This window comes from Ensifer sp. KUDG1 (genome assembly GCF_050434285.1).
Lineage (GTDB): Bacteria > Pseudomonadota > Alphaproteobacteria > Rhizobiales > Rhizobiaceae > Ensifer.
In genome coordinates this window covers 616,152-673,343 of record NZ_JBNDIG010000001.1, presented here as the reverse complement: position 1 = coordinate 673,343, position 57,192 = coordinate 616,152, and the positions used below count along the sequence as shown (strand labels likewise).

Sequence of the window (57,192 nt, the reverse complement as noted above, 5' to 3'; positions counted from 1 at the left end):
CATGTAGTCGATGGCATAGTCGTTGCCCGGATCGTACTTGGCCGTACGCTCCATGATCACATCCCACATGTTGGAAAGGTTCGGCAGCTTCGACTTGTCGAGCTTCTGGAACACGCCCGCGGCGATCTGCCGCTGCAGGAAGGTTGCCGTCGGCACCACCACGTCGTAGCCGGAGCCCCCGGCAAGCAGCTTCGTCTCCAGGATCTCGTTGCTGTCGAAGACGTCGTAGACGACCTTGATGCCGGTCTCCTTGGTGAAATCTTCCAGAATGCTGCTGTCGATATAGTCCGACCAGTTGTAGACGTTGACCACGCGCTCCTGCGCGGAGGCCAGCATGGTCGAGCCGGCCAGAACGGCTGCCGCCAGGGTTGTGACGATGAGCTTGGACATACAACTCCCCTCTTGGTTTTTTCGTATCGGGCCCGGCACACCGGGACACCCTCCAATTCGCTTCGTTCAGGCCGGAGGTTAGGCATCTTTCTCGATAACCTCAAGCGCTTTCGTGCCGATAAGAAGCGCCGCCCTGTGAGCCCGTCAGTTTCACAAGTCGAAGAAAAACGGGCACTTATGGCGGCTGGCTTCCAGCCTGTCGTCCTCGACCCGGCCGCGGCGGCACCGTTAACCATAGCTTTGCCGCCTCTGTACGGACCGCCATTTACGATTGATTAACCATGATCGCCATGCGATTTTCCCGACAGTAGCGGTGAAGGATCTCAGGTGTCGTCATGGGTGAGCAGGTCGTCGGCGGGAAAAGCCGCAGGATCGATCCGAAGCAGTTGAAGCGCCTGTCGGTGCTCGAGCCGCAAAAGGCCCTTGCGGCAATCGCATTCGACTGGGCGTTGATCGCATCAGCCATCGCCGTCAGCGAGTATTTCAGCAACCTCCTCGTCTACCTCGTTGCCGTGGTGCTGATCGCCGGACGCATGCATGCGCTCGGCTGCATGATCCACGAGGCTGCGCACTACCGCATCATCCGCAACCGGAAACTCAGCGACTGGATGAGCGATCTGTTGCTCGCCTGGCCGGTGCTGGCCACCGTCGACGGCTATCGCCAGAACCACCTCGCCCACCATCAGCATGCCAATACCGATGAGGATCCGGACTGGACGGCGAAGCTCGGCATGCCGCAATTCACCTTTCCGCAAAAGGTCGCGCGCGGCATCACGCAACTGCTCGGCTATCTCGTCGCGGTCAATTCGCTACGCGACATGCTGCACATGGCAAAGCGCATGGGAAAGAACGATCGCTCGACGCTTCAGTACAAGCTGCTGCGCATCGGCTTCTACGTCGCCGCCGCCGCGATCTTCACGTTCTTCGGCATCTGGCGGGAAGTGGCGCTCTACTGGGTGGTGCCGTTCCTCACCTTCTTCTGCCTGTTCCTTTATATACGCAGCGTCGCCGAACATTTCGGCAGCATGGACTACAGCGACGAACTGACGAGTTCGCGCACGGTCTATCCCCATACCTGGGAGAAGCTGTTCTTCGCACCCCACAACATCAACTACCACCTGGAGCACCATCTCTATCCGGGCGTACCGTTCTACAATTTGCCGGAACTGCACGCGCTCCTGATGCGCAACACGGCCTATGCCGACAAGGCGCACATCACCCGCGGCTACACGACGGGACTGCCGGCAGAATGCTTCGCGGCGAATGCGCCGCTTCTGCCCAACCAGCACCCCGTCAGCTACTGAAAATCGAAGACGCTGAGCCCCGTCGCCATTTCGTCGAGGCCGAGCGGCCGGGTGACCGGCGGCTCGGCGCGTGCCAGACAGCCCTGACGCTCGCAGAGCCGGCAGGCGGCACCGATCGCGATTGCCGGCGGCAGCGCGGCTCCATAGACGGTCTCGTCGGCAACCGACGCCTCGCAGCCAAGAAGAAGCGCCGTGCGCCGGACGCGCTCATGGAACGCCGCCTGCGGCCCCTCCAGCGTGCGCGCCACCGTCAGGAACGCGGCACCGTCGGGCATTTCGACACGATCGACCAGGACCTGCCCCGGCACCGAGAAGGCGGCGTGGATATTGAGCTTCGGACAGCCACCACCGAATTTCGCCTGCGGAAAGCCCGATGCGCCGGCCCGCCGCAACCGGTGGCCGGCATTGTCGATTTCCATCAGGAAGAACGGCAACCCCTGGGCACCCGGGCGCTGCAGCATGGTCAGCCGGTTGGCGGCCTGCTCGAACGAGACCTGGAAGCGAGCGCGCAGGACATCGATGTCGTACTTCGCCCGCTGCGCGGCGGCAAGGAAAGCGGCATAGGGCATCATCAGCGCGTGCGCGCCATAGCGCGCCAGCTCGAAGCGAGCGATTCGGCGCGCTTCGGCCGTCGAGAGCCTTAACATCCCAAGCTCCGCCGTGATCGCCTCATGACAGGCAATCGACACGGCCTCCATGGCGATCTCGCGCAACTGGTCGTAGGGCGACAGCCGCTCGGAGACGAAGAGGCGCATGGAGTGCCTGTCGAAGCGACGGCGCAGGTTCGGCATGGCGCGCACCGGCAGGCTGCGCACGACGAGGCCGTGCTCCTTCTTCAGCCAGGCCTTGAGCGCGCCGATCAGATCGTCACCCGGCGACAGCGCCTCGTGGAAGGCTTCCGCCGCCGCCTCGATGCCGGCGAAATAATTCGGCCGCCCCTCGAAGGTTTCGCGCACCTCGTCCATCGGCAGCCGCGTACCCGAAAGCGCCTCCATGTGCCCCTGCCCCGCCAGAAGGTCCGCCAGATCCTTGAGGCGCGAGGCCTGTTCGCGATAGGCGCGATAGAGCTTGACGACGCCGCCGGCGGCATTGGGGGCAGCTTCCGCCACCTCGATCAGCTCCTGCTCTCCCGGCAACTCGGCCGACAGCAGCGGATCGGCGAAAACCTCGCGCAATTGCGTGAGGCTGCCGCCGGTTTCGCCCTGCAATTCGTCGAGATCGACCTTGTAGACCGAGGCAAGCTTCAACAGCAGCTGAACCGTCAGCGGCCGCTGATTGCGCTCGATGAGGTTGAGGTAGGACGGCGAGATGCCGAGCGCCTCGGCCATGGCCGTCTGGGTCAGCGACAGGCCATTGCGAATGCGCCTGACACGTGGACCGGCAAAGATCTTGTTCTCAGCCATTTGTAACTACCTTTACAATCTGCGCAACACAGGGCGTTTTACATTCTTTACAAATTTACTTCGCCGCTCTGTCAAAGGCAAGACAAGATAACCCTTTTGATCTCATCAATTCATTGTTTCCAATAGCCGAATACTGCAGCGCAATGTAAAAACTGTCACATGAACTCGAAACACAAGGCGCCATACGACAAAAGTCGAATGGGTGTTTGATTTTGACAGGAGGAAGTAATGACTGATTTTTACAAGCTCGTTCCCAGCGCACCGCAAGGCCGCTTCGATGGCGTCGATCGCCCCTACACCGCAGAGACCGTGAAGCGGCTGCGCGGGTCGGTCGAAATCCGCTATTCGCTGGCCGAAATGGGCGCGAACCGCTTGTGGAAGCTCATTCACGAGGACGACTTCGTCAACGCGCTCGGCGCGCTCTCCGGCAACCAGGCCATGCAGATGGTCCGCGCCGGCCTGAAGGCGATCTATCTCTCCGGCTGGCAGGTTGCGGCCGACGCCAACACCGCTTCGGCCATGTATCCGGACCAGTCGCTCTATCCGGCCAATGCCGCGCCTGAGCTTGCCAAGCGCATCAATCGCACCCTGCAGCGCGCCGATCAGATCGAGACCTCCGAAGGCAAGGGCCTTTCGGTCGACACCTGGTTCGCACCGATCGTCGCGGACGCCGAAGCCGGCTTCGGCGGCCCTCTCAACGCCTTCGAGATCATGAAGGCCTTCATCGAGGCAGGGGCTGCCGGCGTCCACTACGAGGACCAGCTTGCGTCTGAAAAGAAGTGCGGCCATCTCGGCGGCAAGGTGCTGATCCCGACGGCGGCTCATATCCGCAATCTGAACGCGGCCCGGCTTGCCGCCGACGTCATGGGAACGCCGACGCTGGTCATCGCCCGCACCGATGCGGAGGCCGCCAAGCTCTTGACGTCCGATATCGACGAGCGCGATCGCCCCTTCGTCGATTACGACGCCGGCCGTACGGTCGAAGGCTTCTACCAGGTGAAGAACGGGCTTGAGCCCTGCATCGCCCGCGCGGTCGCCTATGCGCCGCATTGCGACCTCATCTGGTGCGAAACCTCCAAGCCGGACCTCGAGCAGGCCCGCAAGTTCGCCGAAGGCGTGCACAAGGTGCATCCGGGCAAGCTGCTTGCCTACAATTGCTCGCCGTCGTTCAACTGGAAAAAGAACCTCGACGACGCGACGATCGCCAAGTTCCAGCGGGAGCTCGGCGCGATGGGCTACAAGTTCCAGTTCATCACGCTGGCCGGCTTCCACCAGCTGAACTTCGGCATGTTCGAACTGGCGCGCGGCTACAAGGCACGGCAGATGGCCGCCTATTCGGAGCTGCAGGAGGCGGAATTCGCCGCCGAGGTCAACGGCTACACCGCCACCAAGCACCAGCGCGAAGTCGGCACCGGCTATTTCGACGCCGTCTCGATGGCCATCACCGGCGGCCAGTCCTCGACAACAGCGATGAAGGAATCGACCGAGCACGATCAGTTCCGCCCGGCCGCAGAGTGAAAGCCCGGCGGGAGCGTGGCAATCCCTGCCCGCTGCGCTCCTGCCGACCCCTCGTAAGTGAAATGGATGCGGGCGGAAAACCGCAAACACGCTCCAGCCTCGAACCTCAAGGAGAAGTCCAATGACAGTCCAGACACGCGTCAAGGAACGGGCCGAGGAACAGTCTTCGGCGATGACCCCGGACCAGCAGGCGGCAATCCGCATGGTCGCCAACGACCTGCACCGCCTCAACCAGTCCGTGATGAAGGCCGTCGATGCCGGCGTTTCCGTCGAGCTCGTGCGCTCGGCTCGCCACCACGGCGGCGAAGGCAACTGGGGCGACCTGCTGATCCCGGTTATCGTCACCCAGGGCCGGCCATGATGCTCACCACAACGCTGCTTGCGGCGATCCTGCTGTCGCCGCTACCGCTCTGCCACACAGCTGTGGCTGCAGCGATTAAAGCAACCAAGGGTTGATTTTGCCGAAGGCGATTGAAAGTGGGAGAAATTGGAATGGCCGGCGCTTTGCCGGCTATTCTGCGTTGTCAGGATGGTATCGCACGCAACGAATGCTTGTCTCCACTATTTCAGGTTGATCGAATCTGCGATGCCTGGCTATATTAGGCATACCTGTCTTAGGCAAAGGCACGCATGTATCGTTCGACGAAACCTGCAGATACCGCCGAACTGACGGAGCTGATCTACGGCGCCGCCTTTGGCGATTGCGGCTGGCAGGATTTTCTCGACCGGCTGACGACGACCATGCCCAACGGGCGTTCCGCGCTCCATTACCATGACCTCGCGTCGCCATCGGCCTGCGTGCCCTATGTCTCCGGCTTTACCCCCGATGCCATCGACCAGTTCAACGATCACTTTGCGGCGATCAACCCCTGGATACCGAAATCGGTTCTCGTGCCGGTGGGGCGCGGCCTCTCGGGAGAGCATATCGTCTCGCGCGCGGAGCTGACGAAATCAGAATTCTACAATGACTGGCTGAAGCGCCAGACCGGCAGCGAGACCACGGTCGGCGTGACCATCGTGCGCAGCCCGACGCGGACCTTGCTCCTGTCGACCTGCACCTCTTCGACGGACGAGGACCTCAACCAGCAGGCGGCCGACCAGTATACGCACCTTGCACCCCACCTGAAGCGCGCCTTCGACTTCCTGCGGCGGCGCGATCTGATGATGGCAGAGCAGCACGAAGGCCGCACGCTGCTCGATACGATCGGCGTCGGCGTGATCTATGTGGGCGAAAATCTGCGCATCCGCTCGATGAACCACAACGCCGAACGGATGGCGGCGAACGGCTCCCCGTTCCGGATCGCGGTCAACGGCCGCCTGTTCATGGACGAACCGGAAACCAATGCGGCACTCGAGCTTCTGGCCTCGCCGGTCGGCGCCCCGGCGCAGCCGCAGCTGCGCGTCGTCAGGACCGCCGAACACGGCGCCTTCCGCATCACCCTGGTCCGGCGAAACGCCACCATCTTTACCGAGCTTCTCGACGGGCCGACGGTTGCGGTTCTGATCGAGCCTGCAACGTCGCTCATCGGCGACCTCAGGCACGACCATCTGAAGGACAATTACGGCCTGACCCCGGCTGAAATCCGCATTGCCTGTAGTATCGCCGCCGGCCTGACGCTGAAGGAAATGTCGCAGGCCAACGGCGTCAGCTACGAGACGACCCGGACACAGCTCAAAAGCATCTATGCCAAGACCCGGGTCAATTCGCAGGCCGCACTCGTCAAGCTGCTGATGCGCTGATCCGTACCCACGAAGCACCCGGGCGGCGGCGTTCCCTGCAACCGGAGCCAACAGTGGCTTGCCTGTCTCAGCTGCGGCGCGGTCGCTTTCCGGCAAAGATATCCACGTGACTGCGCAAGAGCTTCGTCATGCGATCGACCACCGTTCGTATCTCCTTGCGATGCCTGTCCTCATTGTTCATGACGATCCATTGCCGGTGCCGGAGCGCCGGGATCTCCTCGCCGGCGCGCTCCAGCATCGGATCGAGATCGCCGACAAAGCAGGGAAGCACCGCACAGCCGGCGCCGGCGCGTGCGAGATCGAGCAGTGAGCGCGGCCGCGTGACCGTGGCGACGATCCGTCCCTCCCAGCCCCCCTTCACCTGCTCGTGCGGCCAGCGCAGATAGGCGGAGATCGCCTCCTCCTCGCCGACGGCCACCCATCGCGCGCTCGCGCCCGGCAGCGCGTTCTTCCGGCGATAGGCGGCATAGGCGACGTCGCCGACCGGACTTGCCGCCAGATAGGCCTCTTCCGGCTCGAAGGCGCGGATGCCGATATCGGTCTCGCGGTAGGCGAGGCTGGCGCGCGTCTCGCCGACGGTTATCGCCAGGCTGAAGCCGTCCCTTTCGGTGCAGAGCGCCGGAAAATTCTCCGCCAGCAGCCAGGCGATCCAGGTGCCGACGGTGATGCGGACCGTCGCGCCCTCGCCTTCCTGGCGCCAGCTCTCGACCCGGCGCGCCGCCGATTCCATTTCCTGAAGCTGCTCGAACAGAAGTTCGCCATCGCCGGTGAGCTGGTAGCCGGTCTGGCTGCGCAGAAACAACGTGCGGCCGGTGCGTTCCTCAAGCTCCAGCATCCGCCGGCCGACGGTCGCCGGGCTGGAGCCGAGCGCCTGCGCTGCTCCGGTGAGCCCGCCGGCGCGTGCCACGCTCATGAAACAGCGATAGATATCCCAATCCATGTCTTTCATCGGTGAAAAACATAGAGCGATATCCAATGTATGTAAAACTGGTTTTGCTGCATAAAAGAAGTGATGCCCATAAACCAAGGAGCATCACGATGGAATCGATGGCAATGGTCTTTATAGTGGATCTGGCGCTCAAGAACCGCCGCTGGGACGCGGATTTCGACCCGAAGCCGCCGGGCTTTCTCAAGCGCAGCATCGCAGCGCTTGCCGCCAGACTTGCCGGGCACCGGATGAGAAATTCCGGCGCCGATAAAAAAAGCACCGCGAAGCCCTGCGGCCACGCGGTGCAATGTTAGCCCCTGCCCTTGTTATGTCGCACGGCATCGGGTGCCGTGCTTTCGGCTAGCGACGTTGCCTGCCGCCAGCGAAACCCTTTGCCGGACGCCTCAGGCTGCCCGGTAGGTGTCGTAGTCTTCCGCCGCCGGCTCCAGCCGGAACTGCTCGACCAGCATCATCAGCGTGTCGGCCTGGTTTGAGAGCGCGCGGCTCGTCGCCGTCGCCTCTTCCACCATCGAGGCGTTCTGCTGCGTCATCTGGTCCATCTGGTTGACCGAGCCATTGACCTCGTTGAGCGCTACGGCCTGATCCCGGCTTGCGGTCGCAATCATCTCGACATGCTGGCTGACGGTGACGATCTGGGCGCTGATCGAGGCGAGCACTTCGCCGGTTTCCTTGACCAGGTGCGAACCGGCATTGACCTCGTTCGTCGACTTGTTGATGAGCCCCTTGATCTCACGCGCGGCCTCCGCCGAGCGCTGCGCCAGTTCACGCACTTCCTGGGCGACGACGGCAAAGCCCTTGCCGGCTTCACCGGCGCGCGCCGCTTCGATACCGGCATTGAGCGCCAGGAGGTTGGTCTGGAAGGCGATGTCGTCGATCACCTCGATGATCTGCTCGATCTGGCGCGAAGCTTCCTCGATGCGTCCCATGGCGGCGATCGCGTTGGTGACGACGGTCGCCGAACTGTCGGCGCTGCGCTTCGTCTGGATCACCGCATGGTTGGCCTCACCGGCACGCTCGGCCGAGGAACGGACAGTAACGGTGATCTGGTCGACGGCGGCCGCGGTTTCTTCGAGCGAGGCGGCCTGGGCCTCCGTGCGCTTCGACAGCGAATCTGCCGCATGATGCATGCTGGAGCCGCTCTCCTGGATCGCCTGCGCATTGGCGCGGATCTGGGCGAGCGTGTCCTGCAGGCGGATCAGCGAACCGTTGAAGTCCTGGCGCAGCTGCTCGAGGCGACCGTGGAACGGCACGTCGATCTGGCGCGACAGGTCGCCCTGGGCCAGGCGGCCAAGGCCAGCGGCAAGTTCGCTGACGGCGAGATCGATCTGGCGATCGAGCTCGCGCTTTTCCTGGTCGTTGCGGCTGCGCTCCATATCGGCGCGCGTCCGCTGCTCTTCGCTTTCGGCCTCGATGCGGACCTTGGAGAGCGCGTTCTCCTTGAACACGCCAAGGGCGCGCGCCATGTCGCCGATTTCGTCGCGGCGGCCGTCGCCGTCGATCGTCGTGTCGAGGCGGCCATCGGCGAGACGACGCATTGCTGCGGTGATCTGGCCGATCGGCTTCTTCAGCGTCAGCGTCAGGGCGATGCCTGCCAGAAGCGCGATGACGACACCGGCAACGGTCGCGGCGACCGAGATCTGGTTCGCCTCGTTACGCTCGGTTCCGGCGGCAACCTTCTGCTGTTCGGCAAATTCGGTGAGGTCGGTCCAGATCTGGTTGATCGATTGTCCGGCGGCGTCGAAGTCTGCGGTGCGCTTGACGGTGATCTCGACGAGCGCTGCGGCATCCTTCTTCATCGCCGTCAGGATCGGCATCAGCGTGTCGGCGATCTTGTCGAAGGAGGCGCCGTCGCTCGCGACACCGCGAAGCGTCGCCATGTTCTGCTGAACGGCGAGCGACTTGTCGAGCAGCTTCTGGCGATTGCTCTCGTTCGTCAGGCCCATGAAGGTGGCGGCGGAAATCTGGATATCGGTGATCGACGACGAGAGACGACGGGTGGCGGTCAGAACCGATTCCGTCGTGACGATCTGCTCGTCGAGTTCGGCGAAAATCCGCGTCGCGTCGCGCATCTTGCCGACGGACGCCGCTTCCAGGCGGAAGCTCGCCGTGCGGAAGCGGTCGACATATTTGGAGATCCCGGCAAGCGTTTCCGGTCCGGCCGGCGCCTTCAGGATGGCGCCGATCTCGCTCGATGCCGAGGTGATGGTCTCGGTAAGCGACTTTTCGTCCTTCGGCAGCAGGCGGAAAATATCACGCTCGGTGCGGCCGATCATCGGGAAGCGTTCCTTGACCGCCTTCAGCTTCTCGTCGACCGTGATCGCCTTGCTCACTTCGGTGCCGAACTCATTGAAGAAGCGGCTTGCGCGCATCAGCTTTTCGGCTTCGCGCAACATGGTCTTGGCGGCGTTCTCGCTCTTGCGAACGGCGTATTGCAGGCGGTTCGATTCTTCGTTGATCTTGGCGCGCTCGATCAGCAAGGCGTCGAGGTTCGAGTTCATTGCCGTGCGCAGGTCCTGCTCGCCAACGTGCAGCGTCCAAAGGCCGCCGATGCGGGCCTCGATGTCGCTCGTCGCCGCGATCGCCGCCTTCAGTTCGTCCTGGCCGTTCTGGCCGGCGACCTGTGCAGCGGTATCGGCGAGCACGTCCTTCTGTGCCGAGATCGTCGACTGCACGGCATCGCGGGTTTCTTCGGTGGTCGAATGCAGGAAGGCGTTCATGCCCGCATAGACATCCTTGAACCCGCTCAAGGTCTGCAACACGCTGTTGGAGATCTCCATGCGTCCCTGAAGCAGGCCGGACGCATAGAGGCCGGTGATACCGACGGCACAGATGCTGACGACGAAGGGCAGGATGAAAAACAGCACCTTCGTCTGGATCTTGAAACGGGCAAGAATTCTATCGATGAACATGGAAAACACCTTGGCTCGCAGCTCGCATTCGCCTCCCCCGACGGCTCGCTAGGTCTCCGCACTCAACGACAGGGCGTGAATGTGCGAACGATCGAGAGCCACCCGATGCGCAAACAGGCTGATGTTTTTCGAAAAATCATGCGGCGCACACCGCCAGTCCGTCGGCAATCATTGCGGATCCACGGCGCCACTCCTCGGCAACGTGAACCTGACGAAACTCACATCGTCGCACTATCTGTTTTGAACGATTAAAATTTGTATAAGCGCATTCAACCCGCGGCAGAAAATCCGTAGGCGTGCGCGGGCGCGTCAAATGCGCCCGCGAGGCGGCCGCTTAAGGCCGATCCCCTGAACTCAGAACCAGAGAGCCGGAAGGGCTGCGAGGGCGGCAACGGCAAAGAATGCAATCAAGGCGAGGCGCGTGAGTGCGGCCTTCTGCTGACGGCTTTCATCGGTGCGGGCGATCGCGATGGCGCGGGGACGGCGGCGGATTTGGTTCATGGCATCCTGTCCTTGTCACATTGACCGGCAACGCTGGGTCCGCATGACCCATATTGCCCGTCACAGTTATATTGCAGCCATGCCGTGGCGGAAGAAAGTCAAAAAATCAGAAACAGTGTTATTTCCGTTTACGCGACAATCCGATCCCACCAACTGCCGGCTGTGCCGATAAGGATAAAGGTTCGGCGAGATATATTAACAATCACTGAAGCTCGCCCCGCCAAAACCGGGGAAATCAGGCGTCCTGGCCGGCCGCAAAGCCCGACGCCCAGGCCCATTGGAAATTGTAGCCGCCGAGCCAGCCGGTCACATCGACGCACTCGCCAATAAAATAGAGCCCCGGCACAGCCTTTGCCTGCATCGTCTTGGAGTCGAGCCCGTTGGTATCGACGCCGCCAAGCGTGACTTCGGCCGTACGGTAGCCTTCCGAACCGGCTGGCTTGATGGTCCAGGCCTGTATCGAGGTGGCAAGCTGGTTGATGGTCTTGTCCGAGAGATCGGCCAGCTGGCGCCCGGTCAGCTTTGCGCCGTCGGCGAAAAACTGTGCCAGCCGCCGCGGCAGGATATCACCGAGTGCCGTCTGCGCCGCCTGCTTGCCGTGACTGCGCCTCGCATCCTTGAGAAGGGAGGCAATGTCGATGTCGGGCATCAACCTGAGCACGATCTCCTGCCCCTCGCGCCAATAGGAGGAAATCTGCAGGATGGCCGGGCCGCTCAGGCCGCGATGGGTGATCAGCACCGCCTCGCGGAACGCCGTCTTGCCGGATCGCGCTTCCGCATCGGCAGCGACGCCGGCCAGATCACCGATCGCTTCGAGCTGCGCCGGATCGAGCGTCAGCGGCACGAGACCGGGACGCGTTTCGATGAGCCCGAGGCCGAACTGCTCGGCGATCCGGTAGGCAAGCCCGGTCGCCCCCATCTTCGGGATCGACTTGCCGCCGCTGGCAACGACCAGCGACTGCGCATCGATCGGTCCCTCGCCCGTCATCACGCGAAAGCCGGCGCCATGGCGCTCGACGCTCTCGATCGTCGTTTCGAGGCGAAGATCGGCATGCACGTCGCGCATTTCGGACAGCAGCATCTTGATGATGTCTTTCGCCGAATGATCGCAGAAGAGTTGACCGAGGGTCTTTTCGTGCCAGGCGATGCCATGCTTTTCGACAAAAGCGAGGAAATCGCGCGGCGTGTAGCGCGCCAGCGCCGACTTTGCGAAATGCGGATTGGCGGACAGAAAGTTCTTCGGCCCCGCGTGGATATTGGTGAAGTTGCAGCGGCCACCGCCGGAGATGCGGATCTTTTCACCGGGCGCCTTGGCATGGTCGAGCACGGCCACGCGGCGGCCGCGCTTGCCCGCCTCGATGGCGCACATCATGCCGGCGGCACCGGCGCCAATGATGACCACATCTGTCTTTTCAGCCACGAAACACTCCGCTCGTTTGTCCTTCCATTCCGGGGGCAAAGCAGAAAGTCAATGATCAAGCCCATCTAGCCAATTGCCAATCTGTGGTTATGATGCGCTATCCGAAGCCAAAACCGGTGATTTATGCCCTCAAAGAGAAGTGCTGCCCAACAAACAACGAAAATCAGCAAGACTTCGAAAATACCCCCCGCCCTCCACTCCCTCCGCGGTGTGAAGACCTGGAAGGAAGCCACGGACTGGCTCAAGATCCGCGGCATCGAAGACGTCGAATGCATCACGCCCGACCTCGCCGGCGTTCCGCGCGGCAAGATGATGCCGACCTCGAAGTTCACCTCCAACACCTCGCTGGCGCTGCCCTCGGCCGTCTACCGCCATACGATCTCGGGCGAATATCCTGATGAAACCGGCCAGTTCCGCTACGATTCCCGCGACAGCGACATCAAGCTCGTGCCCGATCTCTCGACCCTTTCGGTCGTTCCCTGGGAGACCGACCCGACGGCGCAGGTGATCTGCGACATCGTCGGCTCGCAGGGCGAGCAGATCAGCTACACGCCGCGCAACGTGCTGAAGCGCGTGGTCGATCTCTACAAGCAGAAGGGCTGGAAGCCGGTCGTCGCACCCGAGATCGAATTCTACCTCGTCGCCACCAATGACGATCCCGACTATCCCCTGCATCCGCCGAAAGGCCGTTCCGGTCGCTCGATCCTCGGCGGCCAGGGCTATTCGATCGCCGGCATCAACGAATTCGACGAACTGATCGACGACATCTATCACTTCTCAGAGAAGCAGGGTCTCGAGATCGATACGCTGATCCACGAAGAAGGACCGGCGCAGCTCGAAATCAACCTGCGCCATGGCGATCCGATCGAGCTGGCCGACCAGGTCTTCCTGTTCAAACGGACGATCCGCGAGGCGGCGCTGAAACACGGCATTTATGCCACCTTCATGGCCAAGCCGATGCAGGGCCAGCCGGGCTCGGCGATGCACATTCACCAGTCGGTGGTCGAGATCAACACCGGCCGCAACCTGTTCTCCAACCCGGACGGTTCCGCATCGAAGGAATTCTTCCACTTCATCGGCGGCATGCAGCACTATGTGCCCCGCACGCTGGTGATGATGGCGCCCTATGTGAACTCCTTCCGCCGACTGACGCCCGACATGTCGGCGCCGGTCAACACCGCCTGGGGCTACGACAACCGCACCACCGCCTTCCGCATCCCCGTGTCGGAGCCGGTCGCCCGGCGTATCGAGAACCGGCTGCCGAGTTCGGATGCCAATCCCTATCTGGCGCTCGCGGCCTCGCTCGCCTGCGGCTATCTCGGTATCATAGAACAGCGCGATCCGACGGCGCCGACCGAGGACACGGCCAACGAGGGCGAGATCGACCTGCCCCGCGGCCTGCTCGAAGCCGTTGCGCTGCTGGAATCGGCACCCTCGCTTGCAGATGTGCTCAGCCCCGAGTTCATCGCCATCTATGCCGGCGTCAAGCGTGGCGAGTTCGAGACCTTCATGCAGGTCATCAGTCCCTGGGAGCGCGAATTCCTGCTTCTCAACGTCTGACCTCAGAGGTTCTCCATGCCCTGGCAAAGCCCGATCTCGCCCGGTTACTCCTGGTATGAGGCGACTGTTCCGGACCGACCGGACTATCCGCCCATGCCGGGATCGCGGAAAGCCGATGTCGCGATCGTCGGCGGCGGCTATACGGGACTTCAGGCGGCTTACAACCTTGCCAAGCAAGGCGTCGACGTCACCCTGATCGACGCCTGCCGCTTCGGCGACGGTGCCTCTGGCCGCAATGGCGGCCAGTTCGGCACAGGTCAACGCGCCTGGGCGGACGAGACGGAAGAGAGCCTCGGGCACGAGCGGGCGCAGGCGCTGTTCGACATGGCCGAGAACGCCAAGCGTTACGTGCTCGACTTCGCGAACGCGCACGAGATCGACATCGAATTCGTGCCCGGCCAGCTCTCGGTCGGGCACAAGCAAAGCCTCGAAAAAGACTATCGCGACCATGCCGAGGCGATGGCGACACGCTTCGGCTATCCGCACCTGACCTTCATGGAGCGCGAGGAAACCGCAAGCCGGCTCGGATCCGACCATTACCACTTCGGTATTCGCGATGCCGGCACCGGCCACATCCACCCGATGAAGCTGCTGGTCGGCCTTGCGAAACAGGCCGCGCTTGCCGGTGCCAACCTCTTCGAGCAGACCAAGGCCCTGAAGATCGACCGCCAGGGCGGCGCGATCGTCATCACCACCGACCGCGGCACGATCACCGCCGACCGCGTGCTCGTCGCCTGCAATGCCTATATTGGCAACCTGGAGCCGGTGAGCGCCAGCCATGTCATGCCGATCCGTTCCTTCATCGGCGCGACGACGGTGCTTTCGGACCACCCTGACGTCATTCCCGGTGGTGAGTCGGTCGACGATTCGCGCTTCGTCGTGCGCTACTTCCGCAAGTCACGGGATGGACGGCTTCTGTTCGGCGGCCGCGAAGCCTATACCGCCGACAATCCGCGCGACATCTCCACCCATATCCGCCGGCAGATTAGCGAGATCTATCCGCAGCTCGCCAATGTCGAGATCACCCATGCCTGGGGCGGCTCCGTCGGCATTACCATGCCGCGCACGCCCTTCTGTCGCGAGGTCATGCCCGGCGTCACCTCGATCGGCGGCTATTCCGGCCACGGTGTGATGCTCTCCAACTATTGCGGCAAGCTCTATGCGGATCTCGCGCTCGGCAAGGACACCGAGCTCGACCTCTTGAAGGCGCTGAAAATTCCGGCTTTTCCGGGCGGAACCCGGTTCCGCTCCGCCCTTCTCTTCTTCGCGCTTAGCTGGTACGCATTACGCGACAGGTTCTGAAGAAGGCTTGCGGCGGCATTTTATTGCGCCGCGCTTGAGATCACGATGATTTTGGGTCGGCTCGACCCAAAATCATAAACGTGTTCGATAGTTAGAAGATAATGCGGGATGCGGGCGGAAAACCGCACGCACTTTTCCTCATCCCGCACTAGCGCCTTTAAATCGATTAGATTATATGTGCCCCTGACCTGAACAGATCGAGATATCCCATGAGCAGCCAGATCATTCCCGTCGAACCATTTGACTATGTGGTGTTCGGGGGCACCGGCGATCTTGCGGAGCGCAAGCTGTTGCCGGCGCTCTATCACCGGCAATTGGAAGGCCAGATCACCGAGCCGACGCGCATCATCGGCGCCTCGCGCGCGGCACTCAGCCATGAGGATTATCGCAAGTTTGCCGTCGACGCGCTGAAGGAACATCTGAAGCCGGAAGAGTACAAGGAAGAGGAAGTCGCGAAGTTCGCTGCACGCCTGTTCTACGTCTCCGTCGACGCCAAGTCCGACCAGGGTTGGGACGCGCTGAAGAAGATCCTCGAAGAGGGCAAGGAGCGCATTCGCGCCTTCTATCTCGCCGTCGGCCCAGCGATCTTCGGCGACATCTCCGAGCGCATCCGCGACCACAAGCTGATCACCAAGAACACCCGCATCGTCGTCGAAAAGCCGATCGGCCGCGACCTTGCGTCTGCGACCGAACTCAACGACACGATCGGCAAGGTCTTCCGCGAAGAGCAGATCTTCCGTATCGACCACTATCTCGGCAAGGAGACGGTGCAGAACCTGATGGCGCTGCGCTTTGCCAACGCGCTCTATGAGCCGCTATGGAACTCTGCCCATATCGACCACGTGCAGATCACCGTGTCGGAAGCCGTCGGACTTGAAAACCGCGCCGGCTACTACGACAAGGCCGGCGCGCTACGCGACATGGTGCAGAACCACATCCTGCAGCTCGTCTGCTTCGTCGCCATGGAAGCGCCGACCTCGATGGACGCCGAAGCGGTGCGCGACGAGAAGCTCAAGGTTCTGCGCGCGCTGAAACCGATCACCTCGTCGAATGTCGAGCAGGTGACGGTGCGCGGCCAGTACCGCGCCGGCGCTTCGGCTGGCGGCCCGGTCAAGGGGTACCTCGAAGAGCTCGAAGGCGGCGTCTCGAACACGGAAACCTTCGTGGCGATCAAGGCCGAGGTCAGCAACTGGCGCTGGGCCGGCGTGCCCTTCTACATTCGCACCGGCAAGCGCCTTGCCGGCCGCATGTCGGAAATCGTCATCACCTTCAAGCAGATCCCGCACTCGATCTTCGACAACAATGCCGGCCGTATCTCGGCCAACCAGCTGGTCATCCGCCTGCAGCCGAACGAAGGCGTGAAGCAGTCGCTGATGATCAAGGACCCGGGCCCGGGCGGCATGCGTCTGCGCAGCGTCTCGCTCGACATGAGCTTCGCCGAGGCTTTTGCGGTGCGCAATGCGGACGCCTATGAGCGGCTGCTCTTCGACGTCATCCGCAACAACCAGACGCTGTTCGTGCGCCGCGACGAAGTCGAGGCCGCATGGAAGTGGGTCGATCCGATCCTGAAGGCCTGGGAAGAAACCGGACAGCAGGTCCAGGGCTACACCGCCGGCACCTGGGGCCCGAGCCAGTCGATCGCGCTGATCGAGCGTGACGGCCGGACCTGGAACGACGCGATATAGGTGCGCCGATGACGTCTAAGCTTCATACATTCGAAAACGGCGCAGCACTGGCGCAAGGCCTTGCCGATGCCGTCGGCCAGGCGCTCGCCGCCGGCATCGCCGCACGCGGCTCCGCGAGCATCGCCGTCTCCGGCGGCTCCACGCCCAAGGCATTCTTCCAGGCGCTGTCGAAGAAGGACATCGCCTGGGATAAGGTGACGGTGACGCTGGTCGACGAGCGCTTCGTGCCGCCGGAAAGCGACCGCTCCAACCATGGCCTCGTTGCGGCCAACCTGCTTCAGGACAAGGCCGCTGCAGCGACCTTCCTGCCGCTCTACCAGGCGGCCCCGACGGCGGAGGCTGCAGCTGATCTGGCAAGCCGGGAAACGGCGAAGATCGCTGCACCGTTCGACGTGGCGATCCTGGGCATGGGAACGGACGGTCACACTGCATCGTTCTTCCCGGGCGGATCGCAACTCGCGCGCGCCATCGATCCGGTAACGCCGCGCGGCGTGATCACCATGGAAGCCGAGGGTGCCGGCGAAACCCGCCTGACCTTTACCTTTGCCAGCCTCCAGGATGCACGGCTTCTGGTGCTGCACATCGAGGGCGAAGGCAAGAAGACGGTTCTCGCCAAGGCCGAAGAAGCCGGCGACGAAAAGGACATGCCGATCCGCGCGATGCTGCGCCGCGCCGCGTCGCCGGTGCAGATCTACTGGGCGCCGTAGATCGGAATGATGTTGGGCCGAACCGGCCCGATAGGAACTTTGGAGACACGTTCAGCCGGTGGCGCGCTCCCGTCGGATTGGACAAGTGTTTCTGAGAAACGCCGGGACGCGGCTTGCGCTCTCCCAAGCTCGCCGCGCTCCGGACGATGACTGGATGAAGATGAGGAGTCCGAAGACTCCGGAACAGGATTTGCCATGTCCGCCGATTCCCGCATTGCCTCGATCACGGCTCGCATCGTCGAGCGCTCGAAACCCCATCGCGAGCCCTATCTCGATCGCGTCCGCCGGGCGGCATCGAGCGGTCCGCATCGCAGCGTGCTCGGCTGCGGCAACCTCGCGCATGGATTTGCCGTCTGTTCCCCCGCCGAGAAGGTAGCGCTTGCGGGCGACCGCGTGGCCAATCTCGGCATCATCACCTCCTACAATGACATGCTGTCGGCGCATCAGCCGTTCGAGACCTATCCGGCGCTGATCCGCCAGGCGGCCAGCGAGGCAGGTGGCGTCGCCCAGGTTGCCGGTGGCGTGCCCGCCATGTGCGACGGCGTCACGCAAGGCCAGCCGGGCATGGAGCTGTCGCTGTTTTCGCGCGACCTGATTGCGATGGCGGCCGGCGTCGGCCTGTCGCACAACATGTTCGATTCCACCGTCTATCTCGGCGTCTGCGACAAGATCGTGCCGGGCCTCGTGATCGCGGCACTGACCTTCGGCCACCTGCCGGCGATCTTCGTGCCCGCCGGGCCGATGACCTCGGGCCTGCCGAACGACGAGAAGGCGCGGGTTCGCCAGCTGTTCGCTGAAGGCAAGGTCGGCCGCGACGAACTGCTGGAGGCGGAATCGAAGTCCTACCACGGACCGGGCACCTGCACCTTCTACGGCACCGCCAACTCCAACCAGATGCTGATGGAGATCATGGGTTTCCATCTGCCCGGCGCCTCCTTCATCAATCCGGGCACACCGCTGCGCGACGCGCTGACGAAGGAAGCGGCCAAGCGGGCGCTGGCGATCACCGCCATGGGCAACGAGTTCACGCCGGCCGGCGAAATGATCGATGAGCGCTCGATCGTCAACGGCGTCGTCGGCCTGCATGCGACCGGCGGCTCGACCAACCACACCATGCACCTCGTCGCCATGGCGCGGGCAGCCGGCATCGTGCTGACCTGGCAGGACATCTCCGAGCTCTCGGACATCGTGCCGCTGCTGGCGCGCGTCTATCCGAACGGGCTTGCCGACGTGAACCACTTCCACGCCGCCGGCGGCATGGGCTTCCTGATCAGCCAGCTGCTTCGCGCCGGCCTGCTGCACGACGACGTGCGCACAGTTGTCGGCCAGGGTCTCGACGCCTACAAGATCGACGTACGCCTCGGCGCCGACGGCAATGTCGAACGCGTGCCGACGCCGAAGGAAAGCGCTGATCCGAAGGTGCTTGCGACCATCGATCAGCCGTTCCAGCATTCCGGCGGCCTCAAGATGCTGACCGGCAATCTCGGCAAGGCCGTCATCAAGATCTCTGCCGTCAAGCCGGATCGTCACATCATCGAGGCGCCCGCCAAGATTTTCCACGACCAGGCCGAACTCAACGCCGCCTTCAAGGCCGGCAAGCTCGAGGGCGACTTCGTCGCAGTCGTGCGCTTCCAGGGCCCGAAGGCCAACGGCATGCCGGAACTGCACAAGCTGACGACCGTGCTCGGCATCCTGCAGGACCGCGGCCAGCGCGTCGCCATCCTGACGGACGGCCGCATGTCCGGCGCCTCCGGCAAGGTGCCGGCGGCGATCCACGTGACGCCGGAGGCCAAGGACGGCGGCCCGATCGCTCGCATCCAGGAAGGCGATATCGTCCGCATCGACGCTGTTGCCGGAACGATCGAGGTGCTGGTCGAGGACATCGCACTCAAGACACGCGTGCCCGCGCATGCGGATCTTTCGGACAACGACTTCGGCATGGGCCGCGAACTGTTCGCGCCCTTCCGCGCGATCGCGGGTGCGGCTGATCAGGGCGCCAGCGTTCTCTTCCACTGACATAAAAAGCGCCGCTCCCATTGGGGCGGCGCTTGGTCTTCAAACGATCGTGAAAAGCTCAGGGCAGTGGCCCGGGGAACATGTCGTTGCGCCCGTCATAGCGCTCGATTTCCAGCGTGAAGACATCGACCCCCTCGATGCAGCGCGCATTGATCGAGATCTTGTTATCCGGATAGCCGCTGCGCATGATCGGCGTCGAACAGGTCGGGCAGAAATGATGCCCCTCGTTAAGGCCGCGCCAGATGTAGCTCGACAGGCGGCGCTTTTCGGTCAAGAGCTTTACCTTTGCGGCATCCACCTTCCAATGCAGGAAGCCGGAGCGCCGGCAGGTGGAGCAGTTGCAGTCGACGAGACCGGTCAGCTCTTCGTCGACTTCGACGGCGATATCGCCGCAATGGCAGGAAAGCCGATAGGGTCGCTGCATGGTTCAGGTCCGATCCCGTTGATTGAGACCACAACCATCCATTGAGCGCGGCAAGGCCGTCAAGCCCGGCGCGGCACCTCAGCGATAGATGTCAAGCGTGCGGTTGCGATGGTTCGGATGGGTGCTGTAGACGAAAATGCGATTGAGGTCGCGGTCCGTCAGCATGCGCAGGAACCGCGCCTCGATGACGTTGTTGGCATGCACCCGCTTCAAGAGGCAGCCGACCATCTGGATGCGCGCGCTCGGGATATCCAGGTAGAAGTTCTCGGGCAGCTGGTACTGCGTGAGGATGCCGATCAACGCGCCGCTTTTCGACAGCTTGATGATCTCGCAACGGCGCGAGCTCAGCTGGGTCATGCCCTTTTCGGTATATTCGATGCGGGCTTCGTTCCGCGTGTCCTCCATTGGGAAGTTGGTTTCCCGATCGTACATGAAGGACTCTTCCTTGTTCAGGAAGTGCTGGTACATCACCGGCGCCGCGCCTCTCATCGAAATGCCTTTCCGTATCCCCTTTTGAAACAGACTAGCGGCAGAGATTTAACAGAGGGTTTGATCCGCAGGTTGCATTGAAAAAACCCGCCCGATTTTACGGGCGGGTTCGACGGGAGAGCCTGCTCGTATCAGCGGCGATAGGTGCGACCATCGGCGTCGAAAAGGTGCAGCTTGGCCTTGTCGGCGGTGAAGCGCACCTTGTCGCCGCGCTGAACCGGCAGGATGCCGGGGATCTTGGCGATGATCGGCTCCTTGTCGACGAGGCCTTCGATGTAGAGCAGCGTCACTTCGCCGAGCGCTTCGACGATCGAGATCGTGCCTTCGAACAGGAAGTCGTCGCTGGTACTGACCTGAAGGTCTTCCGGGCGAACGCCGAAACTCGCAGTCTTGCCGTTCTGCGACGAGTCGGTCGGGATATCGAGCGTCACGCTCTTGCCGCCGGTCAGCTTCACCGTCGTCTGCGCGCCGGTCTCCGTCACCGTCGACGGGATGATGTTCATCGCCGGCGAGCCGATGAAGCGGGCGACGAAGAGATTGGCCGGGCGCTCATAGAGTTCGAGTGGCGCGCCCACCTGTTCGATATGGCCCTGCGACAGAACCACGATGCGGTCGGCGAGCGTCATCGCCTCCACCTGGTCGTGGGTGACGTAGATCATCGTCGTGTCCGCCATCTGCTCACTGAGCTTGGCGATCTCGATGCGTGTGGCGACACGCAAAGCCGCATCCAGGTTCGACAGCGGCTCGTCGAACAGGAAGACTTTGGGGTCGCGGCAGATCGCGCGGCCGATGGCAACACGCTGTCTCTGGCCGCCGGAGAGCGCCTTCGGCAGGCGGTCGAGATACTTGGTCAGCTGCAGGATATCGGCGGCGTTGCGCACGCGACGGTCGATCTCCTCCTTGCTTTCCTTGGCGATCCGCATGCCGAAGGCCATGTTGTCGTAGACGGTCATGTGCGGATAGAGCGCATAGGACTGGAACACCATGGCGATGCCGCGCTTCGACGGCGGCACGGTGTTGACCCGTTCGCCGTCGATGAACATGTCGCCGCCGGTGATCTCTTCGAGACCCGCGATCATGCGCAGAAGCGTCGACTTTCCGCAGCCGGACGGGCCGACGAAGACGATGAACTCGCCCTGCTTGATGTCGAGATTGATGCCGTGAATGACATCGACCGCGCCGTAGGACTTGCGGATATCTTTAAGCAGCAGACCCGTCATTGCACGCTCCCCTTCGGTTCTTCCCGTCTATCCCTGTTGGCATCCGCCGTCACACCAGCCGCGCGAAATAGGCGCTCCAGGCCGGCAGGTGAACTGTTCGATCCTTGACCTCGGACACGAAGCCATGGCCTTCCAACGCAGCCACCGGCTCATTCGGCAGTGTGGCTGCAGCCGGTGCGCCGCTCATGTTGAACAGGCAGAAAAGCTTTTCATTGCCGTGGCTGCGCACGAAGGCAAGCACCGAGCCATCCGTGTTCAGGAATTCGATCTCGCCCTTGGCAAAGGCCGGGTGCGCCTTGCGGAACTGCAGGAAGCGGCGGTAGTGCTCGAGCACCGAAGCATCGTCGCCCTGCTGCACCGACACGGCGCGCTTCAAGTGTTCCGCCGGCACGGGCAGCCAGGGTTTTGCGCTGCCGAAGCCGCCGTTGACGGCGGCACCGTCCCAGACCATCGGCGTGCGGCAACCGTCGCGCCCCTTGAAATCCGGCCAGAACTGGATGCCATAGGGATCCTTCAGATCCTCATAGGCAAGCTCGGCTTCGCTCAGCGCCAGCTCCTCGCCCTGGTAGATGCAGACCGAGCCGCGCAGCGACATCAGAAGGCTCGCGAGCAGCTTTGCATGGGCATCGCGATCGGTAACGCCCGCTCCCCAGCGGCTGACGTGGCGCACGACGTCATGGTTGGAGAAGGCCCAGCAGGCCCAGCCTTCAGGTGCCGCCTTCTGGAAGTTCCGGAGAACCTCGGCAACGGTCGCCGGTGTCAGCGGATCCGGCGCCAGGAACTCGAAGGCGTAGCACATCTGCATCTTGTCGCCGCCGGAGGTGTATTCGCCGGCGATCTCCAGCCCGCGCTGGCTGTCGCCGACTTCACCGACCGCGGCGATCGCCGGGAACTCGTCCATGACCGCGCGGAAGCGCTTCAGGAATTCGAGGTTCTCGGGCTGGTTCTTGTCGTAGAGATGTTCCTGGTAGTTGTAGGGGTTCACCGCAGGCGCGGTCTGGGCGTTGCGGCGCTCCGGCGCCAGCGCCGGATTGTCGCGCAGCTGCTTGTCGTGGAAGTAGAAGTTGATGGTGTCGAGGCGGAAGCCGTCGACGCCGCGCTCCAGCCAGAAACGCTCGACGGCCAGCAGCGCGTCCTGAACCTCGGGATTGTGCAGGTTGAGGTCCGGCTGCGAGGTCAGGAAGTTGTGCATGTAGTACTGCAGGCGCGTCGGATCCCAGGCCCAGGCCGAGCCGCCGAAGATCGACAGCCAGTTGTTGGGCGGGGTGCCGTCCGGTCTGGAATCCGCCCAGACGTACCAGTCGGCCTTAGCGTTCGTCCGGCTCGATCGGCTTTCGACGAACCAGGGGTGCTGGTCCGACGTATGGGAGAGAACGAGGTCGATCATCACCCGGATGCCGAGGCGGTGCGCCTCGGCGATGACCGCGTCGAAATCGGCAACACTGCCGAAGATCTGATCGACATCGGTGTAGTTGGAGACGTCGTAACCGAAGTCCTTCATCGGCGAGGTGAAGAACGGCGAAATCCAGATTGCGTCGGCACCCAGCGCGGCGATATGCGGCAACCGGGCGACGATGCCCTTGAGGTCGCCGATGCCGTCGCCGTTGGAGTCCTGGTAGGAGCGCGGATAGATCTGGTAGATCACCGCGCCGCGCCACCAGTCCCGATCAGCCTGCAAAGTGGAAGTGCTCATTTCGGTCATGCTCATTTTCTCTGGACGTCCCTGGATTGTCAGCCGCCTTTGACCGAACCCGCCAGCAGGCCGCGCACGAGATAGCGCTGCAGGCTGAAGAAGACGATCAGCGGAACGATGATGGTAATGAAAGCGGAGGCCGTCAGGATCTCCCAGTTGCCGCCGCGTGAACCGAGCAGGTTGACGAGCCGACCGGTCAGAACCAGTTCGTCCGGACCGGCGCCCAGGAACACGATGGCGACCAAGAGGTCGTTCCAGGTCCAGAGGAACTGGAAGATCGCGAAGGAGGCGAGCGCCGGGAAGGACAGCGGCAGAATGATCTTGACGAAGATATCGAAATCGCTGGCACCATCGACGCGGGCGGATTCCATGATTTCGCGCGGCAGGCCGGCCATGTAGTTGCGCAAGAGATAGATCGCCAGCGGCAGGCCGAAACCGGTATGCGCCAGCCAGATGCCGACATAGGTCTTGGCCGGCACGCCGAAGAAGGCGCCGACGCCGTTATAGAGCTTCAAGAGCGGGATCAGCGACATCTGCAGTGGCACGACGAGCAGACCGACGACGACGGCAATCAGGATTGCCCGCCCCGGGAACGGCATCCAGGCAAGCGCATAGGCTGCGAAGGCGGCGATCATGATCGGGATGATCGTCGCGGGAATGGCAACGGTCAGCGAGTTGATGAAGGAGCGGCCGATGCCTTCGGCACTCAAGACTTCGCCGTAGTTTTCGAAAGTGAAGCGTGGCGGCGAGGACGCGGTGACGAAGACGCGCTGGCCGCGCGACCCTTCCATCTTCTTGTCGGAGACGATCTCGAAATTGCCGTCGGCCTGCACGGTCAGCTTTTCGCCGTCGTTGAGTTCGGCGGTTTCGCCGGCCTTGAACGCGGTCGGCTCACGGCTGTTAAAGCCGAAGGCCGAGATCTGCCCCGCCTGCCCGTCGAGCAGGTTGCCGGAAATGACGAACTTGCCGTCACGCTCGACCTGGGCGTCCGGGCCGGGTGCGCGAACGACGATGTTCTGCGACGAGGTCGAAAGCGCCGTCCACCAGCCGGAGACGGCAAGCTGATCCTTGTCGCGCAGGGACGAGATCAGGAGGCCCGCGGTCGGCAGCGTCCAAAGCGCGACGATCAAGAAGACCGAGAGGTGGACGACCCACATGAGAGGGGAACGTGTCGCTGGATTCATCTCAGTGCCCCTTCATTTCCTTGGCCGCATTGCGGATGTTCCAGACCATGATCGGAATGACGAGGATCATGATGACGACGGCGATGGCCGCCCCTCGACCGAGGTCGCCGCCACCGCGGAACATCCAGTCGAACATGAGGTTGGCAAGCACCTGGCTCTGCCACTGGCCGTTGGTCATGGCGAGAACGATATCGAAGACCTTGAGCACCAGGATGGTGATGGTCGTCCAGACCACGGCGATCGTGCCCCAGATCTGCGGCACCATGATCTTGAAGAAGATCTGCCAGCCATTGGCGCCGTCGATGACGGCCGCCTCGATCGTTTCCTCCGGGATGCCGCGAAGGGCGGCCGACAGGATGACCATGGCAAAACCGGTCTGGATCCAGACGAGGATCGCCATCAGGAAGAAGTTGTTCCAGAAGGGCAGCGTGATCCAGGCCTGCGGGTCGCCGCCGAAGGCAACGACGATGCCGTTCAGCAGACCGATCTGTTCGGCACCCTCGGGGCGAAAATCGTAGATGAACTTCCAGATGACCGCGGCGCCGACAAAGGAGATCGCCATCGGCATGAAGACTAAAGTCTTGGCGATATTGCCCCACCAGATACGATCGGTGAGCGCGGCAATGATCAGGCCGAAGAACGTCGCCAGCGCCGGGACCACCAACAGCCAGAGGAAGTTGTTGTAGATCGACTGGCGGAACTCGCCGTCGTTGACCATCCAGACATAATTGCTGAAGCCGACGAAGTTCTGGCCCGCGCGATCATGAACGCTGTACCAGAGCGACATGAAGACCGGATAGATAAGGTAGATCGTCAGCGCGAACAGCGCCGGGCCCAGGAACAGCCATGGGCGGATGGCGTTGGTGATGCGCAGGTTTCTCGAGGCGACGGCGCCGGATTTCCCTTTCGACGGGAAGATCAGGTCGAGAATGAAGCTGGTTCCCCAGAAGTAGGCGGCGCAGCCAATCACCCCGCCCAACATGAACCCTGCAGCTATTAGAAGCTGAAACAACATGACATGTCCCTCCCCCTCGGTGCACGGTCGCGTGCAGGGCTGGCGATTGTCGCCGTTCTCATTGGGGTGCCCCACCTCTCCCGTGAACGGAAAGCTGCTTTCGCATCTCCGCCCTCTCCTGGCAGCGAACCCGCATCGGCAACGGGCGGCATCTCTGCCGCCCGTCATCCGCTGTTACTTGATGGCGTCCCAGGCCTTCTGAACGCCGTCGGCAACGTCAGCCGACGACTTGCCGCCAACGAAATCGACCATGCCCGTCCAGAACGCGCCTGCACCGATCTTGCCCGGCATCAGGTCGGAACCGTCGAAGCGGAAGGTGGTGGCGTTCAGGAGGATCTCGCCCTGCTTCTTCAGCGGCGGGTTGCCGTAGGTGTCGACGTTGACGCTCTTGTAAGGTGTCAGGAAGCTCGTCTGCGCCATCCAGACTTCATGCGCAATCGGCGTCTTCAGGAATTCGATGAAGGCGCGGGCGGCGGGCGAATCCTTGGTGATCATCGCCAGCGTGCCGGCGCCAAGCACCGGATTGCCGAGTTCCTTCTTGCTCTCGTAGGGCGGCATGTAGAAGAAGTCGGCATCCTCGCCGATCTTGGTGCCCTCGGGGAAGAAGGACGGGATGAACGACGCCTGGTGGTGCAGGTAGCACTTCGGCGGCGAGGCGAAGAGGCCCTTCGGGCTGTCGCGGAAGTCGGTGGAAGCAACGGCTGTAGCGCCGCCATCAACGAACTTGTCGTTCTTCGCAAACCAACCGAACTCGTCGATCGCACCGACGACGGCCGGATCGGTGAACGGGATCTCGTTCTTGACCCACTTGTCGTAGACATCGGCCGGCTGGGTGCGCAGCATCATGTCTTCGACCCAGTCGGTCGCCGGCCAGCCGGTCGCGCCGCCCGAACCGAGGCCGATGCACCAGGGCTTGCCGCCGTCAGCGGCGATCTTCTCAGTCAGCGCCTTCAGCTCTTCCATGGTCTTCGGGACTTCGTAGCCGGCGTCTTCGAAGTTCTCGGGCGAGTACCAGACGAGCGACTTTACGTCGATCTTGTAGGGAAACGCATAGAGCGCGGCATTGCCGTCCTTGCCCTTGTAGGTCGACAGATCGACCCAGGACTGGCCGGCGGCGTAGTTGTCGAGCAGCCACTTCTGGGTGTCGTCGCCGAGCGGCGTCAGATAGCCCTTGGAGGCGAGATCGGCGATCAGACCCGGCTGCGGCAGGATGGAGACTTCGGAGGGGCTTCCGGCCTGGGTATCGATGACGATCTGTTGTTCGTAGTTTTCGGACGAGGAGTACTTGATCTCAGCGCCCGTCGCTTCGGTAAAGTAGGCATAGACGCTCTTGAACAGCGCCTCGTCCTCACCGCGCCAGGGGCCGAAGATCGTCAGCGTCTGGCCCTTGAGGTCGTGGCCCTTCTTGAATTCCTCGAAGCTCGCCCAGTTGAACTTGCTATCTTCGCCCGGCTTGAACTTGAGGTCGGCGGCGCCGGCTGCACCCGCAATCAGGGCAAAGGCGGCCACGCCCAACAGCAATGATCTCTTCACGTCTTTCTCCTCCCAAGATGAACCCGGATCCCCCCGGGCAGACGTCAATGCGCAAAAATTCAAAGCGCTTTGAGTTCGCTAACAAACCATTGCGACACTAAAGGAGTCAAGAGCTTTCCCGGAACCTGCTCTATCGGCGACATTTTTGTGCTCTGCGGTATCGTTTTGCACCGCGCCATGGTTGAATTCCGCTTTGTTGCTCGAAAAACGGATGCTACACAAACCTTGGGCGCTGGGACCAAACACTAAAAATCATAGGGATATCCAAAGCGCTTTGGGAGGAATCCTGACCATGGCGGTCAATCTCAAGCAACTTGCGGAACTGCTCGGCCTGTCACAGACGACGGTCAGTCGAGCTTTGAACGGCTATCCGGAAGTCAATGCCGAGACCCGCCAGCGCGTGCTTGAGGCCGTACGCGAAACCGGCTACCGGCCGAACCGCGCCGCCCAGCGGCTTGCCACCGGCAAGGCCTATTCGATCGGCATGGTCATGCCGATTGCGCCCGGCATCGATTCCGACGTGCATTTCGGCGAGTTCCTGGCGGGGCTGGCGGAAGAGGCGGTCAAGCACGACTTCCACTTCGTGCTCAATCCGAGCGCGCCGGAGGACGAGGAAGTGACCTTCCGGCGCCTGGCGGCAAGCGGCAATGTCGATGCGCTGTTCCTTGCCTATATGCGCGCCAACGATCCGCGCATCGCCATGCTGAAATCGCTGTCGATCCCCTTCGTGGTCCATGGCCGGTCGATCGGCGAAAGCCGCGACTACCCATTCCTCGACATCGACAATACGAGCGCCTTCTACGACGCGACGCGGCTGCTCATACAGCTCGGACACCAGCGGATCGCGCTGATCAACGGGCCGGAATATCTGGCTTTTTCCATTCGCCGGAAAAAGGGCATGCTGCGGGCGCTCGCCGAACACGGCCTTTCGCTCGACGAGGCGCTTGTCCAGCATTCGCTGATGACCGACGAGCACGGCTATCGCAGCATGCAGCCCTTCCTCCAGCATGCGCAGCCGCCGACGGCGGTGCTCTGTTCCAGTACGGTGCTGGCGCTTGGCGCAGTCCGGGCGATCAACCAGGCGGGATTGAAAATCGGCGAAGACATTTCGCTGATCGCCCACGACGACGTGCTGCCGATGCTGAAGCCTGAGAATTTCAGCATCCCGCTGACGACGACGCGCTCGTCGCTCCGGGCCGCCGGCGCCCGGATCGCCACACGGCTGATCGGCGGCATCCTGAAGCGCGGCGACTATCCGGAACAGGAACTCTGGCGCGCCGAACTGATCGTGCGCGCCTCGACCGGTCCTGCCCCGCAAAAATGAAAACGCGCCGCAATCGCGACGCGTCCCGTCATCCCATGTGAGCCAGGATCAGAAGCGCGGCGGCTTGCGGCCGGCCTTGCGATAGGCGGCAATCACAGTGTTGGCCATCAGCATGGCGATGGTCATCGGCCCGACGCCACCCGGCACCGGCGTGATCACGCCTGCAACCTCGGCGGCTTGCGCAAAGGCGACGTCGCCGACGAGCTTGGACTTGCCCTCGCCCTTCTCGGGCGCCGGTACGCGGTTGATGCCGACGTCGATCACCGTCGCGCCCGGTTTTACCCAATCGGCTTTCACCATCTCCGGACGGCCGACGGCGGCAACGAGGATATCCGCGTTGCGGCAGACGGCCGGCAGATCCTTGGTGCGCGAATGGGCGGTCGTGACCGTCGCGTTGGCGGCGAGCAGCAGCGCTGACATCGGCTTGCCGAACAGGTTCGAACGGCCAATGACGACGGCGTTCAGACCGGAGAGATCGTCGCCGTGCGTCTGGCGCACGAAGACCATGGCGCCGGCCGGCGTGCAGGAGACGAGACCGCCTTCGAGATCGCCGGTCGCAAGCTTGCCGGCATTGACGACGTGCAGGCCGTCGACGTCTTTTTCGGGCAGGATCGACTGGATGATCGGCTCGGAATTCAGATGTTTCGGCAGCGGCAGCTGCACGAGGATGCCATGGATGGAGGGATCGGCGTTGAGCTTAGCGACGAGTGCCGCGAGCTCTTCCTGGGTGGTTGCCTCGGCCAAGGTGTGCTGGACCGACTGGAAGCCGCATTCCTTGGCCATCTTGCTCTTCGAAGAAACATAGGCGTGGCTTGCCGGATCGTCGCCGACGATCACGACGGCGAGACCTGCGCGAACGCCTGCATCCGTTTCGAGCGCACGGGTCGCGGCCTTCACGCTTTCGATCACCGAAGCGGCGACCTTCTTGCCATCAATCACAGTCGTCACGGCATGTTCCTCCTGGCTTCCTGTTCACGCGGCATACTCTAGTTCGCCTCAGAAAAGGCGATGGCCTCAACGCGCCCTATGCTGTCCCAAACGCATAAATGCAAGAGGCGGCGGCGCGGTTGGCTGCCGTTTCGGGCGCCCCGTCGATATTTCCTCTCAAGACTGAGAGGTGGACGTGGTTTCGTCGAAAGACTTGAGGTCTCAGCCTCACAAGATGCAAGGCGAGCGGAGCATACTCTCCGCCTTCCCGTCGTATCAACGGCGCGCGAGCTTCTGGCGGGAGTAGTGCTCGACGCGAGACCTCAGCGCGCGAAGGCCTTCCTGGACCTTGGCGATGTCGGCATCATCCTCGTCTACGGTCTGCGGCGCCGGTTCGGCCGCAGCCGGACCTGCCGTCGCGCTGCGGCGAGCGACGGCATAGGCAGCGTTCAGCGACTGCGCGTGGTGCGCGGCCGGGCTGAACTGCGGCGGCAGTTCGAGCTTGGCCGAAGCCGGATCGGGCTGCGGCTGTGAGCGCCGTGTGGGCTCGGGGCCGCCATCAGGTTCCGGCGGCTCGGGCGCCGGGTCGTCCTCGACCTTTCGGGCGGCGGGGAACAATCCGTTCAGGCTGCGATAGATGCCGAGCAGCACGCCGAGGCCGAGGCCGGCAAAGAAGCCCGCCATGGTGGCGGCAATCACGATGATCTTGCGGGAGGGCCCCTTTGCCTGCAGCGCCGGCTCGGCCTTGGAGATCACCCGGATGTTCTTTGCGGTCAGCTTTTCCTCTTCGCGCGTTTCGCCGGCGCGCTTCAGGAAGGATTCGTAGATTTCCCGAGTTGCCGCCGCCTTCCGCTGCAGTTCGCGCAGTTCGACGAATTCGGCCGAGGAATCGATCTGCCGGGCCTTCTGCACGGCAAGCTGCTGCACCAGATCCTGTTCCGTTCGCTGGGCGCGGTCGAGCTCGGTCCCGGCCGCGGCCGCGATGCGGCGCAACTCGTTGGCGATCTCGGAGCGCGACGCCTCGAGCGCCTGCTGAACGGCAATGCGTTGCGGGTGGCGCGGCCCGAGGCTCGCGTCAAGCGCGCTCAGTTGCGCCTTGGTCGCCGCATATTGCTTGCGCAGTTCGGAGAGCGCCAGCGAACTAATTTCCTCCGGATAAGCGCCGGTCAGGACATCGTTGAGCTGCACCTTGCCGGAGGCATCGGCCTTGGCTTTCGCTTCGGCGATACGGTTGCGCGCCGCAGCGACCTGGTCGCTGAGGCTGAGGAGCTGCTTGTCGGCGATCAGCTCACCGCCAGCACCGACGATATCGTTCGCCGCCTTGTAGTCTTCGACGGCCTTTTCGGCCGCGTCTAGTTCGGCCTTCAGTTCCTTTATGCGCGCGTCGAGCGCAACCGTCGTCTTCTGGAAGAAGCCGGATTGCGCGGCGGTCTCCTCGCCGAGGAACATGTCCACCAATCGGTTGGCAATCAGTGCCGACTTCTCGGGATCCCTGGTCTTCGCCTCAATGGTGACGATGAAAGTTTTCGGATCGCGCCAGACCTGAATGGCCTCGCCCAAATTTTTCAGGACACGCGCAGACGTATCGCCGCCTGCCATCCTGCCGGCGAACTCCGCGTCCTTTTCCAGATCGAGACTGGCCGCGACCTTTTCCATAACCGTCCGCGAGCGCAACACTTCGAGCTGGCTGTCGACGATGGCCAGAATGCCTTCGGTTGCCAGCGATTGTTTCGACAGATCGGAATCCGTCAGCCGCACTTCGCGCGGATCGACATAGAGCTTGCTTTCGGAGACGAAGGTGCTCGGCGTCGACAGCGCCAGCAGAACGCCACCGACGGCGCCGAGCGCCGTGGTCGCGAGTATGATCTTGCGAAGCTGCCAGACCGCGCGCACCACGGTCTTGATATCAACGAGCGGACGATCGCCTGCCGCTTGGCCGTCGGCAGCCACCGTCGGCACAGCACCCTCGGGCGGACGATCGACCAGCCAGCGCGCAAACTTGTCACGCATGCCGCCGAGGCGTCCCTGGCTGCGGGCAACCGGGGCCTTGCCTGAAGCCCGTGCCGTTTCGCCGCGCGCCTGACGGCCTTTCGCGCGGTTTTTATCTGGCGCCGCAGCGTGATTGGTTGATCCACCGGAGCCGGACGGGCGACCAAGCAAGGACGAGCCCTCACCCGACGCGTCGGCGGTGCGCCTGTCGCGCGCACGCGCGGGATCGCGCGTGTCCTCTGCTGCAAAATCGAGCAACGATGCACGCGGAACCGGGCGTTTCTCGTCGTCGATGTTGAACATGACTGATCCCGCGGCTGCCGAAACGGCGAATTCCGAATAGTGAAGCCAACCTAAGGAAACATGGAAAACAAATCGTTAACTTTAGCGGAAACGAGGATGCGAACGACGTGATCTCACGCCTTATTAAGCTTTCCCGCCTATGACGGAAGGACGAGCGCAATTCCAGGCGGCGCTTTGCAAGCCCTGCCCTTGGAACTGTGAGATATCAAGGAGATAGAGCGCTTCCATCGGCATCGAACCGGAGACGCGCTACTGGAATGTCGGCCGTGCCTCATCGCGTCAAAGCGCTTTATCTCCGCCACCGGGCGCTCATCCACGCTTACCTCTCGATGACCGGAGGTTCGGCGGGCCGGCTCGTGCTGTCGCTCGTCTATTTCATCGCCGTTGCCAACACGCTCGCCATCGCCGACTTCGGGTTGTTCGCGACCGCGTCTGCCGCCGGCATCATGATATCGCGCGTGCTCGCCTTCGGCTTCATGTCGCCGCTCTATCGTGTCGCGACCGTCAAGCCGCTGCTGGTCGGCACCTATAGCGCCGGCTTCCTGGTCGGCGCCCTCCTGTCGCTGCCGTTGATCGCAATCATCGGCGCGGTCACCTTCCTCGCCCTCTTTTCCCGCGACATGGCGGCCGGCACCTTTGCTGCCTTCATGATGGCCGAGATCCTCTGCTGGCGCGGGCTGGAGACCGCCGTCATCGTGCTGAACGGCCTCGGACGCTTCGGGCGCGGCGCCTTGCTCGTGGTGATCGGAACGGCGATCCGCACCGGTGCTGCCCTGCTCCTTGCATTGCTCCCCTGGAAAACGCTCGAAGCCTGGTCCTACCTCTATCTGCTTGCAAACACGCTCGGCCTGCTGGTGGCTCTTTTCTGGTTCTATCCGCGTGTGCGGCTGCGCTGGCAGCCCCGGCTCTACTTCCGGCGCTGGGCGGATTCCGTGTCGGTTGCCGGCGCCGAGGTGCTCTTCTACATCCAGTCGGAGTTCGACAAGATCGCCGTGCTTGCGATCGGTGGTCCGGCAGTGTCCGGTCTCTATGCCATCCTGATGCGGCTGGCGGACCTGACGGCGCTGCCGGTGCGGTCGTTCAACACCTTGCTCGTTCAGCGCATCATGCGAACGCCCGAGGCGATCGCCCGCTGGGGTGTCCGGCTGTCGATCGAACTCCTGGTGGCGCTTGCGTCCTTTGCCGCGATCGCGGCCATGGCATTCTATCTGTGGGTCTTTCCCGATGGCCTCGGGCGCAATGTGTCGGCGGCCGCGCCGATCGTGGCGATGATCCTGCTCGTGCCCTCGTTCCGCAACCTGATCGAATATCATTCCGAACTGCTCTACGCGACCGGCCGCACGGTGCGGCGCATGCTGAACCTGTTGATTGCCGGCATCGTCAAGGTGGGGCTACTGGTGCTGTTGCTGCAGACGACGACCGATGTCGCGACCTGGGCGCCGGCACTCAACGGGATCTTCCTGGTCCTCTACGCGCTGTCGTTCGGACTGACCTATTCGGCACTCAGGAAACCAACCGATCGGGTCATCTGAGCAGGAGCGTCAGGCCGCGAGTTCGAACACCGCCCGGCGAATATCGTCGAGGTCGTGGCCGACGAAGGACTGAACCCCGATGCCGATCTGATGCGGCGCCATATCCTTCAGGAACGCCCTGAGACCAGTGAGATCCTGGCGATAGCTGTCTTCGAACCAGAGCACATGGCAGAGCGCGGCATCGGAGGGAACGTGCCCTTCCCCGCCGAGCACCTCGTCGACGAAGCGGCCGTAGATCGTGCATTCGGAGAAGGCGCGGGTACGGGTCATCGCCCTCACCCAGTTCCGGCCATGCAGCGTCTCGATATGTTCGAGCAGCTTGCGGCTGGTATCGGTGCGCCACGCGATCAGCGTGTTGATATAGTCGTTGGCCGGCAGCGTGTAGGGGCCGATGCCGAGAAGCCGGTCGGAATGGGCGAGCCATTCGAGGTGGTTGGAGCGCATATGCGCGTTGATCGCCCCGTCCTTGCGGTAGAGCGTCAGCCGTTCCTTCTGCCAGAGGCTGGCGGGATCGAAGGCACGCAGGAAGACGACATCGGAATCGACGGCAAACATGGCCGCCTCGTCGATATGGCGCGCGAGCACCAGGCGGCGAAGCTGCTGGGCATGCCAGCCACGCAGCGGCAGGCCGAACGGGCTGAGCCACAGCTTCCGGCGGCCACCCGACAGTGGGTCGGTGATGGGATGCAGCCACCAGGGCAGGAGATCGCGTTCGCTGATCACCTGGCGTCTGGAGCTCTCCAGTTGTCGGAAGAGCTTCACGTCGAAATCGGCAACCAGCAGATAGTGCTTCCAATCGCCCTGAAGCTTGCGGTCCATGCTTTCGCACATCAGCCGGCAGCGCTGGAAGTCATTGGCGTAGGACGCTGTGACAATGGCTGTGCGCATGGTCTGACCGTTCACGATGTTCCCGTCCGAAGGCTGCTGTCGGCGACGCTTTCCTGCGCCCGCCCCGACAGCTTGTGCCAGAGGACGTGAAACAGGAAAAGCGGGTTTCCGAGAATGTAGCGACGCCACATGCGCCGCGGCTCGACCGCCAGGCGGAAGAACCATTCCAGCCGCATCCGGCGCAGGAATTTCGGCGCCCGCGGAAACGCCTCGGCGACGAAATCGAAGAGCGCGCCGACGGTGATGACCAGTCGAGCGTCCTGCGGCCCCACATGCGCATCGACCCATTTCTCCTGGCCGGGGCTTCCCATCGCCACCAGCAGGATATCGGCATTCAGCGCCCGGACATCGGCAAGCACCTCTTCGGAGCGGTCACGATCGAAGAACCCGTCGGAAACGGGAATAAACTCGTGCCATGGCGCATGCCTGCGAAAGTTCTCGGCCGCGCGCGTCAGCACTTTCCCACGGGCGCCGATCATCGCGATGCGCAGCGGCCGGTCGATGAAGGTCAGCAGCGCCGGCACGAAATCCGTGCCGTTGAGATTGGCGGGGAACATGCTGCCGTAGAAGAGATAGGAAGCGATATCGACGCCGTGACCGTCGGGAAAGACGACCTGGCGGCCGAGGACCTCGCGGTACGCACCGTCGCGCATCATCAGATTGGCATTGTTGGCATTGAGGAAGGCGAGCGTCGTTTGCCCGCCGGGGCGCGACAACGCGTCGGCCGCAAAGGCAAAGGCGCCCTCCCAATCGAAATCGACCACCGGCATGCCCAGGATGAGGCGCCTGGACAGGGCGGCGTTCGCGCCGGCGGTCGTCTTGGTCACGACCGTCCCCCGTCATGGACCTTCAGGTCGGGCGGAACCGAGGGAGTCTCGGCCGGGGCACTCGGAGCGAGGCCGGCCAGCACATTGCGCATGACCCGCATCAGCTTTGCCTTCTGGGCGCGATGGAAGACCGAACCGTCAAGCCGCTGGCGGTCGCCGCCGCGCGCCCGGGTGACCTTGTCGACCAATAGGCGCGCGAACTCGGCCGGATCTTCGGCCGCCGCGCAATTCTCAGGAAGCGCCTCGATGCCGCGCAGCGACGCCTGCGTCGCCACGGATGGCATGCCGAGTTCGAAGGTCTCGATACTCTTCAGCTGCACGCCGGTACCGCCCCGGCTGACGAGCGGTATGACGGCGCTTTCCGTGACGAAGGCGCGTGCATCCGGTACCCGCCCGACGAAGCGAACGCCGGGATGGGAAACCGCCGGTATGCCATCCATCTGGCCGGCAATGGCGATCGAAAGATCCTGCGGTATATGCGGTACGACCTCGGCGAGAAACCAGTCGAGCCCCAATCGGTTCGGTCGCCAACTCCAGGTCCCGATCAAGCCGAGGTCCTGCTGGAGGTCAGGTGTTTCCTCCGATACCGCAGCCGCGTCCCAACCGGTGACCAGCGGCAGCACGAAGGCCCGGTCGCTGACGGCACGGCCGAAGCCGAAGCGGTCGGCCTCCGCAAACGTCCAGACGGCCACGGCATTTTGCGCCAGTTGCTGCTCGTAGCGTTCGAGATACTGCGCCTCGCGCCGGAAAAGAAAACGTTCGACCGTACCCTTGGCCCGCTCGGCGTTCTCAAAGGCAGAATCCGCCTCGACATTGTGCGCAACATAGATCGACGGATAGGGGCGGAAGACCTGCTGGAAAGCGGCCGGCAGTTGCACCGAGTTGAGCACGAGTCCGTCGAACGGAGCGAGACTCTCGAGGATCGACTGGATCCGGCTCGCCGACACCACCAGCATCTTGCCGGATGAGACGGTCGTGCGGTTGAGGAAGGCCGTCGCAAGCCAGCTCAGCTTCTGCAGCGTTCCCACCTTGGCATTGGTGACTTCCAGTTCGCCAAGCAGATGCATGTCGCAATCGGGTGCCGGCACGCGTCCCGGCTGGAGAAAACCGATGACGCTGACGCGATGACCGAGCGCGCGCAGACCATCGAGCACCGCCCGGTTGGCAATGTCGAAACCGGACGCCGCGTTGGCGACGGGAACGAGCGAAGAGACCAGGACCAGATGCATTTTGCCACGCGTCATGAATGGAACTGCGGCCTTCATTAGCAGCATGGGATGAAGGAGCGCTTAAAGACCCCTTTCAAAAACTGCTGCCAAGGTTCAGCATCTGTTTAGGAAGATTTGCTGTATTGCGACGCAATTTTGCTTTTACAGGTTTCGCCATGACGACGACCGGCCAGGACATTTCCGTCTACTTCCGGACAGAGCTGGAAGACGCCGGCGACATCGAACTCGTCGTCGTGCTGCCGACGTTCCGTCGGCCGGAGCATGTCGTCAAGACGCTAAAAACCATTGTTTCCCAAAGGCCTGACCTCTCCTTCGCCACGGTCGTCGTCGAGAACGATGCCGACGGGCTGGCCGGGGCTGCGGCGGCCAAGGACTTCTTCCTCGGGCACCCTTCGGAATCGATCGTGATCGTCGCGCACCAGCGCGGAAACTGCTACGCCTACAATGCCGGCTGGGCGACGGCGCTCGCGACCTATCCGAACCTCAAGGCGATCGCGATCATCGACGACGACGAAGTGGCAGCGCCCGAATGGCTCGATTGCCTCATCGCGGCACAGGAAACGACCGGCGCCGATATGGTCGGCGGCCCGCAGCTTCCGGTTTTCGAAGGCGATGGCGGGCAGAAGTGGAAACGCCATCCGGTCTTCACGCCCCATTATGATGCGACCGGGCCGGTTCCCATCCTCTATTCCTCCGGCAACGTGCTCGTCACGCGCGGGGTGCTGGACGCGATGCCCCAACCTTTCCTGGATCCCGCCTTCAACTTTATCGGCGGCGGCGATGCGGATTTCTACAGCCGCTGCAAGGCGAAAGGGTTTTCGTTTGCCTGGGCGGCCGATGCCTGGGTTGCCGAGACGGTGCCGGCCCGCCGCACCAGCGCATCCTGGATCAGGGCGCGCAGCCTCAGGAACGGCGCGATCTCGACGATGCTCGAACATCGGCGAGACCCGAGCTTCAAGGGCCGCCTCAGGACCTTCGGCAAATCGCTGGCGCTGCTTGGCGCATCGATCCCGCGTGGGCTGGAACTGTGGAACAAGAGCGGGTTGGCGGCGGCCGGGTCATACCATTTCTATGTGGCAATCGGCCGGCTGATGGCGGAGCTCGGCCTTGTCAACGAGCAGTACCGCACCCCGGAAAAGAACTGACGACGGATACCGTCTTGCCGATGGCGGCGGCCGAGCGGAACCCGGCCGGACGCTCTGGCTCTCGTCAGTGCGAGCTGCTTGCCTTGACGGCGCCTTCCGGCAACTTGTCATCGGCGACATTGCCGTTCTTGTCGACGATCGGGACCGGCTTTTGCCGCGGCACGTTCTGGCTGTTGGCGACGCGCTTGACGTCTTCCTTGGTCAGATATTCGAGCTGCTCGACGAGCACCTCGGTGATCACCTCTCCGCCGAGCTTCTTGTTCAGGCCGTCCTTGACCGTCGTCTTGAACGTCGGGAGGTCGAACGTGCCGGTGTCGGCGATGTCGATGAATTTCGAGCCGACGAGCAAATCGTAAAGCTCATCGGTAACCATCTGACGCAGCGGCGCGCGAAGGTTGTTGATCCCCTCCTTGGTGGCGGAGAAGGAAAGCTTGGTCAGGAAATAGCCCTGAACCGAACCATCCCGGATGACCGGGATGGTGATCATCTCACCGGGAACATATTGCTCCGCTGCGCGCCGGGCGGCCTCGCCGTCAGCGACGACGGGCGCGGAGGCGCTTTGCATCGAGAAATAAACCGATCCGAGCGTAACCGCGCAGACCCAGATCCCGGTGAAAACGAGCTTCAGCATCAGAAATCGCTATAGCGGAACTGCGCTTCGGAATAGATGCCGTCCGCATCGGCATCCTGGGCGGCGGTCTTCAGGAGGTCGACGACGGCGCGAACCGCTTCGAGATGCGCCTCGACCTTCTGCGAATTGACCGACAGCTTCTCGCGCAGGTGCAGTGCATGCGAGGAGAAAGCCGAAGAGTTTTCGCCCGGCAGCATGTCACGATGCAGCATCGTCAGTTCGTAGAGGCAACGGCTCTTGTGGGCGTTCGATGTCTTGATATCGAATTCCGGGTCGATGCCGATCCGGCTGTTCTCGTTGTCGAGGATCATTTCCAGGCGGCCGAGCACGTTCTGGATCCGGACGTCATTGGATGCCATGGCTTCCATGAATCAACTCCCAATTGGATCACGATGATTTCTGGTCGGATCGACCGGATTCTCAAGCGATCTATTCCTATGAATTAGAGCGGAATGCGGATGGAAAACTGCAAGCAGTTCCCCGACCCCGCCCTAGGCTTGCTTGTTCTTGTCGTTGTCGGTCGAGAAGCCGGTCAGCGTCTTGCGCTCGTATTCCTGCACGAGGCTTGCGGCGAGGTTTCGGCTGTTACCGTCGAGCGATGCCTGAACCCGATCGGTGCCTTCGGCACCTGCGAGCTGTTCGGCAATGCCGATGCCACCGCTCTTGGAGATCACGTCGCCGATCTGCTCGGCCATCATGCTCTTCCAGATGTCACCCGCGTTGCCCTTGCCGAAGACGTTCTCGCTTTCGGTCGGCAGCATCGACTTCACGAAGTTCTGCAGCACCATGGCCTCGAACTTGCGATAGGTTTCCGGAATCTTCTTCTGTTCGACGCGGTTGTTGAGGTCACCGAGGCCGCTCGAACCTTCGGGCGACAGGTTCAGAACGTTGACGGCAGCGGCAAAGCCGTTGCCGTTTTCCGCGAGACTCGTCGCCTTGAAGGCGGCACGGTTGGCCTTCAACCGCGCCTGCGCTTCCTGCACTTCGGCGGGGTCGGCGGCGCGCACGACATCCATCACCAGATCGCTGGGCGGAGAGATGGCCATGACGTATCCTCTCAAAATCGAGCCTGGGCATTGGTCGGCCCGGGTCCGCTCCGCCATCGGAGCAAACCGGGAATGACGCACTATCGCCCGTCAAGCTTACCGGAAGCTGGCGCGTTGCCCGTAACGTGTTGATCGATCAGGTCGTAGATGGAATTGTCGGCCTCTTCGCGGTCCTCGGACTGGCGGGCCTCCTTCATGTTTTCCTCGAGCCGGTCGGCTTTCGCGCGCTCTCTCAGCATGCGCGCCTCGTGCGTTTGCTGGATGCCGTGCAGCATCTGGTCCTTCTGCACGAGCCTTCCGATCTGCGAGGAATAGTGGCCGGAGAACATGCGGTGCATCGGGTGCGCCGAGCCCATGGCATCGACGACGACATCGATCGTCTCGGCCAGGATCTCGCGCTGCCGCACCATCTCGACGAAATCCGCCTCCGCCATCTGTTCGAGATGGCGCTGGACGGCGACCAGCCGCTTGAGTTTCTGCGAGCGGGTTTTCATCCGGCTATCCTCCCTGCATGACCAGCGCGAAACCGTCGCCGAACAGGCGCAGCATTGCGGCGATACCGAGATAGAGCAGGAACAAGCCGCCCATGATCAAATAGGGCTGCGAGATGAAGTAGATCGGGATCTGTGGCGCCAGCTTGTTCACCATGCCGATCGCCACGTTGAACAGCAGGCCATAGATGATGAAGGGGCTCGCGAGCCTCAGCATGATCATGAAGATCTGCGACAGCGAATCCGTGAGCGTGATCAGCACGCCTTGCGGATCGAAGGGCGTGCCGATCGGCATGGCGCGATAGGATTGAACGATCGCCTCGATCATCACATGATGGAAGTCCAGCATGAACAGCACCATCAGGCCGGTGAAGCTGATCAAGCTGGTCACCTGGTTTTCGGGGGTATCTTCGATCACGTCCGACGATGGCGGCGAGGCAAAGCCCATCAGCATGGTGATCGCCGTTCCGGTGAACTGCAGTCCCAGGACATAGTAGCGGGCGACAAGACCCATGACCGCGCCGACCGCCGTCTCGGCGGCGATCAAATAGATGTAGCTGTGCCCCTTGCCGGTCACCTGCGGATAGATATCCGTCCACATGACAGGCAGGATCGCCATAGAAACCGCGACTGCAATGAACAGCCGCACCTGCATAGGAACGCGTGCGCTGGAGAACCCGGGCATGATCATGATGCAGCCGCCGATCCGGCAGAAAGCCGCGAACAGCGCCAGCACCGTGCCCTCCGGGTCGGTGATCATGAAATGGAGCCGATGATCTTGATCTCAAGGCCCTTGGCAAGCTCGACATGCGAGAGCACGGGCAAGGTGGCAAAGAGGCGCTCGATGATCATGCGCACATAAGAACGAGATTCGGGCGAACTTACCAGTACGAAGGGCATGCCGCGATCGAGATGTTCACGGATAACTTTCGTCGCCTGCTCGCTGAACTCTTCGAGGTGACGCGGATCGATGTCGAACTCGACAACCTCGCCCTTGGCGTCGCGCTTGAGCGCCTGGTGGAAGACCATGTCCCATTTGTTGCCGAGGCGCAGCACGCGCAGGATGCCGTTGTCGGCAAGGTCGCCGCACAGCTGCTGCGACATGCGTACGCGCACGTGCTCGACGATCTGCTCGGTCTTGCGGACATGCGGCGCGAGTTCGGCGACCGCTTCGAGGATCAGGTGGAGGTTGCGGATCGAGACCCGCTCCGCCAGCAGCAGCTTCAGCACCGCCTGCAGGCCCGAATAGGACATGTGCGAGGTGCAGATCTCGTCGGCGAGCTTGCGGTATTCCGGATCGAGCCGCTCGATCAGCACCTTGACGTCCTTATAGGAGAGCAGGTGCGGCAGGTTGTTGCGGATCACTTCGCTCAGGTGGGTCAGCACCACCGAGACGTTGTCGATCGGATGGAAGCCTTCGCGCTTCAGGTCCTCGGTGAAGGTTTCGAGGATCGAGACCGCGGGCATGCCGAAGGCGGGTTCGCGGATCTCGTCGCCCGGAACACTCGGCCGGCGGCCGCCGCCGGTGACCACCAGGACTTCGCCGACGCGCACCGTGTTGGACGCGATCGTCGTGCCGTGAATGCGGATATGGTAGGCCTTGTCCGGAATGCTGATGTCGTCGGAAACCTTGATTTCCGGGATGACGAGGCCGTACTGACCGGCGAACTTGCGGCGCATCTTGCCGACGCGGAAGGCGAGTTCCTGGTGTGCGCCGAGCAGGCGGGTCGAGACCTGCTTGCCGAGAAGCAGCTCGATCTCGGCGGTCTTCAGCACCGACTTGACGGAGTCCTGCTCGCCTTCCTTGGTCTGCTGGACCTTGGCGGCCTCTTCGGCGCGACGCGCGGCATTGGCAGCCTCGATCTGGCGCGGCACGAGCCAGCTCAGGAACGCCATGCCGCCGCCGAGAACGGCGAAGGGCAGGAACGGCAGACCGGGAACCACGGCCAAAAGAATGATCAGACCGGAGGCGACCATCAGCGCCTTCGGGTAGCCGCCGAGCTGGCCGACGACGGCCTGGTCGGTGGAGCCGGATGTGCCGCCACGCGATACCAGAAGGCCGGCAGCGAGCGAGACGATGAGTGCAGGGATCTGCGAGACGAGGCCGTCACCGACCGACAGCTTGACGAAAACGTCGGCCGCTTCGCTGATCGGCATGCCATGACGCAGGTAACCGATGATGATGCCGCCGAAGATGTTGATCGCGGTGATGATGAGGCCGGCGATCGCGTCGCCGCGGACGAACTTGGAGGCACCGTCCATGGCGCCGTAGAAGGAGCTTTCCTCTTCGAGTTCACGCCGGCGGCGCTGCGCTTCCTTCTCGTCGATCAGGCCCGCCGACAGGTCGGCGTCGATCGACATCTGCTTGCCGGGGATCGCATCGAGGGTGAAGCGCGCGCCGACTTCGGCGATACGCGTCGCACCCTTGGTGATGACGATGAAGTTTACGGTGATCAAGATCAGGAAGACGATCAAACCGATGACGAAATCGCCGGACATGACGAGGCTGGCGAAACCGGAGATGACGCCGCCGGCAGCGCCGTGGCCTTCATGACCATGCGAAAGGATGACGCGGGTGGTGGCGATGTTCAGCGCCAGGCGCACCATGGTCGAGATCAGCAGGATGGTCGGGAACGAGGAGAACTCGAGCGGGCGCTGGATCCACAGGGAGACCATCAGGATCAGCACGGAAAAGGCGATCGAGAAAGCCAGTCCCATGTCGATCAGAAAGGGCGGGATCGGCAGGAAGAGAATCGACAGGATCGCCACGATCCCGAGCGCGAAGCCGATGTCCCGGCCCTTCGGAGCTACTTTCGGGATGATCAGCGCTGCTTGTTGTGCCATGTCTCTTCCGTCTCATCATGAGATCAAGGCAGCATTCACACGCGCTGCCCCACTATAGAGATGGAGATACCCGCCCAAGCTTGCGCGAGGGTTTCATGGCGTCGCTGGCCGATGGCCGGCGGTGCGGGATCAGAACCCAGACTGGATGCGCGAGAAGATGATGTCGGTGAAAATCGAGATCTGAGCGCCGATGAAGGGCGCGGACACGGCAACCGTGATCATGACGGCGAGGATCTTCGGGACGAAGGTCAGCGTCATTTCCTGGACCTGGGTCAGTGCCTGAATGAAGGCAATGACGACGCCGACGATCATCGCGGCGAGAACGGCGGGCCCCGAGGCCACGATCACGGTCCAGATCGCGGCCTGTACGATATCGAGGGCATCCGCCTCATTCATGGAGTTATCACTTCACCTTGACGCCCGGGCCGATAACAAGCTCCTTGCCGTTATCCAGCACCGCAATGATTCCGTCAGAGTATAGTTTCACTTCCTTAACCACGCCAGTGGTCTTGCCGTCTTCGCTGGTGACAGTGCGCCCGATGACGGCGTCCGCTTCGCTCAACGACGTGCGCTGCAGCAGGCTTTCAAGGTTCTTGTTGGTCTTGATCGTCTGCTCGACCTGCGAGAAGGTCGCAAGCTGCGCGATCTGCTGCGTCGCGTCCATCGGCTGCGTCGGATCCTGATTCTTCATCTGGGCGACGAGCAGCTTCAGGAAGCTCTCGTAGTTGAGCGATGCCTTGGCAGCGTCGCCGCCCGAATCCTGAGCCGAAACGTTCGGGGTATAGCCGTTGTTGCTGACGCCGCTTACCGCCATGGTGCGATCTCCTTGCGAATCTGCTCGACCGTTGCCGGCGTGATTTCCTGCGTGTTGAGAATACGGTCTTCGATGGCGTAGAGACCGCGGATCGCCTTGAGCGCTTCGAAGGCGCGACCGTTGGTCACCAGGCCGTCAACACGCTTCAGCTCGGCAAGGATCTCTTCGTTCTTGAAGCAGTTCAAGAGCATGACGATCGACTTGCGGAACATGGCGGTCGATTGCTCGGCGCCTTCCGGATTGATGAGGATCATCTGCGCGATGAAATAGAGCTGCTTCAGCGGCGTCGTCGCGTCTTCCGGCTGCAGCACGTGGTTTTCGAGCAAGAACGTCACATCGTTCAGGAACTCGACCGCGACCTTCCGGTCCACGCGCAGCACCGCGCCGTTTACAAAAATCCGTTCGCCCGACTTCAGCGAGATACGCAGTGTGCTCTTCATTTCAGTCCATCCCTGATGATGGTGGTAATGTCAATTATGCCCTGGAAGTTGGAGGATTCGCGTTTGCGGATCTTTTCCGTCTCGTTGAGTATCCAGATGGCGATCGAAATCAGATTGGCGCGCAGCTCTTCGTTCAGCTGGTTCTCCGGAGCACGCAGATCTTCGATGAAACGGATCCACAGGCGCCGGGTAAAGTAGATGGCCTCGATGGCCTCTCTCGAATACCCTTTCTGCTGTTTCGCTGCTTCCATGAGCGCGATCGAGCGATCGAGTACCTGCCGTTCCCGATTCTTGGAGTCGGCGACGCCGTCCTCCATGATCTCGGCATAGGAAAATTGGTACATTCAGACATCCTTCATGTTTGTCCGGCTCCTCACACTAGAGGAAATTGAGCAAGCTCATCTGCTGTAGTCGCGACGTTAGTGTATAGGACGTTTCCAACTGCACCTTGAGCGTGTTGATCCGGGTCGATGTCTCGATCGGATCGATGCCTTCGAGATCGGCGACATGCGTGTTGACCAGCTTGAGCTGCGCGTCGATTGAGGTGTTCGCCTTCTTCACGCGCGATTCCGAGATACCGAGCTGGCTGCGTTCGCCGTTGAGCGCGGCGATGCCCTGCTCTGCATAGTCCAGCGCCGCGGTGCCTACGGCAGCACGCGCGTCAGGCGTGATGTTCTTGTCCATCAGCTCGGCCGAGATCACGCTCGCCAAGGCGAACATCCGGAAGCCCTTGGTATTGGCGTTGGTCGAGCTTTCGATCACCTCGCTGGCGCTGATCCGGCTCGTCATGTTCTGGCTGGAAGCGTCCGACCAGTTGGTGTCCCAATACCCCCCGGGGGTGGTATCCATGAAGCTGGTTTCCAGTCCGGTGATGAACGTCTTCATCTGCGCGGCGGTGATCTGGTCGTCGGACGTTATGCCATTGGCGGACTTGAACGCCGTAAACGCGGTATCGAAGGCCGTCTTTGCCGCAGACGTAGCGGTGTAGTCGGCGACGGGCTTGGCGTCGGTATTGATGCCCGAAAACAGGAACTCGCCGTTGAAGGACGTGTTGGCAGCCGCAGTGAAGGTCTGCAGCGCACCCATGATCTCGGTCTTCTGGATCTTCAGCTGGCTCGCGGCATCGTTACCCTTGTAGGTAACGAGCGTGTCGCGCACCTTTTCGGCCGCTTTCGCCATCGTTTCCAGCGCGCCCTGCGAGCCGGAGAGGCGCTGGGTTACGACCGAGTTGGTGCTCTTCATCGAGTTCAGCCGGTCGATCTCGCGCTGAAGATTGAGCGAGCGCGAAGCCGTCGCGCCAAGCGTCAGGCCAACGTCGTAGTGCCGACCGGTTGTCTGTTCCTGGGTTGCCTTCAGCAGATCCATCTGGTTCTGCTGAATCGTCATGCGCATGGCGGTCTGGATCGCCAGATTAGAAACGTAGGACGTCTTCATGATTACCTCACAGCTTCCATCAGGGCCGCCATCATGGCGTCCACGGTGCTCACCAGCTTGGCCGATGCTTTGTAGGATTGTTCGAGATCGAGCAGCAGCGACAGTTCCTCGTCGATGCTCACGCCGGTCTGCTTGCTGAGCGCTTCCTGGGTGCGCGAGAGCATCGCGCGCTTGTTGTCGTCAGCGGTCGAGGCGGTCTTGCGTGTCTCCTCGAGCCAGCCGACCGAACCGGTCGCAAAATTCAGCAGGCTGCTGGTTCCATCAAGACCGGTCGACGGGTCGAACGACATGTTCTCACCCATCTTGTTGATGAAGCCGTCGAGCAGGCCCGTGTAGCCGGGGCTCGGATTGCCGGCACCGCCGGGGTTCGAAACCACGCCGTTGAAACCGCCATCACGCAGAAGAAGCGGGTTGGCCTTCGCCAGCGCATTAACCGTGATCTTCGACGCCAGGCCCGGGACGACTGTTCCTGCCGCCGGCATCGTCGCCAAAGCCGGATCCGTGGTGAACAGGCCGGGTTTATAAGGGATCGGCGTCGGCGTTGCGCTCGGATTGCCTTCCTTGAACATCTCGATCAGGCCGCGCGCGATTTCGTCGAGCTGTGACTGGAACTTCGGCGCGATGTCGTCGCGCAACTGCACCAGGCTCGCGAGCTTGCCCTTGGCCGTGGTGTCGGCGCCGCTTCCAGGGGCGATCGGCACGCCGTCGACGAAAATCTTGTTGCCGACCGTCGACGCGTCAAAGGCCGTGGTCGGAGCAAAGGTGACCTTGCGCGGGCTGTTCTCGAAGAGAACCGTGCCGTCGGTGGTGAAGATCACCGTATCGTTGTCGCCGCGGGTCACGGTGGAGATGCCGATGATCTCGGAGACCTGCTTCAGGATCTTGTCGCGCTGGTCGAGTGCGTCGCTTGCGTCGCCTCCCGTCGCAGTCGCCGATTTGACGGCATTGTTTGCCTTCTCGAATTCCGCTAGCAAGCCATTGAGCTTATCGACCTCGAGGGCGATTTCCTTGTCGGCATCCTCACGCAGGTTCTGCACCGTGTCCGAGGTCTTGTTAAGCGAGTTGGCAAGATCCTGCGCGCTGGTAACCGCAGATGCGGCAATCGTCTTGTTGCCGGGGGTCGAGGCCAGCGTCTGCAGGCTGTTGCGGAACTCCGACAGCATCTTCGACGGCGCAGTCTCGTAGTTGTTGCCGCCGAGAGCCGATTTCAGAAGCTCCAGGCCATCGCGGAGCCGCGCCTGGCCGGAGGCTTCGCCAATGCTGGCGATGCTCTGCTTGAGCAGCGCCTCGTTCTGTGCCCGGTAGATGGATACGACCTGCGCGCCGCCGTTGCCGGTGCTGCCCAAGAGGGCGAGGCGACGCGAATAATCCGCATTGCCCGCATTCGCGATGTTCTTCGACACGATCGCGGTCTGCTGCGCCGTGTTGCTGAAGGCTTGCTGTGCGATGGATATAGCGGAGGACAGCGACATGACGCGGACCGTATCTCTTTCAATTACCGTTTCAGGTTGACCAGCACGTCAAGCAGGTCCGAGGCGGTCTGGAACACCTTGGAGTTTGCCGTGTAGTTGCGCTGCGCCTCGATCATCGAGGTGAGTTCGTTGGCGATATCGACGTTGGAGTTTTCAAGCGCCTTGGATTTGATTTCGCCGAAGGCGCCGTTTCCGGCAAAACCCGTGACAATGACGCCCGAGTCCGCGCCCTGGGTGTAGACGTTGCCCGATTCCGGCTGCAGCTTGTCCGGGCTCTGCACGTTGGCGAGCGCAATGCGGAACTTCGGCACGAGGTTGTCGCCGTACTTGGCGTAGACGATGCCTTCCTTATCGATCTCGAAGCCCGACATCTTGCTTGGTTTGTTGCCGTCGATGGTGCCGCCATCGCCTTCGAATTTGTCGCCAACCTGGGTCGTCTTGGAGAAGTCGATGCTCAGGGAGGCGAGCGATGCGTTGCTGCCGGTGAAGGGGCCTAGCGGAAGCGTCGTCAGCGGTGCCGGGTTCGCTGGGTTGAGCTTGCCGGCGGCATCGAACTGCAACGCCTGCGTGGCAAGGGCGGTGCCGGACGTGCGGTCGACGATCTTCAGCTCCCACGCGCCGTTACCGGCCTGCTTCGTGTAGGTGAAATCGAGCAGGCGAGAGTTGCCCTGGCTGTCGTAGACGGAAAGCGACGTTTTGTATTGGTCGCCGGTCGCTGCGTTGCCCGGAAGGGTTGCCCCCATCGCGCCCTTGCTGGAGCCGTTGGCCACCACGCCGTCATCCGCGAGCTTGACCGGTACCAGGCCGTCGAAGCCGTTGACGACAACGGTCGGATCGACGCCTTGCTTGTACTCGTAGCCCATCAGCGTGTAGCCGGCGGTGTTGACGAGGTTACCGTTCTTGTCGGGCACGAAGGAGCCGGCGCGCGTCAGGAAGTTCTGGCCGCCATTGCCCGATACGATGAAGAAGCCGCCGCCGTTGATCATCAGATCGCTTGCCGACGTGGTGTAGCTCGAGCCGCCCTGCTGGGAAATGCTGTAGCGAACCTGCGTCTCGACGCCGCCGGAATTGTAGTTGCCGCCGCCCGAAGGCAGGATCATCGACGAAAACTCAGTGGAGGCGCGCTTGTAGCCCGTCGTGTTCGAATTCGCGATGTTTTCGGCGACGGTGCCCAGACGGTTCGACTGGGCGTTCATACCGGACACACCCGTTCTCATGCTGCCATAGAGACTCATATCGGATCCTCATTTCCTTGTTACGGCGACACTAGGAAGCGGGCCTTGCGTGAACCTGTCTTGGTTCAGCGCCCGCCCATTGGCGTGGCGCTCAGTTCCAGTCGATGCAGTAGCCAAGGAAACGCTTCGAATCGATCGGGTCGAAGCCGAGCTTCTTGCGCAGTTTCTTGCGCAGCTTGCTGATGTGGCTTTCGACGACGTTTTCCTCGACGTCCTCGTCGAAGATCCCGTAGATCGCGTTGAAGATCTGCGACTTGGAGACGCGACGGCCGCGGTTTGCGACCAAATATTCGAGAATGCGGCGCTCGCGGCGCGGCAGGGCGAAGACATCGCCGTTGATTTCCGGATCACGGCCGTCGGCAAAAACGCGGATCGGACCGATGTCGGTAAAGTTGGCGATCGCCTTCAGGCGCCGGCGGATCGCAGCGACCCGGGCGAGGATTTCGCGGGGGTGAATCGGCTTGCGCACGACGTCGTCGACGCCGCAATCAAAGAGTGCAAGCGTGTTTTCGAGGGACGGCGTGTCGCTCATCGCGATGACCGGCGCCATCGAGCGATCGCGGATGGCCCGCGGCAGCGTGAAGGTGGTGTCGCCCTGACCGATCAGGAAGGCTTCCACGGCATCGATATCCGAATCGGCAGCCGCGTTTACCCACTCTCCAAATTCCTTGGGATCGAATCCCGTCGAGGGAATACCTTCACGTCCGAAGAGGGACGCATACCCGTCCTTCACCAGCTCTCTTTCATCAACCACTACGATCATTCGCCCGCCTCCGAATCAGTATGGCTCCGCACTGATTGAGAGGTACGAATCGAGGGATTCATGAACAACTAGAGGAAGTTACTGGGAGGAATTAATAATTGATTAACCATGTTTCGCCGATTTGATCTATATCTAGTGGCACCTACCTCGAAGCGACACTAAAATAATGTGGAAAAGTTAACGGACTACGACAAATCGCTTGCGGTCACATTGTCCGCGCATTGTCGCCACAATGCGGCAAACCGGATGCTAATACAATTATTGGTTGCTTATTGGCAAAACTGCGTGGCGTTCGGCGTCCAGTTGCCGTAGCCGGTCGCGACGAGATTCGCGATCACCCGGCAGACATATTTCTTCTGCGCCGGGTCGTTGTTCGGGCCCGCGTGATACCGCGCAACGGCCATCGTCCAGGTCTCGTGCCTCGCATGGAGATTGGCCAGGAAGCGTGCGGCATATTCGACATTCTTCTGCGGGTCAAGCATCTCCTGCGGCGAGCTGAAATGCTCGCCATGGAAGTAATAGTTGATCTGCATGCAGCCGAGATCGATGAGCTTGGCGCCCTGTGCCCGCGCGTTGCCGAACTGGGTCAGAACGTCCTGTTCGCTGCTGCCGAAATAGGCCTTGCCCTCGATGTTCATCGCGTAGGGTTGAAGCGATCCCTTGCGGCCGGTTTCGGTCAGCCCGACCGAATAGAGGATCCCGGCCGGGATATTGTACTTTGCCGCCGCGCTGATGATCTCACGCTCGCAGACGCCGGCGTCTGCGCTCGCAAAAGCACTACATGTAGACGTGACCAGTACGAGAGCGCTCAGTGCCGGCAGCCGCATCGTCCGTCCCGCCATTGCCAACCCACCTTTCCGCCGCCGAAGACTGGCTGTCGTCCTGTCGCTGCTGTCGTCCCTGGCCGTTGCCATCGGCGCGATCTCGGCCCTGTTGCCCGGCTTGTGCCTGGGCCTGGGCTTGCGAGCCGCCGCCCGACGACGTGTCGCCGCTGGAGTTGAACACGATGTTCACCTGGTCGACCGCAAAGCCCTGAGCGCGCAGCGCCTTGACCAGATCGTTCTGGTCGTCGCGCAACTGCCGGAAGGCGTCGCCGGTCTCGACCTTGAGTTCGACCTGCAGCTCGTCGTCCTTCAGGCGCAGCGTGGCCGTGACGAGGCCAAGCTCGATCGGGTGAAGCTGGATCTTCAGGGTGTTGAGCGTCTTGCCGGCCTGCGTCCACGCACCCGGCTGAGCGAGGGCAGCACTTGGCTGCAGGGAACTGGTGGCCTCGCCAGCGATGGCGTCTGCCACGGCGCTGGTGTTCGGGCTCATCGAGATGCCGAGATAACGCCGTGCCTCGAGCACGGTGACGTTCTCGACCTTGGCGGAGCCCTGCGAACGGGCGGCGTCGAACGCCGCGTCACCGTCCTTCGAAAGGCTCATGGAAACGGCCTGTCCCTTGCCGTCGGCCCGGGCGAAACGGAAGAGCCGATCGGGATCGCTCTCGCCTGCCTGTGCCTCGGCTTTCGCGCTATGCTCGCTGCCACCGGCAACCGGCACTGCAGCTTCAATCTGGCCGTCCGCGGCCTGACGCGCGGCCGCCGTCTGTCCCTGAGGCTGTGCCGTCTGGGCGCCGCCGAGCAGCGTCAGCAGATCGTCCATCGCCGTCTTTGTCTGCTTGGCTTCTGCACCCTCGCCGCCAGCGTTGGCGTCGCTATCGACCGCGGTGCGATCTGCCGACGCCTTGCCGACGCCCTTCGTCAGCGCAGCGATGCGCTCGGCGAGTTCGTCATCAGCCACCACTTGCGCCAGATCGTCGGACACGGCAGCCGTCTTGGCCGGATCGGCCTTGTCGACGGCACGTTTGCCGCCGACACCGCGCTCGGCCATCTGGAAATGGTCGCGCAGCGCGTGCTCGTCAAACTGTTCGTTGCGACCGAGGCTGATGCTGCGTGTCGCGGCCCTGCCTGCGGTCTTGGCAATATTGTCCTTGTCGATCAAGGCTCCCGCCTCCGCGTCGCTGCCGGCAGCGGCGTCGTTGCCACCCTTGCCTGAACCCGGCTGATCGTTGTTTTTCTGTCGCCCCGCATTGGCCACGGCATCTTCAAACGCGCCAACCGATGCACCACCGGCCTGTTCCTTACCGCCCGTTCGTCCGCTTCCCGTGCCGACAGGCGCCGGAGGCATGCGCAGAGTGTCCTCAGCCCTCATTTGTCATCTCCCTTGAGGAGAGCGTCGATCTCGTCGATCTTCGATCGTCCTTTCGCCACGAAGCCATCGTGCTCCGGGTCCGCCACCTCGTCAGCGCCGGATGCAGCCACGGTCGTCGGCGCTACCGCCGGGGTCTGCCCGCTTCCAAAGGGGCTCATACCGCTGCCAGTTTCCTCGCTTGCGGCCGACGCATTCGCTTCAACCGGTCTATCGGGTTTAGACGCAAACGCTTGCGTGAGGCTTTCACCGGCAGGTGGCCGAACGACGGCGTCCGCAACCGCCTTTGCGGCGTCGCGCAGGGCGCGGTCGCGCGGCGAAAGCTCCGCGTCTGAAATAGCCGCCAGGCTCGCCGTCGCGGCGAAGACGTCGTTGGAGGGCACCGAAGCCAATCCGGCATAGAAGCTGGCGAGCAGTTTCGGCTGCGCCGCACCGTCAGCGCCCAGCGCCTCGGCGCGCTCAGAGGCGAGCTTCGCAAGCTCCTGCTTGCCGGCGATCGCCGCGCGTCGAGCGACGCGAAGGAAGACTTCGCGCTGGCGCGGCGCATCCATGAAACCGAGGATCTCCGAGATCCGCCCCTGCGCTTCGCCATCGAAATGGGCAACGGCAAGTTCGACGAAGACATCCGCGAACTGGCTGGCATAGGGGGACGTCAGGTAACGGCGGGCATAGGTTAGCGCGTAGCGGAAGCCCTTGTCCGCGTCGCCCGCCTGAACCGCAAGGAAGACCGAGCGGCGCAGGGCGGCCTCTTCGATGATCGTACCCGGGGCCGCGAGACGGGCCCAGTCGTAGTACTTCATCGCGCCCACCGGATCCTGCTGCGACGTCGCATTGCCGAGGATGAGGTAGAGATAGGGGCCGATGCGGGCGCTGCGGTATTCAGGCGCGGCCTTGGACAGGTTCTCAACGATCAGGCCGCCCTTGCCGTTCAGATATTGCGTCAGCGCGTCGGTGACGCGGGAATCGAAGTTCCCCGCCACGTCGTGATCAGCTAGGTACTTCAACGTCTCCGGATTGCCGCCGCTCATCGCATAGACCAGCGCCGCATCGACGTTGCGCGGATCTCGGAAGACAGTCGCATCGGCCGCACGCAGGCGCTTGTCGATCGCGCCCAGCATGAAGCGCTGCATTTCGATCGCCGAATGGTCGCCAAGGACGACCGAGTCCTGCACATATTGCAGCGACCGGATCATCTTGAAGGGTGCGAGCTCCTCGATATCGTTCGCCCTGGCAGCCCCTGTTGCAAACGGGGTCGCCAGCACGCAGCAGGCCATCAGAGCGGTTCGCAGGCGTCTCAGCATGGCGGTTAACCCGGAGCCGATTGCAGGAGGATCTCGATGCGCCGGTTGCCCGGGGCGTAGGGATCGCCGGGGATCTGCAGCCGCCGGTCGGCGAAGCCGCTGATCTGGCTGACGCGATCTTCCTTCAGGCCGCCGCGAACGAGCATGTAATAGGCACTCTGGGCGCGGGCGGCGGAGAGGCGCCAGTTGTCATAGGTGCCATCCTTGAAGGGGCGGCCGTCGGTATGGCCGCGGATCGCAACCGCACCTGGACGCTCGGCCAGGAGATGGCCGATCTTTTCCATCGCCAGCACCAGCTCCTTTTGCGGCACGGCCGAGCCGATGGAAAACATCTGCGCATCGGTGCGCTCGCTGATCGTCACCATCAGGCCGCCTTCAGCAGGCGTCACGACAAGTCCCTCGGCCAGCTGGCCCGCCTCGCCGGCAAGCTGCTTCTTCAGCTCGGCCTGGAGTTCGGCCGCCTGCGCCTTGGCGTCGGCCTCGGCAGTTTCGGCTTTCGGCTTTTCGCCGGCCGCGGCATCCGCCGTGTCCTTGCCAGCGCCTGTATTCGTGTCCTTGCCGTCACCGGCCTGTTTGTTGGCCGCGTCGGGCGTCTGTTCCGACGCGTCCGCCTCGGACTTCTTGACAGTCGGCGTCGCACCTGCGGGCTCCGTCGACTTGTCGGCAAGGGCAGCGACGGTTTCAGCCGTGTTGCCGGCGTCCTTCACTTCGACCTGCTTTGTCCAGAAGTCCGGGTCGAACGGGTCACGATAGGCCTCGCCGCCATCGGCGCCGGTGGCCGGGCCGGACTGGGCCGCACCGCCCTCACCCTTGACGCTGATGTTGGCCTGCTGGCCGACCTCGCGCGCGATTTCGGAAAGCACCGAATAGGGGTTTTCGAAGAAGTCAGCGTCGGAATACTTCGTCTCTTCGCCCGACGTCGCCGTCAGCTGATCGCCGGTCTTGGCCGAGCCACCGGACTTGTCCTGCTCGCCATCGACCTTCGAACGCTGCTGCGTTTCTTCGCCCTGCGCATCCTTGGCCGGGTCCTTCAAGCCACGTTCGGCCGGCTTCTGGTCGGTCAATTGCACCGGGTTGAAATAGGAAGCGATCGCCGCCTTCGTCTCTTCGTTGGCGGCATTGATCAGCCACATCACGAGAAAGAAGGCCATCATGGCGGTCATGAAGTCGGCATAGGCGATCTTCCAGGAGCCGCCATGGTGACCGTCATGGCTGCCGCTGTGGCGCTTGACGATGATGATCTCGTGCTTGCCGTTGTGGTGGTTTTCGTCGCTCATGCGAGAACTTTCCGAACTGTATCGGCCCAGGCGGCCATGCGCGTCACGAGGATGGTGCCATCCATCTCGACGGCGAGATCGACATCGTCGGATTCGACGTGCCGCAAGGATGGCATGTCTTCTCCGAGCTGGCGTTTCAGCGCCTCGAAAAGAGACGCCGGGCCCTTGACGACGATGGTGCAGCCTTCGCCGGCCACAAGGCCCTGGCGCAACATCTGCGCCATATCGGCAACGGCGCGCTGCATGAGGGCATCGCCCATGACCGGTGCAAGCACGCGAGCGGTCTGATCGCCGAGTGCGACAGCAAGCCCTTCGGTCATTTCGTCGATGCGCTGCGCCAGACGGTTCGCGGTTTCCTCCTCGAAGCGCCGCGTCAGCGCCTCGAGTTCGGCCGCGTGCGCCGCCTGGAGTTCGGCAATCTGCTTTTCGTGTTCAAACACGAGTTCCGCGGTCGCCTCGGCCCGCCCTTCGGCAAAGGCTCTCCGGCGCTCCGCATCGATATCGATTTCCGGCATGGCGGGTCTCGCGCCGAGGCGTTCGCCATCGGCAAAGTCGGCATCCAGATCAGGGAAATATTTCGGCGGCATCAGCGACAGCTCGACTTTCGGCGCGCTGAAGTCCTTGAGATAGCGGGAGAGCATTGCACTCATGGCCGGCCCCCTGCAGCGGACCTGCGGCAATGCGGCGATCCCCATCTGCTTGAGAGGCGGCGCTCCCTGGCGCGGACTTCCATTGCTCCTGGCACTGCTGACATGTCTCCCTCGGGCCCGACCGTCGGATACGGCGAACCCAGCATTCTTGACGTACATCGGCGTGATCCGGGGTCGGTTGGTCCCGGAACGATCCGATGCAGGCGACGGCGCAAAGGTCATTTTGGCCGGCAGTCATCCGACAGGACTGCGAGGGAAGGCTATTCGGTCAAACTTGTGCGAAAATGAATGTGTTGGACCGCGCCAGGGCAATTAGCGCGGTCCAACAGTTTCCACCGGGTGCCGTGACCGACGACGTGGCAGAACTCAAAGTGCCGTCACCCACATCGGGGAGATGGGCTCAGTTTGGCAGACCGGCGGCCGCTTCGGGCCGCTGTCCGCCGCCGCGCCTTACTGCTGGAACAGGCGCAGGATGTTCTCGGAATTGGTGTTGGCGATCGAGAGCGCCTGGATGCCCAGTTGCTGCTGCGTCTGCAGCGCCTTCAGCCGCGTCGATTCCTCGTTCATGTCGGCATCGACGAGACGACCGACGCCCTTGTCGATCGTATCCATCAGGTTGGCGATGAAGCCTTCCTGCAGCTCGATGCGCTTGGTGATGGCGCCGAGCGTGGAGCCGGCATCCGTCAACTGGTTGAGGATACGTTCGACGACGCTGATCATGTCGGACATTTCGGCAGGCGTCGTCGATGCGGTCAGCTTGATTTCCGCCGTCGTGCCGATCGGCGTCGTCGCCGGCGCGCCGATCAGGTGGTACAGGCGTGCGCCTGCCGTGCCGGGAGGAGAGGTGAGCTGGGACGCGTCGTAGTTCCGGGTCAGGATGCCGCGGCTCGCATTCTGCTTGTCGATCAGCATCGACTGCGAGGTGTCGAAGTCGAGCGTGGTGACCGACACGTTGCCGTTGGCGTCACGGTTGAACGAGGCGACAACCGACTTGGTGCCGACGGGGGCCGTCGCGGCGTTGTAGAGCCAGTTTTCACTGGAGAACGATGCGGACTGTGCGGCCGAGATGAGCTGGTTCTTGAGCTCGGAGATTTCCTTGTCGATCTTCAGCTTGTCGACGCCCGGCTCGCTCGCCGCGACGAGCTTGCTCTTGATCGCGCTGACGACCTCGATCGAGGAATTCATCGCCGCATAGGCCGTGTCGATCTTGGCGGCGCCGAGGCCGAGGGCGTCCTGAACGGTGGAGAGCGCCGCGTTGTCGGAGCGCATGGTGGTCGCGATCGACCAATAGGCGGCGTTGTCCGCGGCTGTCTGCACGCGATAGCCCGAGGAGATGCGGTCCTGGACTTCGGCCATGTCGGAGTTGATCGAACGCAAAGTCTGGAGAGCCGCCATGGCGGCGGTGTTGGTCATGATGCTGGTCATTGGTCACCTGTCCCGATTGAATTCATAAGGACATTCCGGAGTGTTACCGGCAGCGATGGGACTGGCATCATGCGAATCGCCCCTGTTTTGCCCTCGAGGCGACCCTTCGCTCTTAACGAATATGTAACGATCTCATAGTTAACAAATGGTTAACACCGTTAGGAAGTCAGTAACAAAGGTGAACAAAAATAAGGGAAGATGGACGAAACGTTAAGGTGGGCGCGGTTCGCTTGGAACGGACGCCGGCGACGCCTGGCGGCCATGGCACACCGGAGCGCAAAACGAAAAAGCCGCACGATCCACGGGGGATGTGCGGCTTCTTTTCGAGGTGACGGGCGAGGATCGCCCGTCAGGTTCGGTCGATCGATTAACGGAACAGCGACAGGATGTTCTGCGAGTTGGTGTTGGCGATCGTGAGTGCCTGGATGCCGAGCTGCTGCTGCGTCTGCAGAGCCTTCAGGCGGGTCGATTCCTCGTTCATGTCGGCGTCGACGAGGCGGCCAACGCCCTTCTCGATCGAGTCCGAAAGGTTTTCGACGAAGCCCTTCTGCAGGTCGATACGGCTGTTGAGCGCACCGAGGTCGGCAGCTGCGTCCGTCATCTGCGTCAGGACCGAGTCAACACCCGAGAGAGCCTGCGACAGAGCGCCGGTCGTCATGTTGGTGATGTCGAGCGTCATGACGCTGTAGGCGAGTGCTACGGTCGCACCGGTTGTGTCTGAGTACGAGATGTTGCTGGAAAGCAGGCCCGTGCCGTTCGTGACGTTGGCACCAGAAGCGTTCACTTCGATGAGCGAGCTCTTGTTGGTGTCGTACTGCAGCGTCGTCAGGCTGACATTGCCCTTGGCGTCGCGGTTGAACGAACCGACAATCGACTTCGTTCCAGCAGCGTTGTTCGGGTCGGTGTAGACCCAGTTTTCGCCGGAGAAGGAAGCCGACTTGGCAATGCTCAGGAGCTGGTTCTGCAGTTCCTTGATTTCCTTCTGGATCTTGCTCTTGTCAACGCCCGGCTCGCTGGCGGCAACCAGCTTCTTCTTGATTTCGTCGACGACGTCCTTGGAGTTTTCCATGGCCGACGAAGCAACGTCGGTCTTGGCAGCGCCGAGGCCGAGGGCGTCCTGAACGGCTTCGAGCGACTTGTTGTCCGAACGCATGGTGGTCGCGATCGACCAGTAAGCAGCGTTGTCAGCCGCGGTACCGACGCGCAGGCCCGAGGAGATGCGCTCCTGGGTGGTTTCCATCGAGGAGTTGATCGAACGCAGGGTAGCGAGTGCGCCCATGGCGGAAGAGTTGGTGAGAATGCTCGTCATGGCTGAGTGCCCCTTGTTGGCAAAGATGAAATGGAAAGGGACATTCCGGGATTACCGGGAAACGACGGTCAGCCTCATGCCTGCTGACGCTCTAATCTGTTCGGGTCAACCCGTCGTTTCGATGGTTACAACAAACACCATCGTGGTTAACGAACCCTAAAACCCGGAGAAACTTTTCGAAGTTTTATCAGTGCATTGGCGACAAAGAAAAACCGCGCCTCTTGCGAGGCGCGGTTTCGTATCTTGCTTCGGGTGCGGGCCGTGGCCCGCCCCCTTCAGCCCGTCGATTAACGGAACAGCGACAGGATGTTCTGCGAGTTCGAGTTGGCGATCGACAGTGCCTGGATGCCGAGCTGCTGCTGCGTCTGCAGAGCCTTCAGGCGGGTCGATTCCTCGTTCATGTCGGCGTCGACGAGGCGGCCAACGCCCTTCTCGATCGAGTCCGAGAGGTTTTCGACGAAGCCCTTCTGCAGGTCGATACGGCTGTTGAGCGCACCGAGGTCAGCGGCAGCGTCGGTCATCTGCGTCAGGACCGAGTCAACACCCGAGAGAGCCTGCGACAGAGCGCCGGTCGTCATGTTGGTGATGTCGAGCGACAGAACGCTGAAGGACAGAGCTACGGTTGCACCGGTTGCGTCCGAGTACGAGATGTTGCTGGAAAGCAGGCCCGTGCCGTTCGTGACGTTGGCGCCAGAAGCGTTCACTTCGATGAGCGAGCTCTTGTTGGTGTCGTACTGCAGCGTC

The 57,192-nt window shown here is 62.4% G+C and carries 53 protein-coding genes (2 of these 53 running past the window's edge); 13 read left to right on the top strand and 40 right to left on the bottom strand.

Annotation, left to right across the window (positions count from 1 at the left end; genetic code table 11):
* Positions 1–390, bottom strand: partial view of a polyamine ABC transporter substrate-binding protein gene (locus M2267_RS03340; protein ID WP_043618210.1) — the 5' portion only. Its footprint begins 705 nt before the window's first position; the window shows 390 of its 1,095 coding nt (coding positions 1–390); the start codon lies at positions 388–390; the stop codon falls past the left edge of the window.
* A 335-nt stretch (positions 391–725) separates the two neighbouring features.
* On the opposite strand from M2267_RS03340, the gene M2267_RS03335 reads away from it, so the two are divergent.
* Entirely contained in the window at positions 726–1,694 is a 969-nt protein-coding gene (locus M2267_RS03335; protein ID WP_429112466.1) for a fatty acid desaturase family protein, read from the top strand.
* Here the strand turns inward: M2267_RS03335 and M2267_RS03330 are convergent.
* Positions 1,688–3,097: a helix-turn-helix domain-containing protein gene (locus tag M2267_RS03330; protein WP_429112464.1), complete on the bottom strand. Its 1,410-nt coding sequence runs from the start codon at positions 3,095–3,097 to the stop codon at positions 1,688–1,690. The two genes, M2267_RS03335 and M2267_RS03330, sit on opposite strands and share 7 nt — an antisense overlap.
* A 228-nt stretch (positions 3,098–3,325) precedes the next feature.
* Between M2267_RS03330 and aceA the strand changes: the two genes are divergently transcribed.
* The 3 genes from aceA (at position 3,326) to M2267_RS03315 (ending at position 6,355) form a co-directional block, all read left to right on the top strand.
* Entirely contained in the window at positions 3,326–4,615 is a 1,290-nt protein-coding gene (gene aceA / locus M2267_RS03325) for an isocitrate lyase (protein WP_429112461.1), read from the top strand.
* 121 nt (positions 4,616–4,736) lie between these two features.
* The gene (locus M2267_RS03320; protein WP_034800815.1) at positions 4,737–4,976 is read left to right on the top strand and encodes an SMc00767 family acetate metabolism repressor; all 240 of its coding nucleotides are present in this window, start codon (positions 4,737–4,739) and stop codon (positions 4,974–4,976) included.
* 269 nt (positions 4,977–5,245) lie between these two features.
* Positions 5,246–6,355 (top strand): helix-turn-helix transcriptional regulator, encoded by a 1,110-nt coding sequence (locus tag M2267_RS03315; RefSeq protein WP_429112458.1) that lies wholly within the window; start codon positions 5,246–5,248, stop codon positions 6,353–6,355.
* A 67-nt stretch (positions 6,356–6,422) separates the two neighbouring features.
* Here the strand turns inward: M2267_RS03315 and M2267_RS03310 are convergent, their stop codons facing one another.
* Positions 6,423–7,304 carry a LysR family transcriptional regulator gene (locus M2267_RS03310; RefSeq protein WP_429112455.1) on the bottom strand — a complete coding sequence of 294 codons (882 nt, stop codon included), beginning with the start codon at positions 7,302–7,304 and terminating at the stop codon, positions 6,423–6,425.
* An 89-nt stretch (positions 7,305–7,393) separates the two neighbouring features.
* On the opposite strand from M2267_RS03310, the gene M2267_RS03305 reads away from it, so the two are divergent.
* Positions 7,394–7,597 (top strand): hypothetical protein, encoded by a 204-nt coding sequence (locus M2267_RS03305; protein WP_429112452.1) that lies wholly within the window; start codon positions 7,394–7,396, stop codon positions 7,595–7,597.
* A gap of 90 nt (positions 7,598–7,687) precedes the next feature.
* On the opposite strand, the gene M2267_RS03300 is transcribed toward M2267_RS03305, so the two are convergent.
* From M2267_RS03300 to M2267_RS03290, 3 genes are all read right to left on the bottom strand, one after another.
* A complete protein-coding gene (locus tag M2267_RS03300) occupies positions 7,688–10,213 on the bottom strand; it encodes a methyl-accepting chemotaxis protein (protein ID WP_429112450.1) in 2,526 nt (841 codons plus the stop codon).
* Positions 10,214–10,567: 354 nt separating this feature from the next.
* Positions 10,568–10,714 carry a hypothetical protein gene (locus M2267_RS03295; RefSeq protein WP_192447798.1) on the bottom strand — a complete coding sequence of 49 codons (147 nt, stop codon included), beginning with the start codon at positions 10,712–10,714 and terminating at the stop codon, positions 10,568–10,570.
* Positions 10,715–10,949: 235 nt separating this feature from the next.
* Positions 10,950–12,134 carry an NAD(P)/FAD-dependent oxidoreductase gene (locus M2267_RS03290; RefSeq protein ID WP_043617929.1) on the bottom strand — a complete coding sequence of 395 codons (1,185 nt, stop codon included), beginning with the start codon at positions 12,132–12,134 and terminating at the stop codon, positions 10,950–10,952.
* Positions 12,135–12,257: 123 nt separating this feature from the next.
* On the opposite strand from M2267_RS03290, the gene M2267_RS03285 reads away from it, so the two are divergent.
* The 5 genes from M2267_RS03285 (at position 12,258) to edd (ending at position 19,404) form a co-directional block, all read left to right on the top strand.
* Positions 12,258–13,694, top strand: coding sequence for a glutamine synthetase family protein (locus tag M2267_RS03285; RefSeq protein WP_043617932.1), 1,437 nt, complete (start codon positions 12,258–12,260; stop codon positions 13,692–13,694).
* A gap of 15 nt (positions 13,695–13,709) precedes the next feature.
* On the top strand, positions 13,710–14,996 hold the full coding sequence (locus tag M2267_RS03280; protein WP_429112446.1) for an NAD(P)/FAD-dependent oxidoreductase: 1,287 nt from the start codon (positions 13,710–13,712) through the stop codon (positions 14,994–14,996).
* A gap of 209 nt (positions 14,997–15,205) precedes the next feature.
* Positions 15,206–16,681, top strand: coding sequence for a glucose-6-phosphate dehydrogenase (gene zwf, locus M2267_RS03275; protein ID WP_043617937.1), 1,476 nt, complete (start codon positions 15,206–15,208; stop codon positions 16,679–16,681).
* 8 nt (positions 16,682–16,689) lie between these two features.
* Complete coding sequence (gene pgl, locus M2267_RS03270) at positions 16,690–17,388, top strand: 6-phosphogluconolactonase (RefSeq protein ID WP_429112444.1); 699 nt, start codon at positions 16,690–16,692, stop codon at positions 17,386–17,388.
* 195 nt (positions 17,389–17,583) lie between these two features.
* Complete coding sequence (edd, locus tag M2267_RS03265; protein WP_034800791.1) at positions 17,584–19,404, top strand: phosphogluconate dehydratase; 1,821 nt, start codon at positions 17,584–17,586, stop codon at positions 19,402–19,404.
* 58 nt (positions 19,405–19,462) lie between these two features.
* Here edd and M2267_RS03260 read toward each other — a convergent pair whose 3' ends face one another.
* From M2267_RS03260 to M2267_RS03230, 7 genes are all read right to left on the bottom strand, one after another.
* Positions 19,463–19,828 carry a GFA family protein gene (locus M2267_RS03260; protein WP_043617946.1) on the bottom strand — a complete coding sequence of 122 codons (366 nt, stop codon included), beginning with the start codon at positions 19,826–19,828 and terminating at the stop codon, positions 19,463–19,465.
* 78 nt (positions 19,829–19,906) lie between these two features.
* On the bottom strand, positions 19,907–20,317 hold the full coding sequence (locus tag M2267_RS03255) for a hypothetical protein (RefSeq protein ID WP_192447810.1): 411 nt from the start codon (positions 20,315–20,317) through the stop codon (positions 19,907–19,909).
* A gap of 131 nt (positions 20,318–20,448) precedes the next feature.
* Positions 20,449–21,537, bottom strand: coding sequence for an ABC transporter ATP-binding protein (locus tag M2267_RS03250; RefSeq protein ID WP_429112440.1), 1,089 nt, complete (start codon positions 21,535–21,537; stop codon positions 20,449–20,451).
* A 49-nt stretch (positions 21,538–21,586) separates the two neighbouring features.
* The gene (locus tag M2267_RS03245) at positions 21,587–23,239 is read right to left on the bottom strand and encodes an alpha-glucosidase family protein (protein ID WP_429112437.1); all 1,653 of its coding nucleotides are present in this window, start codon (positions 23,237–23,239) and stop codon (positions 21,587–21,589) included.
* Between the two features lie 29 nt (positions 23,240–23,268).
* Positions 23,269–24,414 (bottom strand): carbohydrate ABC transporter permease, encoded by a 1,146-nt coding sequence (locus tag M2267_RS03240; RefSeq protein WP_429112435.1) that lies wholly within the window; start codon positions 24,412–24,414, stop codon positions 23,269–23,271.
* 1 nt (position 24,415) lies between these two features.
* Positions 24,416–25,429, bottom strand: coding sequence for a carbohydrate ABC transporter permease (locus tag M2267_RS03235; RefSeq protein ID WP_429112433.1), 1,014 nt, complete (start codon positions 25,427–25,429; stop codon positions 24,416–24,418).
* Positions 25,430–25,603: 174 nt separating this feature from the next.
* On the bottom strand, positions 25,604–26,962 hold the full coding sequence (locus tag M2267_RS03230; RefSeq protein WP_429112432.1) for an ABC transporter substrate-binding protein: 1,359 nt from the start codon (positions 26,960–26,962) through the stop codon (positions 25,604–25,606).
* Positions 26,963–27,254: 292 nt separating this feature from the next.
* Here M2267_RS03230 and M2267_RS03225 point away from each other — a divergent pair, with 292 nt between their 5' ends.
* Entirely contained in the window at positions 27,255–28,286 is a 1,032-nt protein-coding gene (locus M2267_RS03225) for a substrate-binding domain-containing protein (protein ID WP_429112430.1), read from the top strand.
* Between the two features lie 48 nt (positions 28,287–28,334).
* Here the strand turns inward: M2267_RS03225 and folD are convergent, their stop codons facing one another.
* Both folD and M2267_RS03215 read right to left on the bottom strand, forming a co-directional pair.
* On the bottom strand, positions 28,335–29,234 hold the full coding sequence (gene folD / locus M2267_RS03220; RefSeq protein WP_429112428.1) for a bifunctional methylenetetrahydrofolate dehydrogenase/methenyltetrahydrofolate cyclohydrolase FolD: 900 nt from the start codon (positions 29,232–29,234) through the stop codon (positions 28,335–28,337).
* Between the two features lie 255 nt (positions 29,235–29,489).
* Positions 29,490–31,505: a GumC family protein gene (locus M2267_RS03215; RefSeq protein WP_429112426.1), complete on the bottom strand. Its 2,016-nt coding sequence runs from the start codon at positions 31,503–31,505 to the stop codon at positions 29,490–29,492.
* Between the two features lie 257 nt (positions 31,506–31,762).
* On the opposite strand from M2267_RS03215, the gene M2267_RS03210 reads away from it, so the two are divergent.
* A complete protein-coding gene (locus M2267_RS03210) occupies positions 31,763–33,037 on the top strand; it encodes a lipopolysaccharide biosynthesis protein (protein ID WP_429112425.1) in 1,275 nt (424 codons plus the stop codon).
* A 9-nt stretch (positions 33,038–33,046) separates the two neighbouring features.
* On the opposite strand, the gene M2267_RS03205 is transcribed toward M2267_RS03210, so the two are convergent.
* The 3 genes from M2267_RS03205 to M2267_RS03195 are packed head-to-tail and all read right to left on the bottom strand — an operon-like array spanning position 33,047 to position 35,996.
* The gene (locus tag M2267_RS03205; RefSeq protein ID WP_429112422.1) at positions 33,047–33,925 is read right to left on the bottom strand and encodes a DUF6492 family protein; all 879 of its coding nucleotides are present in this window, start codon (positions 33,923–33,925) and stop codon (positions 33,047–33,049) included.
* An 11-nt stretch (positions 33,926–33,936) separates the two neighbouring features.
* Positions 33,937–34,752 carry a WecB/TagA/CpsF family glycosyltransferase gene (locus tag M2267_RS03200; RefSeq protein ID WP_429112420.1) on the bottom strand — a complete coding sequence of 272 codons (816 nt, stop codon included), beginning with the start codon at positions 34,750–34,752 and terminating at the stop codon, positions 33,937–33,939.
* The gene (locus tag M2267_RS03195; RefSeq protein ID WP_429112419.1) at positions 34,749–35,996 is read right to left on the bottom strand and encodes a glycosyltransferase family 4 protein; all 1,248 of its coding nucleotides are present in this window, start codon (positions 35,994–35,996) and stop codon (positions 34,749–34,751) included. Before M2267_RS03195 ends, M2267_RS03200 begins: the two co-directional genes overlap by 4 nt.
* 140 nt (positions 35,997–36,136) lie before the next feature.
* Here M2267_RS03195 and M2267_RS03190 point away from each other — a divergent pair, with 140 nt between their 5' ends.
* Positions 36,137–37,126: a glycosyltransferase family 2 protein gene (locus M2267_RS03190; protein ID WP_429112417.1), complete on the top strand. Its 990-nt coding sequence runs from the start codon at positions 36,137–36,139 to the stop codon at positions 37,124–37,126.
* A 64-nt stretch (positions 37,127–37,190) separates the two neighbouring features.
* Here M2267_RS03190 and M2267_RS03185 read toward each other — a convergent pair whose 3' ends face one another.
* The 22 genes from M2267_RS03185 to M2267_RS03080 form a co-directional block, all read right to left on the bottom strand.
* Complete coding sequence (locus M2267_RS03185; RefSeq protein ID WP_043624964.1) at positions 37,191–37,757, bottom strand: hypothetical protein; 567 nt, start codon at positions 37,755–37,757, stop codon at positions 37,191–37,193.
* On the bottom strand, positions 37,757–38,125 hold the full coding sequence (locus tag M2267_RS03180; RefSeq protein ID WP_034800762.1) for a hypothetical protein: 369 nt from the start codon (positions 38,123–38,125) through the stop codon (positions 37,757–37,759). The genes M2267_RS03185 and M2267_RS03180 overlap by 1 nt, the downstream gene beginning before the upstream one ends.
* 123 nt (positions 38,126–38,248) lie before the next feature.
* The gene (locus M2267_RS03175; RefSeq protein WP_043624958.1) at positions 38,249–38,803 is read right to left on the bottom strand and encodes a rod-binding protein; all 555 of its coding nucleotides are present in this window, start codon (positions 38,801–38,803) and stop codon (positions 38,249–38,251) included.
* 80 nt (positions 38,804–38,883) lie between these two features.
* Positions 38,884–39,297, bottom strand: coding sequence for a hypothetical protein (locus tag M2267_RS03170; RefSeq protein WP_043624955.1), 414 nt, complete (start codon positions 39,295–39,297; stop codon positions 38,884–38,886).
* 4 nt (positions 39,298–39,301) lie between these two features.
* On the bottom strand, positions 39,302–40,054 hold the full coding sequence (gene fliR, locus M2267_RS03165; RefSeq protein ID WP_043624952.1) for a flagellar biosynthetic protein FliR: 753 nt from the start codon (positions 40,052–40,054) through the stop codon (positions 39,302–39,304).
* Complete coding sequence (flhA, locus tag M2267_RS03160; RefSeq protein ID WP_043624949.1) at positions 40,051–42,138, bottom strand: flagellar biosynthesis protein FlhA; 2,088 nt, start codon at positions 42,136–42,138, stop codon at positions 40,051–40,053. Before flhA ends, fliR begins: the two co-directional genes overlap by 4 nt.
* A gap of 129 nt (positions 42,139–42,267) precedes the next feature.
* A complete protein-coding gene (fliQ, locus tag M2267_RS03155) occupies positions 42,268–42,534 on the bottom strand; it encodes a flagellar biosynthesis protein FliQ (protein ID WP_043624946.1) in 267 nt (88 codons plus the stop codon).
* A 7-nt stretch (positions 42,535–42,541) separates the two neighbouring features.
* On the bottom strand, positions 42,542–42,952 hold the full coding sequence (gene flgD / locus M2267_RS03150) for a flagellar hook assembly protein FlgD (RefSeq protein WP_034800748.1): 411 nt from the start codon (positions 42,950–42,952) through the stop codon (positions 42,542–42,544).
* A complete protein-coding gene (flbT, locus tag M2267_RS03145) occupies positions 42,943–43,392 on the bottom strand; it encodes a flagellar biosynthesis repressor FlbT (protein WP_034800746.1) in 450 nt (149 codons plus the stop codon). Before flbT ends, flgD begins: the two co-directional genes overlap by 10 nt.
* Positions 43,389–43,736: a flagellar biosynthesis regulator FlaF gene (flaF, locus tag M2267_RS03140; protein ID WP_034800744.1), complete on the bottom strand. Its 348-nt coding sequence runs from the start codon at positions 43,734–43,736 to the stop codon at positions 43,389–43,391. Before flaF ends, flbT begins: the two co-directional genes overlap by 4 nt.
* A 34-nt stretch (positions 43,737–43,770) precedes the next feature.
* Positions 43,771–44,826 carry a flagellar hook-associated family protein gene (locus M2267_RS03135; protein WP_192447836.1) on the bottom strand — a complete coding sequence of 352 codons (1,056 nt, stop codon included), beginning with the start codon at positions 44,824–44,826 and terminating at the stop codon, positions 43,771–43,773.
* Positions 44,827–44,828: 2 nt separating this feature from the next.
* Entirely contained in the window at positions 44,829–46,298 is a 1,470-nt protein-coding gene (flgK, locus tag M2267_RS03130; RefSeq protein ID WP_429112409.1) for a flagellar hook-associated protein FlgK, read from the bottom strand.
* 23 nt (positions 46,299–46,321) lie between these two features.
* A complete protein-coding gene (locus tag M2267_RS03125; RefSeq protein ID WP_205237086.1) occupies positions 46,322–47,533 on the bottom strand; it encodes a flagellar hook protein FlgE in 1,212 nt (403 codons plus the stop codon).
* A 91-nt stretch (positions 47,534–47,624) separates the two neighbouring features.
* Complete coding sequence (gene rem / locus M2267_RS03120; protein ID WP_192447840.1) at positions 47,625–48,296, bottom strand: transcriptional activator Rem; 672 nt, start codon at positions 48,294–48,296, stop codon at positions 47,625–47,627.
* A gap of 269 nt (positions 48,297–48,565) precedes the next feature.
* Positions 48,566–49,123, bottom strand: a complete 558-nt coding sequence (locus M2267_RS03115) for a transglycosylase SLT domain-containing protein (RefSeq protein WP_429113030.1) — start codon at positions 49,121–49,123, stop codon at positions 48,566–48,568.
* Positions 49,074–50,489, bottom strand: coding sequence for a flagellar hook-length control protein FliK (locus M2267_RS03110; RefSeq protein ID WP_429112407.1), 1,416 nt, complete (start codon positions 50,487–50,489; stop codon positions 49,074–49,076). Before M2267_RS03110 ends, M2267_RS03115 begins: the two co-directional genes overlap by 50 nt.
* Positions 50,486–51,787 (bottom strand): chemotaxis protein MotC, encoded by a 1,302-nt coding sequence (gene motC / locus M2267_RS03105; RefSeq protein WP_429112404.1) that lies wholly within the window; start codon positions 51,785–51,787, stop codon positions 50,486–50,488. The genes M2267_RS03110 and motC overlap by 4 nt, the downstream gene beginning before the upstream one ends.
* Before the next feature lie 5 nt (positions 51,788–51,792).
* Positions 51,793–53,064 carry a MotB family protein gene (locus M2267_RS03100; protein ID WP_429112402.1) on the bottom strand — a complete coding sequence of 424 codons (1,272 nt, stop codon included), beginning with the start codon at positions 53,062–53,064 and terminating at the stop codon, positions 51,793–51,795.
* The gene (locus M2267_RS03095) at positions 53,061–53,714 is read right to left on the bottom strand and encodes a hypothetical protein (RefSeq protein ID WP_429112399.1); all 654 of its coding nucleotides are present in this window, start codon (positions 53,712–53,714) and stop codon (positions 53,061–53,063) included. Before M2267_RS03095 ends, M2267_RS03100 begins: the two co-directional genes overlap by 4 nt.
* A gap of 450 nt (positions 53,715–54,164) precedes the next feature.
* Positions 54,165–55,139 (bottom strand): flagellin, encoded by a 975-nt coding sequence (locus M2267_RS03090; protein ID WP_043624928.1) that lies wholly within the window; start codon positions 55,137–55,139, stop codon positions 54,165–54,167.
* A 367-nt stretch (positions 55,140–55,506) separates the two neighbouring features.
* Positions 55,507–56,448, bottom strand: coding sequence for a flagellin (locus M2267_RS03085; RefSeq protein ID WP_402323335.1), 942 nt, complete (start codon positions 56,446–56,448; stop codon positions 55,507–55,509).
* A 287-nt stretch (positions 56,449–56,735) separates the two neighbouring features.
* A protein-coding gene (locus M2267_RS03080) for a flagellin (protein ID WP_402323336.1) crosses the window boundary here: on the bottom strand, positions 56,736–57,192 show its 3' portion. 485 nt of this gene lie beyond the right edge of the window; the window shows 457 of its 942 coding nt (coding positions 486–942); the start codon falls outside the window, past its right edge; the stop codon is at positions 56,736–56,738.

Coding starts and splice junctions, on each gene's coding strand:
- motC (WP_429112404.1), bottom strand. CDS start 51,787: ATGCTGAGACGCCTGCGAACCGCTCTGATGGCCTGCTGCGTGCTGGCG.
- flgD (WP_034800748.1), bottom strand. CDS start 42,952: ATGGCGGTAAGCGGCGTCAGCAACAACGGCTATACCCCGAACGTTTCG.
- M2267_RS03115 (WP_429113030.1), bottom strand. CDS start 49,123: ATGCGGCTGCCGGCACTGAGCGCTCTCGTACTGGTCACGTCTACATGT.
- M2267_RS03300 (WP_429112450.1), bottom strand. CDS start 10,213: ATGTTCATCGATAGAATTCTTGCCCGTTTCAAGATCCAGACGAAGGTG.
- M2267_RS03170 (WP_043624955.1), bottom strand. CDS start 39,297: ATGAAAACCCGCTCGCAGAAACTCAAGCGGCTGGTCGCCGTCCAGCGC.
- M2267_RS03330 (WP_429112464.1), bottom strand. CDS start 3,097: ATGGCTGAGAACAAGATCTTTGCCGGTCCACGTGTCAGGCGCATTCGC.
- M2267_RS03250 (WP_429112440.1), bottom strand. CDS start 21,537: ATGACGGGTCTGCTGCTTAAAGATATCCGCAAGTCCTACGGCGCGGTC.
- M2267_RS03245 (WP_429112437.1), bottom strand. CDS start 23,239: ATGACCGAAATGAGCACTTCCACTTTGCAGGCTGATCGGGACTGGTGG.
- M2267_RS03285 (WP_043617932.1), top strand. CDS start 12,258: ATGCCCTCAAAGAGAAGTGCTGCCCAACAAACAACGAAAATCAGCAAG.
- rem (WP_192447840.1), bottom strand. CDS start 48,296: ATGATCGTAGTGGTTGATGAAAGAGAGCTGGTGAAGGACGGGTATGCG.
- M2267_RS03315 (WP_429112458.1), top strand. CDS start 5,246: ATGTATCGTTCGACGAAACCTGCAGATACCGCCGAACTGACGGAGCTG.
- fliQ (WP_043624946.1), bottom strand. CDS start 42,534: ATGAATGAGGCGGATGCCCTCGATATCGTACAGGCCGCGATCTGGACC.
- M2267_RS03295 (WP_192447798.1), bottom strand. CDS start 10,714: ATGAACCAAATCCGCCGCCGTCCCCGCGCCATCGCGATCGCCCGCACC.
- M2267_RS03260 (WP_043617946.1), bottom strand. CDS start 19,828: ATGCAGCGACCCTATCGGCTTTCCTGCCATTGCGGCGATATCGCCGTC.
- M2267_RS03185 (WP_043624964.1), bottom strand. CDS start 37,757: ATGCTGAAGCTCGTTTTCACCGGGATCTGGGTCTGCGCGGTTACGCTC.
- M2267_RS03100 (WP_429112402.1), bottom strand. CDS start 53,064: ATGAGCGACGAAAACCACCACAACGGCAAGCACGAGATCATCATCGTC.
- M2267_RS03110 (WP_429112407.1), bottom strand. CDS start 50,489: ATGAGGGCTGAGGACACTCTGCGCATGCCTCCGGCGCCTGTCGGCACG.
- M2267_RS03190 (WP_429112417.1), top strand. CDS start 36,137: ATGACGACGACCGGCCAGGACATTTCCGTCTACTTCCGGACAGAGCTG.
- flbT (WP_034800746.1), bottom strand. CDS start 43,392: ATGAAGAGCACACTGCGTATCTCGCTGAAGTCGGGCGAACGGATTTTT.
- M2267_RS03135 (WP_192447836.1), bottom strand. CDS start 44,826: ATGAAGACGTCCTACGTTTCTAATCTGGCGATCCAGACCGCCATGCGC.
- edd (WP_034800791.1), top strand. CDS start 17,584: ATGTCCGCCGATTCCCGCATTGCCTCGATCACGGCTCGCATCGTCGAG.
- M2267_RS03195 (WP_429112419.1), bottom strand. CDS start 35,996: ATGACGCGTGGCAAAATGCATCTGGTCCTGGTCTCTTCGCTCGTTCCC.
- M2267_RS03205 (WP_429112422.1), bottom strand. CDS start 33,925: ATGCGCACAGCCATTGTCACAGCGTCCTACGCCAATGACTTCCAGCGC.
- M2267_RS03085 (WP_402323335.1), bottom strand. CDS start 56,448: ATGACGAGCATTCTCACCAACTCTTCCGCCATGGGCGCACTCGCTACC.
- M2267_RS03180 (WP_034800762.1), bottom strand. CDS start 38,125: ATGGAAGCCATGGCATCCAATGACGTCCGGATCCAGAACGTGCTCGGC.
- M2267_RS03320 (WP_034800815.1), top strand. CDS start 4,737: ATGACAGTCCAGACACGCGTCAAGGAACGGGCCGAGGAACAGTCTTCG.
- M2267_RS03280 (WP_429112446.1), top strand. CDS start 13,710: ATGCCCTGGCAAAGCCCGATCTCGCCCGGTTACTCCTGGTATGAGGCG.
- fliR (WP_043624952.1), bottom strand. CDS start 40,054: ATGATCACCGACCCGGAGGGCACGGTGCTGGCGCTGTTCGCGGCTTTC.
- flgK (WP_429112409.1), bottom strand. CDS start 46,298: ATGTCGCTGTCCTCCGCTATATCCATCGCACAGCAAGCCTTCAGCAAC.
- M2267_RS03210 (WP_429112425.1), top strand. CDS start 31,763: ATGTCGGCCGTGCCTCATCGCGTCAAAGCGCTTTATCTCCGCCACCGG.
- M2267_RS03335 (WP_429112466.1), top strand. CDS start 726: ATGGGTGAGCAGGTCGTCGGCGGGAAAAGCCGCAGGATCGATCCGAAG.
- M2267_RS03090 (WP_043624928.1), bottom strand. CDS start 55,139: ATGACCAGCATCATGACCAACACCGCCGCCATGGCGGCTCTCCAGACT.
- zwf (WP_043617937.1), top strand. CDS start 15,206: ATGAGCAGCCAGATCATTCCCGTCGAACCATTTGACTATGTGGTGTTC.
- M2267_RS03255 (WP_192447810.1), bottom strand. CDS start 20,317: ATGAGAGGCGCGGCGCCGGTGATGTACCAGCACTTCCTGAACAAGGAA.
- M2267_RS03310 (WP_429112455.1), bottom strand. CDS start 7,304: ATGAAAGACATGGATTGGGATATCTATCGCTGTTTCATGAGCGTGGCA.
- M2267_RS03095 (WP_429112399.1), bottom strand. CDS start 53,714: ATGAGTGCAATGCTCTCCCGCTATCTCAAGGACTTCAGCGCGCCGAAA.
- M2267_RS03215 (WP_429112426.1), bottom strand. CDS start 31,505: ATGTTCAACATCGACGACGAGAAACGCCCGGTTCCGCGTGCATCGTTG.
- pgl (WP_429112444.1), top strand. CDS start 16,690: ATGACGTCTAAGCTTCATACATTCGAAAACGGCGCAGCACTGGCGCAA.
- M2267_RS03235 (WP_429112433.1), bottom strand. CDS start 25,429: ATGTTGTTTCAGCTTCTAATAGCTGCAGGGTTCATGTTGGGCGGGGTG.
- aceA (WP_429112461.1), top strand. CDS start 3,326: ATGACTGATTTTTACAAGCTCGTTCCCAGCGCACCGCAAGGCCGCTTC.
- M2267_RS03225 (WP_429112430.1), top strand. CDS start 27,255: ATGGCGGTCAATCTCAAGCAACTTGCGGAACTGCTCGGCCTGTCACAG.
- flaF (WP_034800744.1), bottom strand. CDS start 43,736: ATGTACCAATTTTCCTATGCCGAGATCATGGAGGACGGCGTCGCCGAC.
- M2267_RS03125 (WP_205237086.1), bottom strand. CDS start 47,533: ATGAGTCTCTATGGCAGCATGAGAACGGGTGTGTCCGGTATGAACGCC.
- flhA (WP_043624949.1), bottom strand. CDS start 42,138: ATGGCACAACAAGCAGCGCTGATCATCCCGAAAGTAGCTCCGAAGGGC.
- M2267_RS03175 (WP_043624958.1), bottom strand. CDS start 38,803: ATGGCCATCTCTCCGCCCAGCGATCTGGTGATGGATGTCGTGCGCGCC.
- M2267_RS03240 (WP_429112435.1), bottom strand. CDS start 24,414: ATGAATCCAGCGACACGTTCCCCTCTCATGTGGGTCGTCCACCTCTCG.
- M2267_RS03305 (WP_429112452.1), top strand. CDS start 7,394: ATGGAATCGATGGCAATGGTCTTTATAGTGGATCTGGCGCTCAAGAAC.